Consider the following 56,708-nt stretch of genomic DNA (forward strand, 5'->3'; position numbering starts at 1 on the left):
CAGTGAATCCGCGATCCGGACCTCTTCCGTCAATCCTTTCCGAGCTTGCTCCGGGAAAGGGTCGTTTGTGAGAGGGCCGAAGCAGAACCGGCGCTTACGCCAACCGCCGCGCGGTCTCGTCTTCGGCGGTCGATCCGGTGTTGCTTCGTCCGCCGAGAGTTGTCGCGTGCTCGGGTGGTGCGTCCATACGCACATACGCACCACCCGAGCAGCACGGTGACTATTCAGGCAGGGGGAGGTGCCCGATCACCTTCTGGCCAACGAACGCGGACAATCGCACCGCGTGGTAGGCGTAGTCACGCATGGTGTCCTCGTAGGTGCCGATACCGTCGAGGAGCGGCTTGTCGCCGTGGGCGACGGCGAGCAGTTGCTCGCCCAGGGTGTGCGCGTCGCGTAGCGCGGTGTTGGCGCCGATGCCCAGAGCGGGGCTCATGGCGTGGATCGCGTCGCCCATGACGGTCACGTTGGAGGGCTCCCAGGCGTCGGCGGGCACGCAGCTGCGGCACTTGAGGGCCTGCACGGTGGCGGTGTCCCACAGCCGGACCGTGTCGACCAGGGCGGGGTGCCAGGTGGCGACGCGCTGCAGGGCATGCGCCTTGAGCTTGTCCGGGCCGGCGGTGAACAGCTCGTCGTCGGGGAGCATCCGGTCGGCGAGGGAGTTGAAGATGCTCAGCGCGTAGTTGGCGGTGGCCTCACGCCGGAAGTCGGGCTGCTGCTCCGCGATCAGTGGCGAGGTGGGGTCGGTGCGCTCGAGCGGGCCAAGGGTCAGCCCGGTGAAGTCGGCGTCGTAGGCAAGCGAGAAGGCGTTGAACATCTGCGCCGGCAGCTTGGCCTTGGCCTCGTCGGTGAGGTGGATCTTCGCGGCGATGTGCCGCGAGCCGAGATCGGCGATCTGGACCTGGGGCAGGCGCTGGGCGCGCACGGAGGAGTTGATGCCGTCCGCGGCGATCAGCACGTCGGCCTCGACCGTGGCCCCGCCCTCCAGGAACACGGTGATCCTCGAGTCGGGGTTGGTGCGGTAGCCGGTGACCCGGCAATCGAAGTGCACTGCCTCTTCCAGGCCGAGGTAGAGGATGCGGCGCAGGGTCGAGCGGCACACCACCAGGTGCTCGGGGATGTCGGTGGGCACCCCGGTGCCCTCGGTGGCCGACCTGTCCCGGCCAGGGCGGAGGTTGAAGTGCTCGTCGAACAGCAGCATGTCATCGCTCGGCATGCCGCATGTCGCCAGGAACAGCTCCCACAGGCGCGGCTCCAGCGCTGCGTGCAGCGCGGAGGTGCCGGTGGAGTTGATGTGGATTCGGTACCCGGCCTCGCGCGCCGCCACGTTGGCGTCGCGCTCGTAGACGGCCACGTCCAGGCCGTTCCGGTTCAGGTAGTGGGCCAGCGTCAGCCCGGCGAGTCCGCCGCCGGCGATGACGATACGCATTCCAGACACAGTACTCCCAGTGCAGATTTCTTCTCGTACTCGGAGCACACCAGGACTCCCCTAAAGAGGAGGACGTTGACGCAGCAGAGCGGAAACCCGGTGCTTGCGGTCCGGACTACCAACCGGAAAGCAATTTCGTGTGCCCCAGAAGTGTACACCGAAAGGCCGCAGTCAGCTGCCGATCATCCCTCTGATTTGTTGTTCTTCACTGATCTCGCACTCCCGCAGCGACTGCCGAGACAAATGGCGAGTCCGGCCTTGACGAATCGATGAAAGTCTGGTCAGGGAGGAAAAGATTTGACCGTCCCGGGAATTTCTGCTCGCATTCGCCCAATTGTTGTCTTGCCGCACATGGGGTGGAGTGGAAAGGGTTGCCCCCGCCGGGTCCGAGCCGGAATGGAAAGAAAATCCGGCTGCCCCGGCGCTCTGCTCGCGGAGCTCGTCGTACCCACCGGGCAGGGCACCAGGTGTCACGCCGGGGCTGCGGCTGTCGCCCCCTGCGGGGTGCGCGGGCCAGGCACCGTCGCTCGGACGGACAGGTCGAGATCGAGGCGGGTGCTCAGGTCCAGCTCGAACCGGCCGTACGGATTCACGTGCGTCCAGAACAGCGGCGACAGCGCCCTGCGGTCCGGGCCGGTCAGCTTGTCCGCCCACTTCGGATCGGCCAGGACCTCCTGCATCGGCAGCGTGTTGGCATGCACTGGAGCGGACTGGAGCAGATGCAGCGCGAGCACGATGACCTCCAGGGACTCCTTGTCCGAACCGGCCAGGTCACCGTCCTTGCCGTAGCAGAGGTCCTTGTTCGTGGAGTTCCAGTTCTCCACCACCTGCAATCCCTCGTGCACCTCCGGGCGCATCTCGACATCCGCGAGGCAGTCGCAGACGAACGAGGTGCGCACCGCCCGCCCAATCAGGTCTTCCGGCTCCCAGTTCTGCCGGATCCATCCCGCCCCTCGCCGTCACTCGTTCAACTCGACGAGGCGGTCAGGGCGGGGAGGCGAGGGCTATGGAAGTTACTCCGTGCTGCACGCCGCATGGCGGTAGCTATACGAGAACAGGGCCGTGTCATACGACGATGGAGGTCATCGCCGCCCACAGCAGCGGCGAGTGCTCGATACGGCCGTCCGCGCGCCAGCGGTCGAGCTGCTCGCGCTGCCACTGACCGAGGCTCCGCACGGGGTCCTCATGCTCGTGTGCCGTGTCGACCGCGATGATCGCCTCCGTCAACGGGCGTACGGACTCGGGCAGTTGGGCGAGCCGGTGGAAGGCGAAGCTGGTCGGCAGCACCCAGCGGGTCGCGGTGACGAGCTCGGCGCCGTTGTGCAGCATCGCCGTCGCCAGACCGAACGACTCCGCGAACCGCAGATCGCCGCCGCTCTCACAGCCGATGAGGGCGACCCGGGGCGGCGCGGGCCAGATCCGCGCGCCCGGCTCGCCGTCCGCGCGCAGGGGGAGCGAGCCCAGCAGGAGGTCCTTGGCGGAGAGCGGCCGGTGGGTGCGGAGAGGTTCGGCGAGGCCGGTTGCCTCCGCGTCGCAGCACAAGTGCAGGGTGCCGTCCTCGCTCTGGCCGCCCTCGACCGGCGCACCGCTCACATGGCCGACGTACATCAGCCTGCGGGCGCCCTTGCGCAGCACGCCGCTCAGCCAGTCCCGGTCCAGGTCGGTGCGGCGGAAGGCCTCAGCCGGGGTGGCGACGGACGGTACGACCGCGCCCGCGTCGAGGCGGCGCCGGACCAGCGCGAGCAGCTCCGGGTCGGAGCCGGGCGGCCCCAGGACCGAGCCGAGCGGGGAGTCCGCGCGGAATCCGGGGACACGGGGGTCGAGGACGAGAACGACCGGGTCGGCGTCCGTGCCCTGCGGCTTCGGGGCCGCGTCCGTGCTCTGCGGCTTCGGGTTCGTCGGAGTGCGTGGCCGCAAGGATGCCGGTGCGGTGGTCACGACATCGGCCAGGTCGATGAGCCGTACGTCGGTGCCGTCGTCGACGGCGAGCAGTTCCCAGGGGACCTGGGCGACCCGGGGCGAGGGCTGGATCCGTACGAGGGGACGGCCAGCCTGTTCCGCCACCTGGCGTATCTGCGCGGTCAGTTGCTCCGGCCACAGCGCCTCGGCCAGTGACCGCGCGAGCCGACGTTCGCTGCCGTGCTCGGCCAGTGCGCCCGAGTCGAAGGCCCGCCGCATGCCCTCCGCGCCCTCGCCCACTCCCGGCAGCGCGTCGGTCAACTCCCGGACGGCCTGGTCGACTTCGCCGCCGGGACCGTGACCGGTACCGAAGCCCCGGGCCCCGCCCGCCCACGTCCAGGTCATGAACAGATCGCCCACGTCGGCCAGTCGGACCTGTACCACCGGGCGGCTCGTCAGGTCGTCCGTGATCCAGAACGGCACCGCCTCCTCGTCCACGATCCGCCGGTGATAGCGGAACTCGGCCCCCGCGATGTACTCCTGGAGCGCGACACGGTTCGGATCCGACTGCGCCGACATCCGCACCTTCGGCGGCGGCGCGACCCGCAGACCGACCGAGGCGGCGGCGCCCGCCGCGACACCGCCGAGGGCCATGGTGCCTTCGGCGTGATCGTGGTTCGGGTACGACTTCATGGCCGCGCTCGGGAAGACCGACGCGGCGTCGGCGTCGGCATTGGCCAGTGCGGCGGGCGAGGTCCGGTCCAAGGCCAACGAGGCGCCCGCGCACCGGTGTTCGGCCAGTTCGAAGAGCAGGCCCTGGTCCTGTCGGCGGATCGCGAGGCGGAACACCAACTGCATGGCCTCGTCCGCGAGTTGGAGCCATTGACTACGGGCGTGGGCGGTCGCGAAGTCGTAGCGCGCCGCCTCCAGGGCCAGTGCGGCGGGCAGGGCGAGGGAGAGCGCGGTGTCGACGGACGCCCGCTCGTGGTCGCCGTGGTTCGTCCGATTCAGGTTGTCCTCAAGAGTGCGCGCGAGCATGAGGTCGACCTGCGCGCACCGCTCGTACACCTTCCGCTCCTGATACACGTCCCGGGCGGTCTGGGCCAGCCGCTTCATCTCGTCGATGTCGCCCTGGTCGTAAGCGTGTTGGGCGCCCAACAGCATCGTGTCGGCGGCGGCGATCGAGGCGCCGAGCCGCTCAAAGCGGGCCAGGCTCGCCGCCAGCAGCTCCTCCGCGCCGAGGGCGTCACCGCGCCGCCCGGCGAGAAAGGCACGGGCCTGCTCGCAGACCGCCAGGTCACCGAACCACCGCTGCTGCTCGAAGAACGCGGACGCCTCCGCGAACAGCCGCTCCGCCAGGTCGAGTTCACCCCGGTGCATCGCCGTGTACGCCCGGTGCGCGAGCAGCGTCCGCTGCCCACCGGTGTCCCCGATCGCCCGGAAGTGGTCCTCCGCGCGGGCGAAGTAGTCCTCGGCCGGGTCGAACCGCCCGGTCGAGGAGCAGATCACTCCGAGGGCGACCAAGAGCCGCGGGATGGTCTCCACCGCAGTCGCAGGCGTGGTCGAGAGCAGCGCCGACGCCTGGTCCTCGGCCGCTCCCCACTCACCCCGGTCCATCAGCAAGTGCACGCGGTTCAGGCCGAGTTCGGAGGTGCGCAGTCCGTCGGGGTCGTCGAACTCGGGCAGCTTGACCGCCGCTTCGTCGAGACGAGCCAGCGCCTCGTCCAGCCGCCCGGTCCTGCGCAGAAGGTCGGCTCCGGCGATCAGCGTCCGCAGCAGCATCTCCAGCCAGAGTTGCCGGCCGCGCGGGCCCATCGGCGCCGACGTGATGCCGTCGAGCAGGGCACGGGCTTGTTTGTTGGTGTCCTCCGCTCCGGCCAGGTCTGTCGCGACGAGGCGGACACTTGTGATGTCCGCCAGCAGATGCGCCCGCAGGAATCGCACGTCGGGGGAGTCCTCGATGGACTCGGCCAGGGTGAGCAACTCCTCGTAGACGGCGATCGCGGCAGGGAGATCGGCGGCCAGTTGATGTTCCTCGGCCAGGGCGAGACCGCTGTCGAACGGCTCTCCGTAGAGCCGAATCACCCCCTCGTCCACGCCGTCGTCCGCCCCGTTGTCCACCGTGGCCTCTTCCTCGTCAGGCATCCGTCAGTAGTCCTCATCGGTGGTGGCGGCGGCGATCTCGGCGAGAAACGGCCCGGAAGTGCCGTTGTGCAGCGGCGAGTTGAGCGTGTCGGGCTGTGCCGCTGCCGCTGCCGCTGCCGCTGCCGCTGCCGCTGCCGCGAGCCGTCGTCGGACCAGTGCGCGGATCGAGTCGCGTTCGGCGCCGCCTTCGGGACCCGGCCCCGGGTCGAACCCGGGCAGCAGCACACCGAGTTCGATGCGCGGTTCCGTCTCGCCGGCGGGGAGGTCCAGGTCCGCCCGGCCGGTCCACAGGTCCACCTGTCGGGAGAGGGGCACCCGATTCCCGGGACCGTCGTTCACCCGGACCTCCGCCGCGAGGGGTACGGCGGTGACGGGCGCCGCGATGTGGGCGACGACCTCGACCTCGATCTGCCGTCGGGCGCCGAGTGCGCGGGCGGTCCAGGACACGGCGGACTCGGAGGCGTCGACGAGGCCGGGCGGGTAGCGCCGCCAGTCGTTCGTCCCCGCGCCCCGCGTGATCAACCGGCCGCCCGTGGCGAGCGGTTCGCCCGCGGCGAGGGCATAGTCGTCGTGTCGTGGGAACAGCGCAGCGGGATCAACCGGAATGCCGGCCGGGCGGGGCCGATCCAGGGCCGACCGCAGTCGGCGCAGAGCCTTCCCGTCCAACCCGGCGCCGTCCGCCGCGTCGTCGACCGACCGCAGAACACTCTCCAGTCGGCGTGCCGTGTCCGTCGACGGCGGTGTGGCATGCCACCACTGGATCAGCGGGTCGAGGGCGACCTGGTGGTCCCCGATCAACTCGGTCACGCAGGCGTCGGGTTGATCACCCTCGTCGTCGAACAACTGCTGGCACTCGTGTGTGAGTGCGGCCAACTCCAGCCCGACCACGTCGGGTTGGAGCGCGGGAATCCCGTCCAGGTGCGACGCCGGCCACCACCGCGTCGCCCAGTGCCCGAGGCCGAGCCGGGCGACGCTGCCCGCGAGCGGGGTCAGATCGGCGGGCACCCGTACCTCGGCCAACCCGCCTGTGGCGCAGGCGTACACGGCGGCGGCGGTGCGCTCGCCGTAGACCGCCCACAGCCACTGCTGCGCCCGGGACACGTCATGGACCTCGGCCGTGGGCAACTCGGCATCCCCGAGAACGGGCCAGGTCAGTACCGCCCCGGCGACATCGAGAACCGCTCGGGTGAAGTCGGGAGCGTCGACAGGACTGGTGGTGAGGATGCGGATCGTGCCGTCATCGCCGTCGCCGCGCACGACATGGACGTCGACAGACCCCCGCGCCATCACGCGCTCCTCGACTCGACCGCTTCGGCTACGGAATCGGATTCGGACACGGCAGGCGGTGCCGCCGATGCCGACGATGTCGTCAACGTCCGCAGTGCGGCCCGGACCCGGGCCCGGTGGTCCATCATCACCGAGCGGGCCACCCCGTCGAGCACCGCCCAGGCCGACGCGGCATCCGCGAGCGGTGCGTCCCGGACGTCCCGCCCGTGCAACCGCACCCAGAGCCGCCGCATGTAGGCGGTCCAGGGCGTACGGAGATCCTGAGCGAGGGCTTCCAGCATCCCGCCGTCCGGATCAGGTCGCGGTGAGACGGTCATCCGGCGGGCGCGAAGGACCGAAGCCTCCCTGCGCCAACGGCTGTTGACGGCTCGGTGCGCAGCGGTCCGCCCCGGTGCCGACTCCTCGATGCCCAGCGGGTCGAGACCGACCGCGAGTCGGCCGCCGAGTACGACAGCGACGCGCAGGCTCTCGTCGTACAGCCCGAGCGGAGCGCAACTGCGGCCGACCTCTCGCCCGACGAGTTCCGGCACCGTGGGCAACTCCTCGCGCCGGGCCGACGATTGGAGCACGACGAAGAGCCGCTCGAAGAGCGTGCGGTCCAGCGGCGCGGGCAGCGTGGCCGTCGAGGCACCCCGACCGACGCGCGGACGCGGCGGCAACTCCCGCTCCGTCAGCCCGAGATGAGCCGGGATACCGTCCCGCCCCCAGACCCCGCTCGCGTGTGCCCACAGGGCCCGGCCAAGGAGGTCGCCGTGTCCCGCTTCGACCATGGACGCGTACGCCGGCGAGTTCCCCATCCCCTCCGTCCCGCCGCAGGCCTCCAGAACCTCGGACGCCAATGCGACCGCAACGGCCGTATCGCCGAATGGAGTTGACTCGCGCGCCTCCCACGCAGCGGTCAACTCCCGCTCCACAGCGGAGTATTGGGCGGCATCTGTCAGGTACCGCTTCAGCGCGTCCACCGTGCGACCGCCGTCCGCCTCCGCGACGTCCTCGACGACGGCCCTCGCCAACGCGCCCGCACCGGCGGCGGGTTCACCATGTTCGGCGGCCAGTTCGAAGCATCGCTGGAAGTAGAGATCCTGGGGGTTGCCCGCCACGACACCCAGCGCCCGGCGCGTCCGCTTCAGCAGGGTGAACCACTGGGCCGTAGCGACAAGGCGCGGACCGGACTCCCGTATCAGCGCGTCGAGACGCGCGGCCGGCTCCGGTGCCAGGAAGTCCGCCGCGAGGTCGGGGTGCAGGGCAGGCCTGACGATCAACGGCAGCAGGATCAGTTTGACCGTCCGGGTGAGCGGGGCGCCGCCGGGGCCGCTCAGCGATTCCAGCCCCGGTCCGAGGGCACGCCACGCGCCGTCGATGACCATGGCGCGCGGCCGGTGCTCGCCGGTCGGATGGCTGAGAAGCGGCATGTCAGGAGGGTACGTCGTCCGGGATCGGGCGGGCGAACCTGGGATCGGTAGGCGACCGGAGCGCCCTAGCGTCCGCAGGGACAGCGCGAACCACGGGCATCCGCCCCGACCAGAAGGAGCAGTCGTCATGGGAATCTTCGGGCGCCGCAAGAGCCGCGAGGAGCGGGCCGCCGAGATCGCCGGCCAGGTGGTCAGCGGCAAGGGTTTCTACGGCCGAACCACCCGCGCGTTCCTCGGCAACGAGGACTACGCCAGAGTTCAGCAGTCGATCGGCGCCTACAACTCCGGCCTCGCGGTACAGCAGTTGCTCGCTGCGGGAGCGCCGACCATCACCGCCGTCGTCGTGTCGATCGGCGACACCGGCCAACTGGTCAACCACGACCCGGTCGTCGACCTGGTCGTGCAGCCGACCGGGCGGACCGACCGGATCGCCCTGCAGACCGTCGTCTCGAAGCTGCGCATCCCCCGCACCGGCGACCAGGTCCTGCTGGTGGCCGACCCGGCCCAGCCCGGCGCCTACCTCTACGCGGGTGACGGCGTGACCCCGTGACCGGTTCAAGGCCGTGGTGGACCCGTCCGGCGGCGGTTCCGGGTCGAGTTGTGAGTGAGGGAGCGCGTGCGTGGAGGTGAGGCAATGCGCAGCCATACAGGTGTATTCATGGGCAATCTGCTGTTCGTCGCGGTCTGTTGTTCAGCGGGCCCGTTCTTCCTTCTCGTCGGGTACTCCGCCTGGAGCGACGCTCCCGGCTGGGACTGGCCGGCGATCATGCTTGCCATCGGGCTGGTCGGCACGGTCATGATCCCCGTCCTGGCGTTCACTGCCACGCGCCAGGAATTTCCCCGGATCACCCGCAGGAATCGCGTCAAGGGCGAGCGGACCTCGTACGGTGACGACACCTTCGTCATGTGGGCGCCCCGGTCCCAACAGGGCTCGGCGCGGGCGCAGTTGATGCGTGCGGACGTACTGGAGGCGTCACTGGTCCGCTACAGCCCCGACGGCGAGTCGACCTTCACGACCTGCTACGGCAATTACACGCCCGACGAGTTCACGCCGCTGATCAGGCTCAGGCTGCGGGTGCACGATGCCGAAGAGACCGGCGGGACCGGCGGGTTCGAGGTGACGGGGGAGTGGCGGGTGCCGTCCCTGTGTCTGTCGGCGATCACGGCGGGCCGCCTGGTCGTTCTCGTGGACGCCCCGACCGCTCCGGGCGCGCAGCGGACGGTCACGCCCCACTGGCCGCGCAGCAACCTGCTGTCGGGCACGAGGACCTACCGGCTGATCGACCTCGAAGGCCGAACATCCCACGTGACACGGCGAGTTGGCCGCCAGCTCCAGCAGATGCGGATCTCACGGGAGGCCGGAGGCGTCGTCATGAACGGCGACACGGTCGACCTCCGGAGCCTGGACCCGCACACGGCCGCACGCTACGCCGCCCTGGCCGACCGGGACCGTGCCGTCCCCGAGGAACAGGCGCCGGTGAGCGAACCGGGCGAGGAAGCACGCTGGCTCGCCGACCAACTGCCGGGCGAGAAAGCCGCGTTCGGGTCGGTCGGCCGACGCTGGTCGCGCCGGGGCGGTGTGCTGGTGCGCGGCCGCTTCTTGGAGATGCGCGCACGGACCACCTTCCAGGACCACGGACCCGTCCTCGACACAGTCCTGCGCATCCAACCGGCGGACGGCACACCCCCGTTCGACGCCGCACGACGCCTGACGGTACCCATGGACTACCTGACGGTCCTTCACCGCACCAAGGAGGTCGTCCTCAGCGTCAGCCCGAACGGCGTCTCGTACGACGTCGATTGGTCCCGCACGAGCCTCCTCGCGGGCATCACCGAGGCCAAGGTCATCACCCCGGACGGCCATGAACTCCCTTTGACGGGACGCCCTGACACCATCTGGGCCCTGATGAACGTGCTGGCTTCCCAGGGTCTCTCGAACCCGAGCCCTGTTCTCGATCTGCGCAAGCGCCGGATGAGAGCGGTGGCGGGCATCCTGATGGACGTCTGTGCATGATGTGCGCTGTGGACGGTGAGAACGGACAGCGACAGACCAGAACGGGCCGACCGCCGGCGACCTCGCGGGCCGCACTGGAGCAGGTGGGCTTCGAGCTGTTCGCACGGCAGGGGTTCGACCGGACGACCGTCGACGACATCGCCGCCGCTGCGGGCATCGGCCGCCGCACCTTCTTCCGCTACTTCGCCTCCAAGAACGACCTGGTGTGGGGCGACTTCGAGGCCGAACTGGTCAAGCTGGAACGCCTGTTGGCGGCGGCCGACCCGGCCGCCCCGATGATGGACGCGCTGCGCGGCGCGGTCGTCGAGTTCAATCGCTTCGACCCGGCGACGGTGCCCTGGCACCGGCAGCGCATGACACTCATCCTGCGGGTTCCGACGCTGCAGGCCGACTCGACCGTGCGCTATGCCTCGTGGCGGACCCTGGTCACGGAGTTCGCCGCACGGCGTACGGGCAGGGTGTCCTCGGACCTGCTGCCCCGGTTGATCGGCCACACCGTCCTCGCCGCGTGCGTCGCCGCGTACGAACACTGGCTGGCGGACGAACAGGCAGTCCTGGGCGACCTGTTGGACCAGGGCCTGCGCCACCTCGCGGCCGGCTTCGACGGCCCGGCCCCTGCCCTGCCCTGAACCGGGTCACGGCAGGTCACGTCGCATGGCGTCGGCGACGAGTTCGCCGACGAGGACGGCGGTGGCCGCCGGACCGCGCAACGGCGGAGTCGGCAGGATCGACGTGTCCGCGACGCGCAGCCCGACGATGCCGTGCACGCGCCCGTAGGGGTCGACGGCCGCCCCCGGATCGCCGGCGGGGCCCATGGGAACCGTGCCGCAGGTGTGGTGCGAGGTACCGAGGTGCGCCTCGACCCAGCGGTCGAGCAGCCGGTCGTCCGCCGACACCTCCGGCCCCGGTTCCACCAGCCCGCGGGACACCTCCTCGAACGCGTCGGTGGCGATCAACGCGGCCGTGGCGCGGGCGACTTCGCGCAGGCGCCGCCGGTCCTCGGCGGTCTCCAGATAGCCGTAGTCGATCCGCGGGGGAATCGTCGCGTCGGCGGAACGCGTCCGCAGTCGTCCGCTGAGCCGGGGCGTCAGGACCGAGGCCAGGAACGCGAGCGGTGCGCCGGGCACGGTCACCGTTCCGCCGGTCAGGCCCGCCATGGGGACGAGCGACTGGAGGATCTCCAGGTCACCGGGGTGGCCGCCGTCCGACGAGGACAGGTGGAGGCAGCCGCCGAGCCAGGAGTCCGCGGGCGCGGGCATCGGCCGCCGGGGCTGCCACTCCAGCACCAACTGCGGATGGTCGCCGAACCGCGCTCCTACGGCGGGGGAGTGCACGGCCACCGCGATGCCCAGGCGCTCCAACTCGTCGGCCGGTCCGATGCCCGACAGGTGCAGCAGCTGGGGGGAGCGGAACGCCCCGGCGCACAGCACGACTTCACCGCACTCCAGAGTCGTGCGGCGCCCGTCGCGCTCGACGGTCACGCCGGTCGCCCGCCCGCGCTCGATGACGACTCCGGTCACCGAACTGCCGCCCTGCACAGTGAGGTTGGGGCGGTCGAGTGCACCCAGGAGATAGCTGACGCCCGTGTTGACGCGGATCCCGTCCACGGAGTTGGACGGCACCGGCCCGAACCCGGGGGCGCCCCGGGCGTTCTTGTCGGGCTCCTCGGGATAGCCCAACTCCCGCGCGGCCGACCGGAATGCCACGGCGGCAGGGTGCCGCAGACCCGCCCGCCGGATCCGCACCGGACCCCCGTCCCCATGCACCTCGTCGGAGCTGTAGTCCAGATCTGACTCCATCGAGCGCAGCAACGGAAGCACCCGGTCGTACGACCAGGCGGCGCCCCCTACGGCCGACCAGCGCTCGAAGTCCTCGCGGCGGGCGCGCACGAAGTAGCCACCGTTGACGGTGGTCGACCCGCCGAGGAAGCGCCCCCGCGCGACCGTGTACGGCCGTTGCGGCGTGAGACGGACCGCGTACGGCTGGACGGCGCGATGCCCGGGCCGCGCGCCCGGGACGAGTCGTGCGTCCAGCAACTCCCTTGTGAAAGCCGCCCGTTGGCGAGGCACGGGCCCCGCCTCCAGCACCAGCACGTTGCGGTCGGGGTCCTCGCTGAGCCGTGCGGCCAGCGGAGCGCCACTGCCTCCCGCACCGACGACGATGACGTCCGGGCGCCTCAACCGGACCCCGGAACTGGCGTAGACCGACCGGTCGAAAGAATCATGACGGCTCCCTCTTCACTTTCGGCACCGGGTGCCATTACTGTCGACCGCGCAGCCGCCCGGATGCCCAGCCGGATGCTCAGGGAGAGTCGCATGAACGAACTCCGGTCCGTACCGACCGTCCCGGCCAACGAGATCAAGGCCGAAGAGGCCGTCACGGAACAGCAGTTGATCGAGGCCGACGACCTCGTCGAGGAGATCTCCATCGACGGCATGTGCGGCGTCTACTAGGCCGCCCGCATGACCGCGCAGACCCTCGACCTCGCTCTCGGCCTGCACCCTCAAGTCTCGGTGCGGCCCGAACCGTTCGGCGCGCTCCTCTACCACTTCGGGACCCGCAGACTGACCTTCCTCAAGGACCGCAGACTGCTCGCCGTCGTCGAGTCCCTCGCGGACGCTCCCACGGCCCGCGACGCCTGCCTGGCGGCCGGCGTCGAAGAAGCCGAACTGCCGCGCTACGGCAAGGCGTTGGCCGCACTCACCGCGTCGTCGATGCTCGTCGGGAGGACCCCATGACCGCCACCGCCGGTACCACCCGGCTGGTCGACTTCTTCGAGTCCGGACTCGACGCGCCGATCTGCCTCACCTGGGAACTGACCTACGCCTGCAACCTGGCCTGCACCCACTGCCTCTCCAGCTCCGGCCGCCGCGACCCGCGCGAGCTGAGCACCGCCGAAGCCAAGGCGGTGATCGACGAGTTGGAGGCCATGCAGGTCTTCTACGTCAACATCGGCGGCGGAGAACCCACCGTCCGCGCCGACTTCTGGGAACTCCTCGACTACGCCACCGCCCACCACATCGGCGTGAAGTTCTCCACCAACGGCGTCCGCATCACGCCCGAGGCGGCCCGCCGGCTCGCCGCCAACAACTACGTGGATGTCCAGATCTCCCTCGACGGCGCCACCGCCGACGTCAACGACGCGGTACGCGGCGCCGGTTCGTACGCGACGGCGCTGCGGGCGATGGAGAACCTGGCCGCCGCCGGCATGCGCAGCTTCAAGCTGTCCGTGGTCTGCACCCGCCACAACATCCCCCAACTGGACGAGTTCAAGGCTCTCGCCGACCACTACGGCGCCCAACTCCGCCTGACCCGGCTGCGCCCCTCCGGCCGCGGAGCCGACGTCTGGGACGATCTCCACCCGACCGCCACACAGCAACGCGAGCTGTACGACTGGCTGTTGGCCCACGGCGACAACGTGCTGACCGGAGACTCCTTCTTCCACCTCTCCGCGTACGGCGAACCGCTCCCCGGCCTCAACCTCTGCGGCGCCGGACGCGTCGTCTGCCTGATCGACCCGGTCGGCGACGTCTATGCCTGCCCCTTCGCCATCCACGACGAGTTTCTCGCCGGCACCGTCCGCGCTCCCGGCGGCTTCACCGAGGTGTGGCGCGGCTCGGAACTGTTCACGCGACTGCGCACCCCGCAGCACGGCGGAGCCTGCGCGTCCTGCGCGTTCTACGACACCTGCAAGGGCGGCTGCATGGCCGCCAAGTTCTTCACCGGACTGCCCTTGGACGGCCCCGACCCCGAGTGCGTGCAGGGGTACGGCGAACAGCAACTCGCCCGGCGCGCCAAGGGCGGTGGAGACCTCCCCAAGCCGTCCGCCGACCACTCCAGGCGACGCCCCGTGGACCTCGTCCTCACCCGCCGCCCGGGCCCGGAGCGGCCCCCGGTCAGCGACTGCGCCGAGGACCCCTTGGCCGGCCTGCGCCTCGACCGGCCGTAGCGGAAGAGTTCAAACGAAGGGACGCGGCACATGGGCAGGAACCCCTGGTTCGAGACGGTCGCCGAAGCGCAGCGGCGGGCGAGGAAGTGCCTGCCGAGCACGGTGTACGGCGCGCTCGTCGCGGGCTCGGAGCGTGGCCGTACGATCGACGACAACACGGCGGCGTTCGCCCAACTGGGCTTTGCCCCCAGGGTCGTTGGCCATCACGCGGAACGCGATCTGTCCACGACCGTGCTCGGAGTGCCCAGCTCTCTCCCCGTGCTCATCTCGCCGACCGGTGTGCAGGCCGTACACCCCGAGGGCGAGGTCGCCGTGGCCCGGGCGGCGGCGAGCAGGGGTGTCGTCATGGGCCTGAGTTCCTTTGCCAGTAAGCCGGTTGAGGAGGTCGCCGCCGCTCAGCCGGACTTCTTCTATCAGCTGTACTGGAGCGGCACCCGCGCCACGATGACGCAGCGCATGGACCGGGCCAGGGCGGCCGGTGCCAAGGCGCTCATCGTCACGCTCGACTGGTCCTTCTCCCACGGGCGGGACTGGGGGAGCCCGGCGATCCCCGACAAGCTCGACCTGAAGACGATGCTGCGGTTCGCGCCCGATGTGCTGCCCCACCCCGGTTGGCTGCTTCGGTTTGCCAAGTCCGGTCGCCTGCCCGACCTTTCGGTCCCCAACCTGCGGCCCCCGGGCGGTGAGGCACCCACTTTCTTCGGGGCCTACGGCGAGTGGATGCAGACCGCACCCCCGACCTGGGGGGACGTGGAGTGGCTCCGCAAGGAGTGGGGCGGACCTTTCCTGCTCAAGGGAGTCACCCGCGTCGACGACGCCAAGCGGGCTGTCGACGCCGGAGTGACAGCCCTGTCCGTCTCCAACCACGGTGGCAACAACCTCGACACCACCCCCGCAACCATCCGCGTCCTCCCCGCGATAGCGGACGCGGTCGGCGCGCAGATCGAAGTGCTCCTCGACGGCGGTGTGCGGCGGGGCGGCGACGTGGCCAAGGCCCTCGCGCTGGGTGCCCGCGCCGTCCTGATCGGGCGCGCCTATCTGTGGGGCCTGGCGGCGAACGGGCAGGCCGGCGTCGAGAACGTCCTGGACATCCTCCGCAGCGGTCTCGATTCGGCGGTGCTGGGCCTCGGGCACTCCTCCGTCCACGAGTTGACCCCCGACGACCTGGTCGTACCCCCGGACTTCCCCCTCGTCCTGGGCCGCGACGCCCCCGCCGCCTGAGCACGGTGCCACACGAGCCGGCGACCGAACTCGCCCATACCGCCTGGCCGTTCGTGCCGTCCGATGCCCTGGTCCTGCTCCCGATCGGGTCCACCGAACAGCACGGCCCGCATCTGCCGCTCGACACGGACAGCGTCATCGCCCACGCCGTCGCGCGACGCGCGGCAACTGCCCTCCCCGAGACGCTGGTTGCGCCGACCCTTCCCTACGGCGCCAGCGGCGAGCACGCGGGCTTCCCCGGAACCGTCTCGATCGGCCACGAAGCACTGCGGACGGTGCTGGTGGAGGCGGTGCGTTCGCTGGCGCTGTGGGCCGGGCGGATCGTCCTGGTCAACGGCCACGGCGGCAACACCGCCACCCTCGACACCGCCGTACGCCTGCTGCGCGCCGAAGGCCACGACGTGGCCTGGACCGGGTGCGCAGTCCCCGGAAGCGACGCGCACGCCGGGCGTACCGAGACCTCATTGATGCTCCATCTCGCCCCGGATCAGGTGCGGTTGGACGCGGCGGTCGCCGGTGACACCCGGCCGCTGGCGGCCCTCCTCCCGGACCTGATGGCCCACGGGGTCCGCGCCGTCTCCCCCTCCGGCGTCCTCGGCGACCCGACCGGAGCGTCGGCGGCGGAGGGACTCCGGGCGACGGACGCGATGGTGTCGGCCGTCGTCCGCCGGATCACCGCCTGGACCGTGGACGACCGGGGCCGACTTACCGAGCCCGAACACCCGCCTACATCTCAGGAGTTGGACACTCAGGTCGTACGGCCATGACGCTGCCCGTCGGCTTCCTGGTCGAACTCGACCGGCACACCAGGATCGTGGACGACGGCAGGGCTCTCGTCGGCGGCTTCCCGACCCGGCTGATCCGGCTGACCCCGCGGGCCCAACGGCTCCTCACCGGGCGGACGTTGTGGGTGCGGGACGCGGCGAGCTCGCTGCTCGCGGACCGGTTGCTGGACATCGGCATGGCCAATCCGGTCGTCGCCTCGCTGCCTCTGCCCGCCGACCCCCGCTACACGGTCGTCGTGCCGGTCCGTGACCGGCCACGCCAACTCGCCCGTCTGCTCAGCAGTGTTGGCCGGGACCATCCGGTGATCGTGGTCGACGACGCGTCCCGGCACCCGAAGGCCGTCGCCGCGGTAGCCGCCGACCACGGAGCCACGCTGATCGCCCTGACCACGAACCTCGGACCGGCCGGCGCGCGCAACGCCGGACTCCGGCTCGTCACGACCCCCTACGTGGTGTTCGCCGACTCCGACATCGTGCTCGCCCCCGACACCGTGCCCACCCTCCTCCGGCACTTCGCCGACCCGGCCGTCGCCATGGCCGTCCCCCGCATCACCGGGCTGCCCTCACCCGCTCCGACCTGGATCGAACGGTACGAGAACGCCCGCTCCTCCCTCGACCTGGGCGCCCACCCGGCCGCAGTGCGCCCCGCGAGCCCTGTCTCGTGGGCCTCCACGGCCTGTGTCGTAGCGCGCGTGGATGTCCTGGCCGACGGCTTCGACGAACGGATGCGGGTCGGCGAGGACGTCGACCTGTGCTGGCGGCTGATCGAACAGGGCCGACGGCTGCGCTACGAGCCGACCGCCGAGGCGGCACACGAACACCGGGCGCGCCTCGACGACTGGCTCCTGCGCAAGGCCGTCTACGGCACGGGCGCGCAGCCCCTCGCCGAACGCCACCCGCGGTTCATCGCCCCGGCCGTGTTCGCCCCCTGGAGCGCGGCCCTCGTCACCGCCCTGCTCGCCCAGCGCCGTTGGTCGGTGCCCGTCGCCGGGGTCGTTCTCGCGGGCGTGAGCTTGAGGATCGGCCGGAAGCTCGACGGCACTCGGCACCCGCATCGGCTGGCCGTGCGGCTGACCGCCAATGGGGCCCTGGCCGCCGTGGCCCAGACCTCGGCACTCCTCAACCGGCACTGGTGGCCGCTCACGGTCGTCGGGTGTGTGGTGTCCCGCAGGGTGCGCAGGGCGACGACGGTGGCCGCGCTGGCCGATATCGCCCTGGAATACCGGCGTGATCGGGCCGGTCTCGATCCGGTCCGGTACGGCGTCGCACGTCGTCTCGACGACCTCGCCTACGGGGCCGGCGTATGGCTGTCCGCGCTCAAGGGCCGGTCCGCCGCGGCTCTGTGGCCTCGCATCACCCGTTGATCCTTGAGTCCCGGTCAGCGGAAAGCGCTCAGCGGGTCCTCGGCCCCGGAAAAGACACTGGGATCATCCCGCCGCGCGTGTGCGGCACTTGCGAGGTATCAGTCAGCAGGAGGTGTGCGGCGTGACGCACGAAGTGGTCAACCGTGTCGAGGATCTCGGGTCCGAACTGGCCGCACTCGCCGAACAGAACGAGAAACTCGGCAAGTTGAGCGACCGCACCGTCGAACTGCTCCGCTCGGCAGGCGTGATCCGACTCCTGCAGCCCAAGGAGTTCGGCGGCCTCAGCGCCCACCCCCGGGACTTCGCTGAAGCGGTGATGGCCGTCGCACGGCATGACGGGGCCGCGGGCTGGGTGTGCGGTGTCGTCGGCGTACACCCGTGGGAACTGGCCCAGTTGGACCCCCGGCTCGCACATGAGGTGTGGGACGCGGACCCGGACACCTGGATCGCCTCGCCGTACATGCCGAACGGCATCGCCGACCCCGTGGACGGCGGTTACGTCCTCAGCGGACGCTGGCCCTTCTCCTCCGGAAGCGACCACTGCGACTGGGACTTCCTGGGCGCACTCGTCGGCGACGGCAAGGGGAAGCCGGCCGGGCCGATCTCCGTCCTCCATGTCGTACTGCCGCGCTCGGACTACGAGATCATCGACGGTACTTGGGAGGTGATCGGCCTGGCGGGCACCGGCAGCAAGGACGTCGTCGTCGACAAGGCGTTCATCCCCGCCTACCGCACCATCAAGCAGGAGGCGGTCCAGGAAGGCAGTGCCGCCGAAGCGGTCGGACTCACCGACACCCTCTACAAGTTGCCCTTCAGCGCCATGTTCCCGCTCGGGATCACGGCCGCCGTCATCGGCATCTGCGAGGGCGCACTCGCCCTCCATCTGTCCCAGCAGCGCGACCGGGTCGCCGTGACCGGCGTCCAAGTGCGCGACGACCCGTACGTGTTGTACGCCGCCGGTGAGGCCGCCGCCGAGATCGCCGCCTCACGGGTCCAACTCATCGACGGCATCAGCCGGTTGTACGACCAGGTCGAGGCCGGAAAGCCCGTGTCCATCGAGGACCGCTCCAACGTCCGCCGCAACCAGGTCCGTTGCGCGTGGCGGGCCGTCTCCGCGCTGGACGAGATCTTCGTGCGGTCCGGCGGCAACGCGATCCGCCGCGGCAACCCGATCCAGCGGTTCTGGCGGGACGCGCACGTGGGCCTCCAGCACATGATCCACGTCCCCGGGTCGGCGTACCACGCCAACGCCCTTGCGCAGATGGGACTTGAACTGCCCGAGGCGATGCGCGTCCTGATCTGACGACTCGTCAAGAATGTGCGAGAACAAGGAGGGACCGTGACCGACGCGGTCGAGGAACGCACCTTCCGTGAGGTGCTGGGGCACTTCCCCACGAGCGTGGTCGCGATCACCACGACGGACGCCGACCGGCAACCCCGGGGAATGATCGTCGGAACCTTCATGTCCGTGTCCCTGGAACCGCCGCTGGTGTCCTTCCTGGTGAACGGTTCCTCCACCACCCTCCCGACGATCCGGACGGCGGGGCGATTCTGCGCCAACGCGCTCGCGGGCAATCAGGAACGCCTTTCCCGGCAGATGGCCGGCGGCCCGAATCGCTTCGAGGGCGCCGACTGGCGGGAATCCCCGCTGGGCAATCCCGTCCTGGACGGAATCGTCGCGTGGGTCGACTGCACGGTCGAGAAAATCGTCGAACTCGGCGACCACCAACTCGTCGTAGGCCGTGTCCGCACACTCCGTGTCGAGTCGATGAAGACGCCACTGCTCTTCTTCCGCGGTGGTTACGGCGACTATCTGTCGAGCGCGACGCTGCTGCTGGACAGGCTCGTCGGCTGGTAGCAGGGAAAGAAGTGAGCCGCGAGATGGCGAGATCAAAGGAGATCCGTTGATGCGACAAGACCTGCACTTCAGATTGGAACGCATCTCCGCGTGGTGCGGATTCGTGCTGTTGCTGGGATTCGCCGTCGCTTTCTCCGTCGGCCATCTCATCACGCCGATGGACCCGACGAAGAATGCCCAAGGTGTTGTCGAATTCCTCACCGACCATCAGACGGGGATCCTCGCCTGCGCCGCGATCATGGTGCTCGTGGTCCCGTTCGAGTACCCGTTCGTCGTCGTGACCAGCATGCAGATGCGCCGTATCGAGGGCGGGTGGGGTCTGCTGTCCATGATCCAGCTCCTCACCGGAGTCGTCGCACCGATCGGCTTCTTCTTTCCGATCGCGATACTCGCGGCAGCGGCCTATCGACCGGAGAGCCACTCGCCCGACGTGCTCTATGCGATGTCGGACATCTACTGGCTGATGCTGGTGGGCAATGCCTGCATATTCGTCCTCCAGGTCTGGTCGATCGGGTACGCGGCACTCGTCGACAATCGTGACAGGCCGGTGTTCCCCCGCTGGTTCGGCTATCTCAATCTGATACTCGGCGTTCTGCTCATCCCGGGCGCCTTCGTCTTCCTCACGAAGACCGGCCCGTTCGCCTGGAACGGACTTCTCGCGAACGTGCTTCCCACGGTGGTGTACTTCATCTGGAAAATCGCCACGCCGATCGTGCTGTTGCGCGCCGTGAAATCCGAAGAGCGGGAAGCGGCGGAGGGAGCGGCACTTTCCGAACCAACGAGCGCCCGGATGCCCACTGTCAGCTGAGCCCGCGGGAGTCGACGATGCGGAACGTGGGATGGTCGGCGGGGTCGGGGAGCTGGCGGAAGGTCTCGGTCACGGTGGGGAAGCGGCCGTAGTGTTCGAGGTAGACGGCGATCAGCGGCGGACGCTCGTCGGCCGGCACCTCTACCGCCTCGAACTCCTCGACCCGGCCCCCGCGTCGCAGCCGTCCGCTCTTCGCGGCGCGCAGGTTGCGGGACCACTCGGTGTTGCCGCGGGGTGCGATGAGGTAGCGCTCCCCGTCGTGAGCGAGGACGGCCACCGGCACACTCCGCCACTGCCCGCTGGTACGACCGCGGACGCTCAACGTTGTCAGTACCGACCGCGCGAAGAGCTTGGCCATGCGGTTGCCGATGACCCGTGCTCCCCAGGGCGGGCGGAGGTAAGGGGCGCTCGACGCTGTCATGGAACCTCCTCGGGCAGGTGTTGATAGAATTCCTAGGGTGACCCTAAATATAGGGTCACCCTAGACTCTTTGTCTCCCCGAGGCGGAGGTTCGGACAGAGGTGACGATGGGGATTCGCCAGTCGAAGAAGGAGCAGACGCGGACACTGATCGCGGACACCGCCTGGCGGCTGTTCGCCGACCGGGGGTTCGACGCCGTGCGGGTCGCCGAGATCGCCCGCGAGGCGCACGTCTCCGAGGCCACCGTCTTCAACTACTTCCCGCGCAAAGAGGACCTGTTCTACTCCCGACTCGAAAGCTTCGGGGAACGCCTGGTCGAGGCCGTCGACTCCCGCCCTCCGGGCGAGCCGGTCCTGGACACCGTACGGAACTTCCTCACCGAACCGGCCGGGCTCCTCGCCCGGGTCGAGGCCGGGGACGACGAGGCGGCCGTACGGCTGCGGACGGTCAACCGCATGGTGGCGGACAGTCCCGCGCTCCGCGCCCGCGAACAGCAGGCGATCGCCGACGCGACAGCCGCGCTGGCCGCACGGATCGGCGCGGAGGGAAGCGCCGGCGAGCCGGGGAGTGCCCTCGACGTCACCGCGTATGTGGCCGCGAACGCCCTGATGGGCGTCCATCGCGCGCTCATCGACCTCGTACGGCGCCGCGTCCTGGCCGACGAGGCGACCGACCGGCTCGCCGCCGACGTCCGTGCGTACGGAGCGGAGGCCTTCGCTCTGCTCGCGCGCGGCTTGGCCGACTATGGGGTACGGCCCGCGAGTTACGGAGATGAGGCCTGAACTGGGCACGTGGACAGGGGAGTTGCGAGACACCGGCGACTGGCAGGTACCGCTACGGGCAGGACTCCCCGAACTTCACCGCGGAGAACTCCACCGGCTGCCCGCTCAGCTTCGTCCCGGCGGGCGGCTTCTGCGAGCACACCTGCCAGTTCGACTCCAGGAGTACGTAACGCCCCTTGCCGGAGGCGTCCTTGACCGTGATCGACGTGCTGGAGCGGAGCGCGTCGCGGGCGGTGTTCACCGACTTCCCCTTGAAGTCCGGCATGGTTCCGCCGGCCGACGCAGGCGCGGACTGGTCCTTCGCCGGGCAGGTCTCGTCCAACTTGACCGCGCCGAAGTCGAGTTGGGTGTCCGTGGACGTCGTCGTACCGGCCTTCACGTTCTGGGAGCAGACCTTCCAGTCCCGGTCGAGGATCTGGTGGCGGTCCCGGCCGAGCGAGTCGTGGGACTTGAGGCTGTAGAAGCCCTGCTTCTGGGCTGCGTCCTGCGCGGACTGAAGACCCATGCCGACGAAGTCGGGGACGGTCTTGGTCCTGCCGCCGGTCTTGGCGTTGCCGCCCGTGGTGGCGGCGGTCGAACTGCCGCCTGCACCAGTGGTGTTGTGGCAGGCGGTGCCGAGGCCGCCGATGACGAGAATGCCCGCGGTGACTCCACCGAGGAGCTTCCAGTCGCGCTTCTTCCTCGGACGTGACCCGGCGGCCCATGACGGCTGACCCGGCGGCGTAAATACGGAGTTGGACACGGTACGCCCCTGATGTGTGGATGAAGGCACACTGTGTCAGACGCGGAGGCCCGGCCGCACGCTGCGTGACGAACCGTGACAGGTTTCCGGACGGCATCCGGCATCCGGCAAACGGCAGACTGGACGGATGGACGCAGGACTCGCCGCGCTGCTGGGTGCCGCTGTCGGCTCCGTCGCCACTCTCGGAGCCGCGATCGTGAGCGGCCGGACACAGACACGGGCACAGAACGATCAGTGGCGCCGTCAGCATCGCCGCGATGCCTACGCCGGTTACCTCGGCGCGCTCCATGACCGCGACATCGCCATGGACGCCGTACTCGACGCACTGCGTTCGGACGAACCCGAACTGCCCGATGTCGATGAGAAGACACATCGCTTCATCGCTCTTGCCCGGGAGGTCCATCGTGCCGCCGAAGTTGTGATCCTCGAAGGGCCGGCCTCTCTCGTGAGCGTCACCGAGCGAGTCGCCGACGCCTCCAGCGGGCTCTCCGAAGTCATGCGGCGGATGGCCGACAGCGCCCGCGCCGGGGACGCCACCCGCAAGGCCGAGGACAGCGTCCTTGCCGCCGAACGGGAGCGCGTCCTCTACCAGGAGGTCAGGGCCTTCCGGGTCGCGGCCCGCGCTGTCATCGGCAACTCCGACTGATTCTCGGCTACTTGAGGTGCTGCCCCAGGAAGTCGACGATGTGGCCCATTGTCTCCTGGGTGGACCAGGGCAGGGAGGCCGTGGTGTCGCCGGTGAAGGACAGGTCGCCGTGGCCGGCGCCGGTGAGGACGTAGCGGGTGCTGTCGATGCCCTTGGCGCGCAGTGCCGTGTGGAGGTTGAGGGTTTCGCTGGGTGAGACCAGGTTGTCGGCGCTGCCGTGGAAGATGACGAAGGGCGCGGTCTCGGAAGTGATGTGCGTGGCCGGGTCGGCGGCCGCGACCTCGCTCGTACGGTCCGCGATCGACTTCTTGGTGCCGGGGCCGTAGACCCACTGGGCGGCGCTGTTGCCCGCCGCGTAGTTGACCTTCTGGGCCGCCGTGTCGTAGTCGGCCGCTAGCTCGGAGAGGTCGGCCGGGCCGAACTCGTCGACCACGCCCTGCACTTCACTGCTCTGTGTCAGGTTGTCGCCGACGTCGAAGGACTTCTCGCCGTTGGTGGCGCCGGTCATCGCCGCCAGGTAGCCGCCCGCGGACTGTCCCCATACGGCGACCTGGTCGGTGTCGATGGAGTACTTGTCCGCGTTGGCGCGCAGGTACCGGATCGCGGACTTCACGTCGGCGACGGCGTCCTTGTACGTGGCGCCGTCCTTGGTGGTGCGGTACTGGATGCTGGCCACGACGTAACCCTGGTCGGCCACATAGGTGCGCTGGTTCAGGTTGGCGGTGCGGTCCGCCATGACGAACCCGCCGCCGGTCAGGTAGACGACCAGGGGCTTCTTGCCGGATGTGGACGTGGGCACCTGGATGTCCAGCTTCAGGTCGCTCTTCTTGCCGTTGGTGGTCGGCGAGGAGTATGTGATGTCGTGCGTGGTGGTGATCCCGGAGGTGGCGCACCGGATCTGCGCACCCTTGGGGTCGATCACCGTGCTGGTGCTGGTGTCCGACTTCTTGATGGTCTTGGCAACGGCGATGCCTCCCGCGTTGCCCGACGGCATTCCGGTGGGCGCCCCCGCGCTCGTTCCGGCGCCGGCTTCGGCACCGGTGGTGGCCGTTCCCGTGGGGCACGCGGCCGTCTTCGTGCTGGGGCTGGACGTACCGCCGGCCGAGCTTGTGCCGCCCGAGGAGCAGGCGACCAGGGCCAGCCCCGCCGTGATGGCGACCGTGACGGCGGCGCCGGTCCTCCGCCAGCCTGCCCGCGACTTTCCGTGAGGTGTTGCCTTCTCTCCGTGCATGTCCATGGCTTCTTCTCCCGCTGACGCAAGGTGGTAAACGGAGATCGCATCTCCGGTTTGTCTCGACCACCGTAACACCAAACGGAGATGTCTTCTCCGTTTAGGTCCTGGGGGTGATCGCGCCGGGTCGAACCTGATCAAGGAGTGCCCAGCTCGCGCCGGTACGATGAGCTGGACGATTCGGCATCACCCGGAAGGCGTGACGACTGGCATGGCGGAGCTCGCTGAACCCGGCAGACCGCCGCTGCGGCGCGATGCCGAGCTGAACCGCCGCCGCCTGATGACCGCCGCTCGCGAGGTGTTCCGCGACCGGGGTCTGGCCGCGACCCTCGACGACGTCGCCCGCCACGCGGGACTCGGAGTGGGGACGGCCTACCGGCACTTCTCCAACAAGGAAGAGCTGGTCGACGCGGTCTTCGAGGACATGATCGACCAGGTCGAGGCGTCCGCCCGGGAAGCCGCCGCCGATCCCGACCCGTGGCACGGACTGGCGTCCAGCCTGGAGAAGGTGTGCGAACTCCAGGCGCACGACCGGGGGTTGCGCGAGGTCATGCTCGGCACCGGCAAGGCCGCCCAACGGCACGCTCTCGTCGACCGGCGGATCAAGCCCCTGGTCGATCCGCTGATCGAGCGCGCGAAGGAGCAGGGGGCGCTGCGCCCCGACGTCGAGCACCTGGATCTCCCGATGATCCAGCTGATGGTGGCCGCGGTCACCGACCAGACCGGAGAGCCCGACCTGTGGCGCCGTTACCTGCGCCTGCTGCTGGACGGCATGCGCACCCAGCCGGACGGGACCGAACTGCTGCCCCCGGCCCCGGAGTTCCGCGGCATCGGAATGGCCGCGGATCTCACCGGGGAGAAGCCGACGCGTCCTTGAAGCCGACCCGTCCCTGAAACCGACCTGTCCCTGAATCCGGTCGGCCCGAACGCGTCCCGGGACGCTAGACCGAGAGCGCGAACCCGCCCGTCACCCGCAACGTCTCACCCGTGATGAACGAAGCCTTCGACGAGACCAGATACAGCAACGCCTCGACGATGTCCCCTTCCTCGCCCTCCCGTTGAAGGATCTGCTCGCCCAACACCCGCTTCGCCTCGGCCTCGTTGAGGTCGGCGCGGACCGTGTCGGTGAAGATCAGCCCCGGGGCGATCGCGTTGACGCGGATGCCGTCGGCGGCGAACTCGCGCGCGAAGGACACGGTCAGTCCGCGTACGGCGAGTTTGGAGACGCCGTAGATGCTGCGGTTCGCGTAGGCCGCCGACGAGGAGATGTTGACGATCGCGGCACCGGGGCGCCCCCGCATGGACCTCTGTGCCGCGAGGGAGCAGATGACGACGCCCATGACGTTCACGTCGAGCACGCGTCGCACCTTGGTGAGGCCGAGTTCGGTGAACGGCCGGTTGTAAGCGGCGTGCAGGCCCGCGTTGTTGACCAGGATGTCGAGGCCACCGTGCTGTTCCGCGACCTTGTCGATGACCGCCTGGACCGCGGTCTCGTCGGCCACGTCACAGGTCACCCCCGTCACGCTGCCGCCCGCGGCGGTGAGTTCGGCGGCGGCCGTCTCCGCCGCGGCCCCGTCGATGTCCGCGAGCACGACGTGCGCGCCCCGCGCCGACAGAGCCGCGCCGAACGCCTTGCCGAACCCGCGCCCGCCCCCGGTGATGAACGCGACCTTGCCCTGGTGCTCGTCGTTGTCCGGCATACGGTGCTCCCGTCGTCGTCCTGGTTCCAACCGGCGCCCCGCACCGGTCACTTGGGGCCGAACCGCTGTCCCGCGTCGAGTCGCAGGCACTGGCCGTTCAGCATCGGGTTGTCGACGATGGCGAGCGCGAGCTTGGCGAACTCCTCGGGGCGGCCCAGGCGTTTGGGGAACGCCGCGTCCCTGACCAGGACCGCCCGCGCCTCGTCCGGGATCTTCTCGACGGCACCCGTGTCGAACAGACTGGGTGCGATGGCCAGGACGCGGATGCCGAGCGAGCCGAGGTCGCGCGCCATGGTGAGACACATCCCGGCGATCGCCGCTTTGGCCGCCCCGTAGGCGACTTGGCCGACCTGGCCCTCGAACGCGGCGATCGACGACGTGTTGATGATGACGCCGCGTTCGCCGTCCGGGTCCTCGGGCTCGTTGCGGCTCATGTGCGCGGCGGCGAGCCGGCTGATGTTGAAGGTCGCGACGGTGTTGAGGTCGAGGACCCGGCGAAAGGTGTCGAGGTCGTGCGGCCCGTTCCTGCCGAGCGTCCGCATCGCCGTACCGCCGCCCGCGGTCGTGATCGCGACGTGCAGCCCGCCGAGCGACTCGACGGCGCCGGTCAGCGTGCTCTCCGTCGCCTCGAAGTCGGTGACGTCGACAGGCTGGAAACGCCCGCCCAGCGCCGCCGCGACCTCGGCGCCGGCCGACGCCGGACGATCGAGTACGACGACCTCGGCGCCGCGCGCCGCGAGCAACTCCGCGCTTGCGCGCCCCATTCCGGAGGCCCCGCCGAACACGACGGCCTTCTTGCCCTTGATCTCCATCGGTCGATTGCCTCTCGCTCGGTTCAGGCGGACACGGAAGACCGCTGAAGGAGGGTGCAGAGCCGGTCGCGGTGGACGGCCGTGTCGCCGTACAGCACCCGGTCGGCCCTGGCCCGGCGCAGGTGGAGGTGGAGGTCGTGCTCCCAGGTGAAGCCGATACCGCCGTGCAACTGCAGGGCCCGAGCGGCGACTTCACCGGTACCGGCGGTGGCGTAGGAGGCGGCGGCACAGGCCGCCCGGGCGGTGTCGTCGGCACCGGCGTCGGCGGCCATCGCCGCGTAGTACGTCGCGGCACGGGTGCCGTGCACGAGCAGTGCCATGTCGGCACAGGCGTGCTTGACGGCCTGGAAACTTCCGATCGGCCGCCCGAACTGCACCCGGTTCGTGGTGTGTTGGACGGTCAGCTCCAGCATGCGTTCCATCACGCCGAGGGCGTCCGCGCATCGCAGGACGGACGCCTCGTCGAGCAGGGCCTGGATATCGGCCGGCCCGCCGTCGAGACGGGCGTCGCGCGGAACCCGTACGGCGTCCAGGCGAACCTCGTGGAACGCACGGGTCGGATCCAGAACGCGCTGACGCCGGACGGTGACACCGGGGGCCGCGCGGTCGACGAGGAAGGATGCCGGTTCGCCCTCGTGGCGCGCGGTGACCAGCAGCCAGCGGGCACCGCCGGCATCCTGCACCACGGTCTTGACGCCGTCCAGGACGGCCTCGTCCCCGTCCGTGCAGGCGGTCGCGCGGATCCCGTCGAGGGTCCAGGGGGCATGCGGTTCGGCGAAGGCCCAGGTGGCCCAGTCCTCCCCGGCGGCGAGCGCGGGCAGCACCTCGCCACGCAGGCGCTCGGAACCGCCGTAGGCAATCGCCCGGCCGACGATCGTTGTCGGGAGGAAGGGGCCGCGGCCGAGTGCGCGGCCGATCTCCTCGGCGAGCAGGGCGAGTTCGGCCACTCCCTGACCGGAACCGCCGTACTCCTCGGGCAGTGCGAGGCCGGGCCAGCCGAGGTCGGACGTCAGGCGCCACAGCTCGGGGTCGACGTCCTCGGAGCTGTCCATCGACGCTCGTACGACGGTCATCGGGGCGCGGTCGGACAGCAGGGCGCGCGCGGCCTCGCGCAGCATGGCCTGCTCCTCACTGAGTTCGAAGTTCACCAGCCACCACCAGGTCCACGCGCATCGACGACAGATCCACGGCACGAAGAAGGTATCCTCTTTTTGGTGATCGGTCGAGATCTCGGGCCAGTTGAAGGCGTTCTTCCGTGCCTTTCTGTTAGTTGAGTATCATCAATTTTATGACTGATGCCGTTCTGCTCGCCGCGTGCCGCACCGCGATCGGTACCGCCCGGAGGGGGACGCTGCGGGACACCAGCGCCTTCGACCTCGCCACCGTCGTCGTACGCGAGGCGGTGCGACGTTCGGGACTGCCCCTCGACCTGATCGACGACGTCGTCCTCGGCGAGACCCTGGCCGGAGGCGGGGACATAGCCCGCTACGCGGCACTCGAAGCGGGGCTGACCCATGTGCCGGGCCTGGCGCACAACCGGCACTGTGCCTCGGGGCTGGCCAGTGTGGCGACCGCCGCCGCGGGCGTACGCGCCGGGATGGACCGAGTGGTCGTCGCCGGCGGAACGCAGTCCTCGTCGACCGCACCCGTGGCCCGGCGCCGGATTCCGGGCACAGACGACTGGCAGGACCCCTGGATGTCGCCCTCGCACGCTCCGACCCGTGAGGCGCCCAACGACGACATGGCGACGCTGGTCGGCTGGAATGTGGCCCGGCGGATCGGTATCTCCCGCCAGGAGATGGACAGTTGGGCGCTGCGCTCGCACCAGCGGGCCGTGCGGGCGATCGACGGGGGGCGGTTCGTCGACGAGATCGTGCCGGTCGAGGTCGTCGACCGGGACGGGGTGAAATCCGTGTTCGACACCGACGAGCACCCGCGCCGCGACACCAGTATCGAGAAGCTCGCGGCATTGAAGGTGCTGCGCCCCGAGATCGACGGCTACTCCATCACGGCGGGCAACTCCAGTGGCGTGAACGACGGTTCGGCCGCGGTCGTCGTCGCCTCCGCCGAGGTCGCCGCCGAGCACGGGCTGGCGCCGCTCGCCACCGTACGGGCGTGGGCGAGCGTCGGGGTCGATCCCGTCGAGACGGGACTGGCCCCGATCGCCGCCATCCGCAAGGCACTTGACCGCGCCGGGCTGCGGATCGAGGACGTCGACCTGTTCGAGGTCAACGAGGCGTTCGCCGCCGTGGCCGTCGCCGCGACCCGGGAACTGGACCTCGACCCGGAGCGGGTCAATCCCTTCGGCAGCGGATGCAGCCTCGGACATCCGATCGCCACCACCGGTGCGCGCATGGTCGTCACGCTGGCGCACGAGCTGCGGCGCCGTGGGGGAGGGACGGCGGTCGCGGCCATGTGCGCGGGCGGCGGCATGGGATCGGCGATGGTGCTCACCGCGTGACACGCGGGCCGTGCCTCAGCGCGCAGCCCAGCTCACCGTCTTCGTCTGCAGATACTCGTCGAGCCCGAACTCGCCCCACTCGCGCCCGAGTCCGCTCTGCTTGTAACCCCCGAAGGCGGCCCGGGGGTTCACCCCGGCGCTGCCGCCGTTGATCGCGACACCGCCGGTCCGCAGCCGGGTCGCCATGTCGTAGGCGGCCACCGTGTCCGCGCTCCAGACGGCACCGCCCAGCCCGTACGGACTGTCGTTGGCGATGCGTACCGCCTCCTCGTCCGTGCGGAACGGGATGACGACGCCGACCGGTCCGAAGAACTCCGTCCGGGCGATCGTCATCGCGTTGTCCACGGCGGCGAAGAGCGTGGGTTCCAGGAAGTAACCCTTGTCGAGACCGGCCGGGCGCCTGCCGCCGCAGACGATGCGGGCGCCCTCCTCCTCGCCGACCTGGATCAGCTTCTCGACCTTGTCCCGCTGGGCCGCGCTGATCAGTGGACCCATCGTGGTGGCCGGGTCGGCGGGGTCGCCGACCCTGACATCGGCCAGGGCCGCGCTCAACCGGTCGACCAGCTCGTCGTGGACCGACTCGTGCACGAGCGTGCGCGTCAGCAGCGAACAGCCCTGCCCCGCATGGGTGGTCATGCCCGCCAGCGCGGAGCGGACGGCACCGTCGAGATCGCCGTCGGCGCGGACGATGTTGGCGGACTTGCCGCCGAGTTCCAGGACCACCTTCTTCATGGAGGCGGCGGCCTGGGCGTACACCACGCGGCCCACCGTGTCCGAGCCCGTGAAGCTGACGAGGTCCACCATCGGGTGGGTGGTCAGCTCCCGGCCGGCCTCGACGTCGCCGGTCACGATGTTCAGCACGCCCGGCGGCAGCCCGGCCGCGTCGGCGAAGTCGCCGAGCAGCAGCGAGTCGAGCGGGGTCTGAGGCGCCGGTTTCAGTACGACGGTGCAGCCCGCGGCGAGCGCCGGGATCACCTTCATCATGCTGAGGAAGAAGGGGAAGTTGTACGCCGAGATCAGCGCGCACACCCCGAACGCCTCGCGCCGCAGCACCCCTTGGGAGATGCCGATGCCCGGCGCGATCGTAGGATCCATCGGACGCTCCCACGCGAAGGCCGGGATCACCCGCTCGGCCATGTCCCGCAGATGCGCCACCGGAACCCGGGTCTGCAGCGTCTCCGCCAGCGCCCGTACCGAACCCGCCTCGGCCATGTTGACGGCGACGAGTTCGGGCAGCCGCCGCTCCAACTCCTCGGCCAGGCGCAGCAGAACGGCGCCCCGCTCGGCGGGCCTCAGCCGCGGCCACGGCCCCTCGTCGAAGGCCCGCCGCGCCGCCTCGACCGCACGCCGCACATCCGTGAGCGAGGAGTCGGGAACCTCGGCGAGGGTCTCCTCCGTCGCCGGATTGCGTACGACGATCCGCGCGTCCGACGTTCCATCGGTGCGCCGTCCGTCGATGTAGAGCCGGGAAGAGAACGCGTATGTCGTCGTCATGTGTGCCGTCTCCTCATCGCCGAGTCCCACAGTTGAGTGTACTGAATTTGCGGAGGTGGGCCAGGGGTGCGCTGCTTTTATTGACTCGACCGGTCGGTACAGCTAACTTCGCAGATATCTGGGGGTCGGCCTTCTGGCTACGGACGACGGAGTTCGAAGAGAGGTACCGCCTGTGTTCAAGGAATTTGTCGTGTCCGGCGATTCGCACATCATCGAGCCGGTCGATCTGTTCAAGACCCGCCTGCCCAAGCAGCTCCGCGAACGCGCGCTGTGGGAAGAGGAGTTCACCCTCGACGAGCCGATCGTGCCGGGCGGGCACACGGAGTTCAAGAAACTCCACACCATCGGGTTCGACGGCTGGACCATCTCCAAGTACCGCCAGACCGGCGGGGAGACCCCGGACGGCGATCCCGACCACATCATCCGGGACATGAACTTCGACGGCGTCGACGCCTCGGTCATGTTCCCCAACCTCTCGCTGTTCGTCCTGTTCACGGACGACCACGAGCTGTCGATGGCCCACGCGCGCGTGTGGAACGACTACCTCGTCGAGCGCTACCTCCCCTACAAGGACCGGCTGCGCCCCACGGCCGCGATCCCGATCACGGACGTCCCCGCCGCCGTGGCGGAGATCGAGCGGATCGCGAGGCTGGGGCTCGGCGCGATCCTCCTGCCGGAGATCCCGCCCCAGCCGTACTACTCGCGGGAGTACGACCCGATCTGGGCCGCCGCCCAGGCGTACGAGCTGCCGGTCTTCATCCATGTGGCCACCGGCGGGGTGAAGGTCAAGCAGGAGATCTCCGGAACGGCACAGACCGTCCGGGGACTGATGACGTCCATGAACATGGGCAAGGGGAACCTGACCGACGACATGGTGGCGGGCCGGACCATGGGCTTCGCGGCCGGTGCCGGTGTGGCGGGGCCGCAGGGCATCATCGCCAGTCTGGTCGGCGGCGGGGTCTGCGAGCGCTTCCCCGACCTGCACTTCAACCTGATCGAGTACACCGCCGGCTGGCTGGTGTCCTTCATGGGCTACATGGACAAGGCGTGGAAGACGGGCACCGGCCAGGACCCCGACTGGTGGCTCGGCTTCTGGGACGACAACCGTCCGGCGACCGAACAGCCCTCCATGGGGCGGCTGTTCGCGATCAACGACAAGTGGCCCTACCCGCTCAAGCCCACCGAGTACGTCCGGCGCCAGATCCACGTGCAGTTCGCCGACGACCCCACGGCCGTCAAGGCCCGCCACATCACCGGCCTGTCGACGGTCATGTGGGGGAACGACTACCCGCACGCGGAGGGCACCTTCCGCAGCAGTGCCGAGTGCATCGCGGAGAACTTCGAGGGCGTCAACGACGAGGACCGCGCGGCCATCCTGGGCGGCACCCTCGCGGACATCGTGCACTTCGACAAGAGCAGGAAACTCGCCCCGGTCACCGAGAACGCCTGACCCGCGAAACGGCGTTTCAGGGTACTGAAACGCGATGACAGCGGCGGGCGGCCCGAGGGTGCCGCCCGCCGCTTCTCTCACGGCGTGGGCAGTTCGCCGATCAGCGCGAGGGAGGCACGGGCGTACGCTGCCCGGCGCCGCCGGCTCACCAGGAAACTCGGGGGAGCGAAATAGCCGACGTCACGGGGCAGCGAACCGGCGCGACGGGCGAGCATCTCCTTCGCGTCGGCCGTCGTCCCGCACACGGCGATCCCGGCCAGCATCTCGTCGGTGACGGCGGCGGCCATCGCGTCGGTGTCACCGGCCCGGAACGCCTTGCGCAACTGCGCCACCGGGCCCTCCCAGCCGTGGTGGGCCACGAACGGGTCGTACGTCTTCACCGTCAGATAGAAGGCGATCATGCGCCGGGCGTCGGCCACGGCGCGTTCGGGGGCGGTGTCGTCGACCGCGGTGATGACCCAGCCGTGCTCCAGCGGCGCCTCGGTGCGGCCCGCGGCGACTGTGCCGCGCTCCACCGACGGGCGTACGACGTCGTTCCACCAGGAGGCGGTGAACAGCCCGTGCCCGATGACACCGTCGGCGACCCGGCCCGCCGTGGCGGCCATGCGGGTGTTGAACGCGGCGAGCAGCACGGGGATGTCGAGCGGGCCCAGCACGGGGGCACGGACATCGGCGTCGATCGAGTGGAACTCGCCCGAGTAGTGGACCTTCTCGCCGTTCTCCGCGTGCAGCCAGGCGCGCACAGCGCCGACGGTCTCCGCGATCCGGGCCACGGGCCGGTCGGCGGGCACGTCGAGCCAGTCGCGGTTGATACGGAACGCGGCGCTGCCCAGACCGAGGAAGAGCCGCCCCGGCGCCTGGGCGTGGAGTTGGCGCAGCGCGGTGGCGTGCGCGTACGGGGTGCGGGCGAAGGCGTAGGCGATGGCGGGTCCCGCCAGGGCGCGTTCGGAGTTCGCGACGATCTCGGCGAGGGTGAGGTAGGCGTCGTGGTCGACGAACTCGCCGGCGCAGAAGGCGCCCGCACCGGCTTCCTCTGCCTCGTGTGCCACCTCGCGGCCCGGCCAAGGCATGCCAAAGCGCATCGGAGCCAGCCCTCCCTGGAGCATCATGAAAAAAGGATACTGTTTTATGGAGCGTAGGGGAGGGTCAGCGCAGTGTCCATCGTCCGCGGGGCACTGCGTCGCGGTCCACCTCCGCCTTCCCGATCGGGTTGCCGATCTGCGTGTACGACAGCCCGGTGCGCAGTGCCTGGGTGCGGGTCGCGTCCAGGGACTCCCAGATCGCCCGGACCGTGCCCTGGATCGCGGCCGGCGGCCTGGCGGCGATGATGCGCGCGATCTCGTCCGCGCGGGCCCAGAGTTCCTCACCCGGCAACACCTCGCTGACCAGGCCGATTTGGAGAGCGCGGGCGGCCGACAGGCGCTCGTCCAGACCGAGCAGGGCGATGCGCAGGGTCTCGCCGAGCGGGATGCGACGGGCCAGCCCGATCGGTTCGAGCGCGGCGGTGAGTCCGTAGCTGACGTGCGGATCGAAGAAGGTCGCGTCCTGCGAACAGATCAGGATGTCGGCCTCGTTGAGCCAGTAGAACGCTCCGCCGGCGGCCATGCCGTGCACCGCGCAGACCAGCGGTTTCCACACCTGATTGAGCTTCGGCGACAGGAACTCCCCGGGGTCGGTCTGCGACCACACGTTGGGATGCCGGTCGATGCCCTCCTTCACGTCCATGCCGGTGCTGAACGCGCGGTCGCCCGACCCGCGCAACACGACGACGTGCACGTCGTCATCGGCCTTGACCCTGTCCCAGAGCGCGGAGAAGTCCTCCAGCATCTGCTGGTTGAAGCTGTTCATGGCCTGCGGCCGGTTCAGGGTGATGGTGGCGACGTGGTCGGTCACCTCGAACAGGACGGTCTTGAGATCCATCCGGCGACTCCGTTCGTCAGCTCGGTTCGTCATCTCGACGTGATCGAGGTAAGTAGTATACTTTTTTCTGGTCTTTGGGCGCCCGGAACGGAACAAGATCCGCGGAGGAAGCTGCGATGAGGCCACGAGTAGGACAGATGCTCGCCAGCACGGTGGACACGACGGCGGTGATCGTCGTCCGGTGCCCGGACGGTGAGTTGGACATCACCTGCGGCGGCGCCGTCATGATCGAGGGGACCGCACCGGGCACGGTCACCGGCACCGCCGACCCCGACCTGATGGGCGGTTCCCTGCTCGGCAAGCGCTACGCCAACGAGGACCTCGGCCTCGAACTCCTCTGCACGAAAGGGGGCGAGGGCACGCTCGCGGTCAACGGCGTCCCCCTGCCGGTGAAGAGCGCCAAGCCCTTGCCGGCCTCGGACTGACAAGCGGGACGACCGAGCAACGAGACGACCGAGCAACGGGAACACTGAGCAACGGGAAGCGGGAAGCGCGCCGATGAACGTCTCGATGATTCTGGACATGGCCGCCGACGGCTTCGGCGACCGGGTGGTGATCGGACCCGCACAAGACGGCCTCACCCCCGTACGACTCCGCGAACTGGCCGTCGGCGGAGCCCGGTCGGTCCGTGCGGCCGACGCCGACGCGATCGTTTACCTGGCCACGAACGGCCCCGCCTTCGCGGTCGCCCAGTTCGCCGCGGCCCGCGCCGGGGTGCCGCTGGTCCCGGTCAACTACCGCCTGGGCGAAGAGCAGTTGGACGCGCTCCTCGCGAACCATCCACACGCCTTGGCCATCGCCGCTCCCGGCCAGGACGCGGCACCACGCCGGGCCGGCCTGCGGGTCCGCAGCCCGGCCGAGTGGCTCACGGAGGCAGCCGCGAACGCCGAGGGCTCCACCGACCCGGCACCGGCGCCCGACACCCCCGCCGTGCTGATCTACACCAGCGGAACCACCTCAACCCCAAAGGGCGTGGTCCTGCGCCACCACAACCTCGTGTCCTACGTGCTCGGCACGGTCGAGTTCGCGGCGGCCGACCCCACCGAGGCAGCGCTGATGAGCGTGCCGCCATACCACATAGCCGCCGTCTCCAATGTGCTGACGAACCTCTACTCCGGCCGACGCACCCTCACCCTCGACCAGTTCACCCCGGAGAGCTGGCTCGCCCTCGTCCGGGAGCAGCGGATCACCCACGCGATGCTGGTCCCGACCATGCTCGCCCGGATCATGGACACGGAGGGGCTGGACCGTTCGGTCCCCTCACTGCGCTCGCTCGCGTACGGCGGAGCCAGGATGCCGGTGCGGGTGATCGAGACGGCACTGCGCACCTGGCCGGGGGTGGACTTCGTCAACGCCTATGGCCTGACGGAGACTTCGTCCACGGTCTCGGTGCTCGGCCCGGCCGAACACCGGGCGGCGATCGCGAGCGACGACCCCGAGGTACGCGCCCGGCTGGGCTCGGCCGGACTGCCGGTGCCGGGCATTGAGATCGAAGTCCGCGACGTTGCCGGGGAGTTGCTCGGAGCGGGAGAGACCGGGCAGATCTGGGTGCGCGGCGAGCAGGTCTCGGGGGAGTACGCCGGGCAGGGCTCGGCGGTCGACGAGCGGGGCTTCTTCCACACCCGCGACCGGGGCCGCCTCGACGCTGACGGCTACGTCCACATCGAGGGCAGAGCCGACGACACGATCATCCGCGGCGCGGAGAACATCGCGCCCGCCGAGATCGAGGACGTCCTCCTACGGCACCCGGACGTGCTCGACGCAGTCGTCGTCGGCGTCCCCGATGAGGAGTGGGGTCAGCGCATCGAGGCCGTCGTGGTCCCACGTGACGGCGCGAAGGCCGACGCGGGGGCGCTGCGCGCGGCCGTACGCGGCACCCTGCGCGGTTCGAAGACCCCGGAACGCATCACGTACTGGACCGAACTCCCGCGCACGGTGACCGGCAAGCTGATCCGCCGCGACATCGTGGCGGCACTGACCGCACCCGAGAACGGGACGAAGGGGCAGGCATGAGCGTTACCACCAACAGCCCCGCGTTGATACGGGAGTTGACGGACCGTACGGCCGCCGTGGTCGGCGGCTGGATCCCCGGTGCCACGGTGGACGGCGTCGAACCGCTCACCGGCGGCACGTCGAGCCTGACGTACGTCGCCGTCCTCTCGGGTGTCCCGGACGGCTATGAACGCGTCGTCCTCAAGGTGGCCCCGCCCGGCCTGGCCCCCGTCCGCAACCGGGACGTGCTGCGGCAGGCACGGCTCATGGCGGCCCTGGCCGGACAGCCAGGTGTGAGGGTGCCGAAAGTGCTGTTCTGTGACGCGGGCGCGCCTCCGGCGGTCCAGCCCTTCGTGGCCATGGAACTCGTGCCCGGCGAGTGTGTGGAACCGGTGCTCGTGCCCCGCGGCACCCTCACCCCGGGCCAGGTACGGTCCCGTGCCTTCGACGCGGCCCGGATGCTCGCCGACCTGCACCGCGTGGACCCGCTCCGCACGGCCCTCGCGGCGGAACCGGCCATGACCCTGGACGCCGAGATCGGCCGCTGGACCCGCGCTTTCGGCACCGTCTCCGACGACCTGAGCACCGGCCACGAGGCGGTCGCCGCCCGACTGCACGCCACCGTGCCCGCCGCGATGACACCGGTGTTCACCCATGGCGACTACCGGCTCGGCAACACCCTGTGCGAGGCCGGCTCGGTGACATCGATCATCGACTGGGAGATCTGGTCGCTCGGCGATCCCCGCGTCGACATGACCTGGCTGACCTTCTTCACCGACGAGGCCCACCACCCCGCCGCCCTGTCGGACGAGCCGACGGGCATGCCTACCAAGGCCGAACTCGTCGACATCTACGAGGAGTTGCGCGGTGAACCGCTGCGGGACCTCGCGTGGTTCGAGGCGCTCACCAAGTACAAGGAGTCGGCCGCGACCGCGCTGCTGATCAAACGGGGGAGGAAAGCGGGGGAGTTGAACGACATGCACCGGCGGATGCTGCCCGCGCTGCCCGAACTGCTGGACAAGGCGCTGGAGTTGCTCGGCTAGTACAGCCCGCCGTCCACCCGGATCAGCGCTCCCGTCGTATAGCTGGACGCGTCGCTCGCCAGATACAGCGCGGTGCTGACGATCTCCTCCGGCTGCCCCGGGCGCCCGATCGCGCTGCGTGTGGTCTGGCGTTTATCCTCCGCCCAGGACTTGGAGACGTCCGTGAGGAAGGGGCCGGCCGAGATCGTGTTGACCCGTACGATCGGGCCGTACTCCAGGGCGAAGACCGTGGTGAGGGCGTTGAGGGCGGCCTTGGCGCCGGCGTAGGGGCCGAAGCGCGGTTGGGGCATCAGCGCGCCGGAGGAGGAGACGTTGATGATCGAGCCGCCGTCTCCCTCGGCCATGCGTCGGCCGATCAACGAGGCCAGCCGGAACGGGCCCTTGAAGTTGACGCCGATCACCTTGTCGAAGAGTTCCTCGCTCGTGTCGGCGGAGGACGGGGCGAGGGGTGACATGCCGGCGTTGTTGACCAGGACGTCGACCTTCCCGAACTCCGCGTAGGCCGCGTCGGTGAGGCGTGCCAGGTCGTCCCAGTGGCCGACGTGGGCGGCGACCGGCAGAGCGCGGCGGCCCAGATCGCGGACCTCGGCGGCCGCCGTCTCGCACGCGTCGAGCTTGCGGCTGGCGATCACGATGTCGGCGCCCGCGGTGGCGAACGCGCGCACCATCGCGAGACCGAGGCCCCGGCTGCCGCCTGTGACGAGCGCGACCTTGCCCGAGAGGTCGAACAGGTCTGCCGGAGCAAGGGACTTGGTGTCGCGCCCGGCGCTCATGCGTCCACCCGGCCGGCGAGGCTCTCGTCGTCGAGGATGTGCGCGTAGCGCTTGCGGGCGGCCTCCAGCCGGGGCGGGATGTGCTCGCTGGGGAACAGGCCTTCGGCCGGACGGCGGTTCTTCAGCAACTGCTTCGCGATCGTGGTGCGGTGGACCTCGGTGGGGCCGTCGGCGAGGGCGAGGTTCGGTGCGGCCATCCACCATTTCGCAAGGGGGAGTTCGTTGGTGGTGCCGAGCGAGCCGTGCAGATGCAGGGCGCGCTGGATGACGTCGTGCAGCACCTTCGCCGTCTGGACCTTGCACATCGCGATCTGGGTGCGGGTCGCGCCGTGCGGCTGGGTGTCGATGAGCCAGGCCGTGTGCAGCACCAGCAGCCGGAACTGCTGCAACTCCACCCACGAGTCCGCGATGAACTGCTGCACCGCCTGCTTCTCGGCGAGAAGAGTGCCCTGAGTCCGCCGGGACAGCGCTCGCTCGCACATCATGTCGAAGGCGCGGGTGCACTTGCCGACGGTCCGCATCGCGTGGTGCACACGGCCCCCGCCGAGCCGGGCCTGCGCGACCTTGAAACCCTCGCCGGGACCGCCGAGCATGGCGTCGAGGGGGACGCGCACCCGGTCGTAGCGGATGTAGGCGTGGATGCCCTCGTCGAGGGAGTCGCGCTCGTCCATCGTGCCGACGTTGCGCTTGATCTCGATGCCGGGTGTCTCGGCCGGGACGATGAACATCGACATCCGGGCGTGCGGCGCGGCCTCCGGGTCGGTGACGGCCATGACGATGAGGAAGGCCGCGTACCGGGCGTTGGAGGAGAACCACTTCTCCCCGTCGATCACCCACTCGTCCCCCTCGCGCCGGGCCCGGCACACGAACTCCTTCGGATCGGCTCCGGCCTGCGGTTCCGTCATCGAGAAGGTGGAGACGATGTCCCCGTCGAGGAGCGGCTGCAGATAGCGCGCCTTCTGCTCGTCGGTGCCGAACATCGCCAGGATCTCGGCGTTGCCGGTGTCCGGGGCCGCGGTGCCGAAGACCGTCGGGGCCCAGTAGGAGCGGCCGAGGATCTCGTTGAGGTACGCGAGCTTCACCTGGCCGTAGCCCGCGCCGCCGAGTTCGGCGCCGAGATGGCACGCCCACAGGCCCTGCGCGCGGACCTGCTCCTGGAGCGGCTTGAGGATCGCGCGCGCCTTCTCGTTGCGCGTGTCGTACGGGTCGCCGCCGTGCGGGAAGAGCAGGTCGAGCGGCTCGACCTCCTCCCGTACGAAGGCCGCCGCCCAGTCCAGCTTGGCCTGGAACTCGGGTTCGGTCGAGAAGTCCAGCATCGGCCCTCCGGAAGGTGCGGGTCGGTCGGTGACGGCAAAACAGTATACTTTTTAGCGAGGTTCGGTCCATACTCGGAGCGCGTGACGGCGGAATGAGTATGAGGAGTTGGTCGATGCGCAGGCCGATGGAGGGCGTACGCGTTCTCGAAGTAGCCCAGTTCACCTTCGTCCCGGCGGCGGGCGCCGTGCTCGCGGACTGGGGCGCCGATGTGATCAAGATCGAGCATGCCGAACGCGGCGACGCCCAGCGCGGGTTGGTCCGGGTCCTCGGCTACGAGGCCGCCAGCAAGGGGTCGTCGTTCTTCCCGATAGTCGAGGGCCCCAACCGGGGCAAACGCAGCGTGGGCCTCGCCCTGGAGAAACCGTCCGCCCGCAAGGTGTTCGAGGACCTGGTCCGCGCCAGCGACGTGTTCCTCACGAACTTCCTGCCCGAGGCGCGCGCCAAACTGCGCATCGACGTCGAGGACATTCGGGCGATCAACCCGGACATCATCTACGTGCGCGGCAGCGGCTTCGGCCCGCACGGCGACGAGGCCACCAAGGGCGGCTACGACAGCACCGCCTTCTGGGCGCGCGGCGGCAGCGCCGCCGGGGTCACCCCGCAGGGCGCGGACCGGATGACCCGGATGCCCGCCGGAGCCTACGGCGACTCGATGGGCGGGATGACGATCGCCGGTGGCATCGCCGCCGCCCTCTACTCCCGCGCGACGACCGGTGAACCCTCGGTGGTGGACGTGTCGTTGCTCGGCGTCGGCGCCTGGGCGACCCAGTTCACGGTCAACCTGGCGCTGATGAACGGCGGTCCGCTCCCGCCGAACGTCCAGCCCCGGCACGGATCGCGCACCAACCCGCTGATCGGCGCCTACCTCACCTCGGACGACCGCTGGATCGAACTGTCGATGCTCCAACCCGGCCGGTACTGGGCCGAGTTCTGCAAGCTCGCCGGCCGCGAGGAACTGGGCACCGACGAACGCTTCGACAGCACCGAGAAGTTGATGGCCAACGCGGCGGAGGCCGCCGACATCGTCGCCGGTCTCATCGAGTCCCGCCCCTTCGCCGAGTGGGTCGAGATCCTCTCACGCGGAGAGGGCCAGTGGGCGGCGGTGCAGAACGCCTGGGAGGTCGGCCAGGACCCCTCGCTGCGTGCCAACGGACTGATCGCCCCGGTCGTCGACGCCGACGGACTGGACCGCGAACTCGTCGCCAGCCCCGTGCAGTTCGACGAGACCCCGGTCGACCTGACGAGGGCACCGCAGTTCGCGGAGCACACCGACGAGGTCCTGCGCTCGCTCGGTCTCTCCGACGAGGAGCTGATCGCGCTGAAGATCGACGGCGCGGCGACGTGAAGGCCGTAGGAGATGTGAAGGCCGTACGAGACGCGCGGAGCGTACGAGACGTGCTGGCCGCAGGAGATGAGCAGACCGTGCGAAAGGAGCCGTCATGAGCGCGACCCTCGAACCCGACGGGACCCACCAGGGCGTCCCCGCCTACCACTTCGACAACCGCCTCGGCGGCCCGGTCCTCAGCCATCAGGAACGCTGGGACGAGATGGCCCGCACCCACGCCGGATTCCGGAGCACCATTGCGCGCGGGTACTGGGTCGTCACCGAGGGCGAGGCCGTACAGCAGGCGTTGCAGGACTGGCGGACCTTCTCGAACACCTCCGTGACGGCCCTCGACCCCGACCCCAGGTTCCTGTGGATCCCGGAGATGCTGGACCCGCCCCAACACACCGCGTGGCGGCGGCTGTTGGGCAGCGCCTTCTCGCCCAAGACCGTCGCCGCCCGGGAACCGGAGATGCGGGAGGTCGCGTCCGGCCTCGTCGACGGGCTGAAGGACAGCGGTTCCGCCGACGTCCTCGACGCGTTCGCCCGTCGCTTCCCGACCCTGATCTTCATGCGCCTGATGGGTCTGCCCGAGGAGGACCTCGCGCGGTTCCTCGACTGGATCCACGATCTGCTGCACCTGTCCCACCGTGAAGACCCGGACGGCGAGCGGCAGTTGAGCGCCATGCGTGCCGTGTCGGAGTACTTCGAGGAACAGATCGCCGTCCGGCGCGACGCGCCCCGTGACGACCTGCTGTCCCGCGCCATGACCTGGACGATCGACGACGAGCCCATCAGCGACCGGGACATGCACGCGTTCTGCATCCTGCTGTTCCAGGCCGGCTTCGACACGGTCCCGATCTCGATCGGCTGGGCTCTCTACCACTTCGCCACACACCCGGAACAGCGCAGGGCGATCGTCGAGAACCCCGCGCTGATCCCCACGGCGGTCGAGGAGATCCTGCGCGTCTACTCGTTCGTCGTGCCCGCCCGCAAGGCGACCCAGGACGTGGAGATCGGCGGCTGCCCGGTGCGGGCGGGGGAGATGGTGATGCTGCCGCTCGCGGTCAGCAACCGCGACCCGGAGCGCTTCGAGCACCCCCTCGAAGTGGACCTGCGGCGCAAGTCCACCAACCACATCGCGTTCGGCTCCGGCCCGCACCGCTGTCTGGGCTCCCACCTCGCCCGCCTCGAACTCAACGTGGCCGTCGAGGAATGGCACCGGCGCATCCCCGACTACCGGATCACCCCCGGCCAGGACCTCGAACAGCACGGCAACATGTACGGCATCAAGCAGCTCCGGCTCGAGTGGTGAGCGACGACGCCATGACGCATCCGCTCAGCGCAACGGACCTGTACCACACGGGAATTGTCGTCCCGGACATCGAGGCGTGGAAGACCCGCCTCACCGAGGTCGCGGGCCACCGCTGGACCGAGACGATGGCCGCCGACCTCCCGGTCCGCCTCGCGGACGGCGAGCGCGTGCTCCCGCTGCGCTACGCGTACTCACTGGACGCCCCGCACATCGAACTCGTGCAGGAGATCCCGGGGACACCGTGGACGCCGGCCGCACATCTCGCCACCCATCACCTCGGTTACTTCTGCGACGACCTGCAGACCACGTCCAAACGGTTGGAGGAGGCAGGGTTTCCGCTGGAGGCCTGCGCGGTGGTCGACGGCGCCATGGCGATCTTCGCCTACCACCTCGATCCGTGGGGCGTCCGCATCGAGATCGTGGACCGCACCCGCATACCGGACTTCGCCGCCTACCTCCGCTCGAAGGCACCGACGTGGCAATGACGTTCACCGAGGAGCAGCAACAACTCCGCACGACACTACGGCGGTTCCTCGCCGAGAAGGCGCCGAGTGCGGCGGTGCGCCGCGCGATGGACTCCGACGAGGGGCACGATCCCCGGCTGTGGCGGCAGATGGCCGACCAACTCGGGCTGCACGGACTGGCGTTGCCGGAGGCCTACGGCGGATTCGGCGGCGGCCCGGTCGAGTTGGGGATCGTACTGGAGGAGCTGGGCCGGGTGCTGCTGCCGTCGCCGTACTTCGCGACCGTGGCCCTCGCCGGACAGGCCCTCGCGGCATCCAACGACGAGGCGGCGAAGGCGCGTTGGCTGCCCGCGATCGCCGACGGTTCGACGACCGCCACGCTGGCGCTCGCGGAGGCGAGCGGCTCGTGGCGGCCGGAGGACATCGAGACGTCCGCCGGGAACGGGACGGTGTCGGGCACCAAGATGTTCGTCGTCGACGGCCACACCGCGGACCTCATCCTGGTCGTGGCCCGTACCGACACCGGACCCGCGCTGTTCGCCGTCGACGGTGACGCGCCCGGCGTGACCCGCACCCGGCTGGAGACCCTCGACCCGACCCGACGGCTGGCCCGCGTCGACCTGGATGGCGCGCCCGCGCGGCGGATCGGGTCGGACGATGACGCCTCGGTGCATCTGCGCACCGTGCTCGACCTCGTGGCCGTGGCGCTCGCCGCCGAGCAGGTCGGCGGAGCGCAGGCCTGTCTCGACGCGGCCGTCGAGTACGCGAAGGTCCGGGTGCAGTTCGGGCGGCCCATCGGATCGTTCCAGGCGATCAAGCACAAGTGCGCCGACCTGCTGGTCCAGGTCGAGGGCGCCCGGTCGGCGGCCTACCACGCCACGACCGTGGCCGCCGAGGGCTCCTCCGAACTGCCGGTGTCCGCCGCGCTCGCCGCGGCCTGCTGCGCGGACGCCTTCACCCACGCGGCCAAGGAGAACATTCAGATCCACGGCGGTATCGGCTACACGTGGGAGCACGACGCGCACCTGTATCTGAAGCGCGCGAAGTCGTCGGAGCAGTTGTTCGGGGGACCGGCCATGCACCGGGCCCGGTTGGCCGACCTGGTCGGAATCTGAGACCGACGTCCTGTCGAAAGGCTGATCACGTGGGAATTCGCGACCGCCTGTCCCGCCTGCTGGCGGAAGCGCCCGCGGCTGCCGAGGCGATCGAGTACGACCGGAACTGGTGGACCTGGGGGCAGGTCCAGCGGACCGCGCAGGAACTCCGCGACGCACTCGACGCGCTGGGCCTGCACGCCGGCGCCCGCGTCGGGGTCGTCCTGGAGAACCGGCCCGAACACGTCGCCGCGGTCGCCGCGGTCATCGCCTCCGGACGTTGCCTGGTCATGCTCAGCCCGCTCCAGCCCGCCGCACGCCTCGCCGCCGACATCGCCCGCTGCGAGCCACCCGTCGTGGTGTCCGGTGCCGAGGTCCTCGCCCGCGAGGGCGTCCTCGACGCCGTGACCAGGTACGGCGCCGCCCTCGAACTGGCCACCGACGGGACTCTACGGCCCGCCGGCGGCACGGCACCCACCGAGGCACCGGCCCGCCCGGGCATCGCCGTCGAGATGCTCACCTCCGGTACCACCGGCCCCCCGAAACGCGTCCACCTGCGCATCGGACAGCTCGACCAGGCCCTCGTCTCCGGCGGACAGACACGGAAGGACGACCGGCTCCTGTCCGAGTCGGCATCCCTCGTGGCCACACCGCTCGTGCACATCGGCGGCCTGTGGCGGGCACTGGCCTGCCTCGCCACCGGACGCCGCATGCTGCTGATGCCGAGGTTCGCCGTCGAACCCTGGGTCAGCGCGGTGGAACGCCACGGACTCCGCGCGGCAAGCCTCGTACCGGCCGCGCTGCGCGCCGTACTCGACGCCCATGTACGGAAGGAACGCCTCGCCACCCTCCAGGTGGTCACCTCGGGCACGGCACCCTGCCCGCCCGAACTTGCCGACGCCTTCTACCGGACGTACGGCATCCCGGTCCTGATGACCTACGGCGCAACGGAGTTCGCCGGAGCCGTCGCCGGTTGGACCCTGCCGCTGCACGACCGTTGGTGGCAGCGCAAGGCGGGCAGCGCCGGACGCGCCTTCTCCGGCGTCGAGTTGAGGGTGACCGGCGAGGACGGCACCGAGCTGCCGGTCGGCCGTACCGGACGGCTCGAAGTGCGCACCGAGCAGAGCACGCACGGCGGCCGGACCTGGGTGCGGACCAGCGACCTCGCCCGGATCGACGCCGACCGGTTCGTGTGGATCGAGGGCCGTGCCGACGACGCGATCATCCGGGGCGGCTTCAAAGTGCAGCCGGAGGTGGTGAAACGCGTCCTGGAGACTCATCCCGCCGTACGCGAGGCGGCAGTTGCCGGACTGCCCGACCCACGGCTCGGTGAAGTACCGGTCGCGGCCGTCGAGTTGGCACCGGGGGAGCCCCCTCCCGACGAGCCCGAACTGACCGCCCTGTGCCGCGCCCACCTCACCCCGTACGAGGTACCGGCCCACATCGTCGTCCTCGACGCACTGCCCCGCACCCCGTCGAGCAAGGTGAGCCGCGTCGAACTGCTCGACCTCGTACGGGCGCGGCTCACCGAACACACCAAGGCCTGAGCGCCCGAAGGAGGAACTGCGGTGACCAGCACGGAGGTTGAGCGGTGAGCGAGACCGAGGAGAGGGCGGCCGAGCGGTTCGGCATGCTGACGGACGAGGCGGTCGAACGCTCCCGGCGCCGCCTCGGCGTACCCCAGCCGCAGCACAATCCACCGCACAACTACGAGGTCACCTGGGACGGTTCACGCCACTTCGCCTACGGCTACGGCGACGCCAACCCGCTCTACTGCGACCCCGAGTACGCGGCGAAGACCCGCTGGGGCGCCCTCGTCGCACCGCCGACCTTCCTCTACACGATGGGGGAGGACGCGGCCCCGACACCGGACCCGGAGACCAAGGCACTGCTCAAGGGAGACCCCTTCGCCGGCCTCGGTTCCTACCAGGCGGTGATGGAGTTCGAGTGGTGGCGGCCCCTTCAACTGGGCGACCGCTGCCGGGTGTTGCAGACCCAGGTCGGGGTGGCGCTCAAGCAGAGCAGCTTCGGCGGACGTACCGCACACGTGGTCCGCGACTACCTCTACGCCAACGGGCGCGGAGAGATGCACGCCCTGCGGCGCGGCACCTGGATCAACGCCGAGCGGCACACGTCGAAGAAGCGGGCCAAGGAAGCACTGGAACAACCGCCGTACACGCCCGACCAATTGGCCGAGATCGACGCGGCGTACGCCGCCGAGACCAGGCGCGGTGCCGAGCCCCGCCACTGGGAGGACGTCGAGGTCGGGGACGTACTGCAACCCCGGGTGAAGGGCCCGCTGACCACCACGGATGTCGTCGTCTGGCACCTGGGCTGGGGCATGCAGCTCACCCCGCCCGGGGCGTTCGGCATCGCGGCGGCCGTACGGCGCAAGGCTCCCGGGCTCTACCCGCCCAACCGGCTGGGCGTTCCGGACACCGTCCAACGCCTGCACTGGGAACCCGAACGGGCCCGGGAGTTGGGCCTCCCCAACCCCTACGACTACGGCGGCATGCGCGAGACCTGGCTCTGCCATCTCCTCACCGACTGGATCGGCGACGACGGCTGGCTGTGGAAACTCCGGTGCGAACACCGCAAGTTCAACTACCTCGGCGACACCACCTGGGTGCGCGGCACGGTCGTCGGCAAGCGGCGGGTGGACGGACGGAACGAGGTGCACATCGAGGTGCGCTGCGAGAACCAGCGCGGCGAAGTCACCACACCGGGCAGGGCAGTTGTGCTCCTGCCGACCAGGGAACGGGCCGTCGACCTTCCGTCGCCGCCCGCCGCGGACCTGGACGGCATGGTCGCCCATGAACTGGAGCGGTTCGCGGTCAAGTGATCGGCAATCGAGAACGAGCATCAGGAGGCAGGATGTCGGACGAAGTGCTGGTGGAGCGCCGGGACGCGGTCCAGGTCATCACGATCAACCGTCCCGCGGTGAAGAACGCCCTCGACGCGGGGGTGGCCGCCGGAGTCGCCGCCGCCGTGGACGAGCTGGACGAGTCGGACGAACTGCGGGTCGGCGTGCTCACCGGAGCCGGAGGCACGTTCTCGGCGGGGATGGACCTCAAGGCCTGGCTGCGCGGCGAGAGCCCCGCGATCGAGGGCCGCGGCCTGTGCGGGATCACCATCACCCCGCCCCGCAAACCGCTGATCGCCGCCGTCGAGGGCTGGGCGCTGGCCGGCGGCTTCGAGCTGCTGCTCGCCTGCGATCTCGTCGTGGCCTCCCGCACGGCACGCGTCGGTGTCCCCGAGGTGACACGGTCCCTGGTCGCCCGGGCCGGCGCCGCACTGCGGCTGCCCCAACGGGTGCCCTACGCCGTCGCGTTGGAGCTGCTGCTGACCGGAGCACCCATCACCGCCGTACGCGCGGCCGAGGTCGGACTGGTCAACCGGCTCACCGACGAGGGTGGCGCACTCGCCGGCGCGCTGGAACTCGCCACGACCATCGCCGCGAACGGGCCCCTCGCCGTCGCCGCGACCAAGCAGATCGCACAGTCCGCCGCCGACTGGACGCTGGAGGAGGGCTGGATCCGGCAGGCCGAGATCGCGTCGCCGGTGTTCTCGTCCGAGGACGCGCGGGAAGGCGCCGCCGCCTTCGCCGAGAAGCGGCCACCGGTCTGGAAGGGACGCTGACAGCGCCGTAGAACCGTCAGGATCCGCAACTCGGACTCCCAGGGAGGGTGTTGTGACCACAGGACCGCTGTCCGGCTGCCGCGTGGTCGAACTCGGTGGCATCGGCCCGGGCCCGTTCGCCGGGATGCTCCTCGCCGACCTCGGCGCGGAGGTCGTCCGGGTGGACCGGCCCGAGCGGGCGGACGAACCCGACGCGGGCGGCCCCGCGGACGTGCTCAACCGGGGCAAGCGCTCGGTCGTCCTCGACCTGAAGCATCCGGGAGGTCCGCCGGCACTCCTCCAACTCGCCCAGCGTGCTGATGTGTTGATCGAAGGCTTCCGTCCCGGCGTAACCGAGCGCTTGAACATCGGACCGCACGAGTGCCTCGCCCGTAACCCACGCCTGGTCTACGGCCGGATGACCGGCTGGGGCCAGACCGGGCCCCTCGCCGCGGCCGCCGGACACGACCTCACCTACATCGCTCTCACCGGCGCGCTCGGTGCGATGGGGGAGGCGGGCGGGCCGCCGCAGATACCGCTCAACCTCGTCGGCGACTTCGGGGGCGGCGGCTGCTACCTCGTCATCGGCGTGCTTGCGGCCCTGCATGCCGTAGGACGCACGGGAGTCGGCCAGGTCGTCGACGCGGCGATCGTCGACGGGACGGCCCATCTCCTCGCGAGCACCTTCGGCAAACTCGGGCGCGGCGCGTGGACCGACGAGCGCGGGGTCAATCAACTCGACGGCGGCTGGCCGTTCTACGCCGTCTACGGGACGAAGGACGGCCGACATGTGGCAGTCGGCGCCCTTGAAGCGAAGTTCTACCGGTGCCTGATCGACCTGCTGAAGCTCGACGTCGATCCGGATCTCCAGCACGACCGGTCCACCTGGCCGGAGTTGCGCCGCCGGCTGACCGAACGGTTCGCGGAACGCACCCGCGACGAATGGGCGGCCCAGTTCGCGGGCACCGACGCCTGCGTCGCACCCGTCCTCGGCCTCACCGAAGCCGCGGCACACCCCCAACTGGCCGCACGCGGCAGCCTGTTCACCCGCGACGGCGTCGTCCAGCCCGCCGCTGCACCCCGTTTCTCGGCGACACCCTCGAGCCCCGGCCCGGCGGCACCACCCGTGGGCGCCGACACCCGCGCGGTGCTCCGGGACTGGGAGATCGCCGGCGTCGACCAACTCGTCGACAACGGCGCCGCCGTGCAGTACCCCCACTGACCGAGAGGACCCTTCCATGCCAGAGGCCGTCATCGTCGACGCCGTCCGCACGCCCATAGGCAAGCGCAACGGCTCCCTCGCCGCCGTGCACGCGGCGGACCTGTCGGCGCACGTGCTCACCGCGCTGGTGGAACGCACCGGCGTCGACCCCGGCACCGTGGACGACGTGATGTGGGGCTGTGTCACGCAGATCGGCGACCAGTCGAGCAACATCGCCCGGTTTGCCGCACTCGCCGCGGGCTGGCCCGAGCATGTGCCCGGCGTGACGATCAACCGGGCCTGCGGCTCCAGCCAACAGGCCGTCGACTCCGCAGCGCATGCCGTGATGGCCGGGCAGTACGACCTGGTGGTGGCGGGTGGCGTGGAGACCATGACCAGGGTCCCGCTCGGCTCGCACCGGACCACCGGCCAGCCGTACGGGCCCGCCGTGCTGGCCCGTTACGACGGGTTCCAGTTCAGTCAGGGTGTCGGTGCCGAGCTGATCTCTGAACGGTGGGGGCTCAGCCGGACCCGGCTCGACGAGTTCGCGTCCGAGTCGCACGCCAAGGCCGCCGCGGCGATCGACTCGGGGATCTTCGATGACCACATCGTGCCCATCGAGATCGACGGCACCAAGTTCACCGTCGACGAGGGCCTGCGGCGCGGCACTTCGGTCGAGACACTCGCCAAACTCAAGCCGTCGTTCAAGGAGGACGGTGTGATCCACGCCGGGAACGCCTCCCAGATCTCCGACGGCGCTGCCGCCCTGCTCATCACAACTCGCGAACGGGCAAGGGAGTTGGGCCTCAAGCCGATCGCCCGCTACCACTCGGGCGCGGTGAGCGGCGCGGACCCGGTCATGATGCTGACCGGCCCGATCCCCGCGACCGAGAAGGTGCTGCGCCGCTCCGGCCTGACCATCGAGGACATCGGAGCGTACGAGGTCAACGAGGCGTTCGCACCAGTGCCGTTGGCGTGGCTGGCCGAGACCGGCGCCGATCCCGAGCGGCTCAACCCGCTCGGCGGCGCCATCGCGGTCGGCCACCCGCTCGGCGGCTCCGGCGCCATCCTGATGACCCGGCTGCTCGCCCGGATGCGGCAACGGAACCTGCGCTACGGCCTTCAGACGATGTGCGAGGGCGGCGGCACGGCCAACGCCACGATCATCGAACTGCTTCCGTGACGCGTGCCGGCCGGAGGGATCACCAGGCCACCGGCAACTCGTAGATGCCGTAGGCCTGGGAGTCCTCCTTGAACTTCAACTCCGAGACGTCCACGGCGAGTCGGAGTGTCGGGATGCGGCGGAACAACGTGCTGAAGACGACGTGGAGTTCGATGCGCGCCAGCTGCTGTCCCACGCACTGGTGCGGGCCCCAGCCGAACGCGTGGTGGTGGGACGCGGTGCGGGTGAGGTCGAGCCTCTCGGGGTCCGGGAATGCCTGCGGATCCCAGTTCGCGGCGGGCAGTGACGCGATGACGCCCTCGCCCGCGCGGATGGTCTCCCCGTCGATCTCGATGTCGTCCAGCACCGCCCGGCGTGCCAGCAGGTGCGGGATGGTGAGGTAGCGGAGCAGTTCCTCGACCGTGCTCGTCACGTACTTCGGATCGTCCGAGTGCTCGCGCAGACCCGCGAGTTGGCCGGGGTTCTCCAGCAGCAGCGCGGTGCCCAGCGTGATCATGTTGGCGCTGGTGTCATGACCGGCGACCAGCAAGATGTGCCCCAGGGGCGCGGCCTCCTCCATGGACAGCTCGCCCGCCTTGATGCGCGCGCCGAGATCGGAGAGGACGTCCTCACCGGGATCGTCCATCTTGGCCTTGATGAGCCCGGCGATGTAGCGGCGCACGGTCGCCGTGCTCTCCGCCGCCTTCTCCGGCGTCTTGAAGCGCGCGTTGGTGACTCCCGCGTGCTCCTGGAAGAAGTCGTGGTCCTCGTACGGCACCCCGAGGAGCGCGCAGATCATCAGCGACGGCAGCGGGAGTGACAACGCCTCGTTCAGCTCGGTCGGGTTGGGGCCCGCGAGCATCTTGTCGATGAGGTCGTCGGTGATCCGCTGGATCTCCGGGCGGATCTTCTCCATGCGGTGACGCGTGAACGAACTCGTCAACATGCGCCGCCAGCGGGTGTGTTCGGCACCGTCGGTGTTGTTGATCGACGGCTGGATATGGGACGCGTGCGCCTTCATCGCCTCGGTCGTGTGCGGGTATCCGGGGGCACCGATATTCGCGCTGAGCCGGGGATCGGTGAGCAGCTGACGCTGGGCCGCGTGCGTCGTGACGACCCACGGGGTCGTGCCGTCCCACGTCTTCGCCCGGACGAGGGCCTTGCCCGTGTCGTGCAGCTTGAGCAGCCCCGGCGGCGGCGCGAACGGGCACTGGCCCGATCGGGGCGACGGGTACTCCGGCAGATCCTCGGCGACGTCGGTTCCGGCCACGCTCTCGGTCATGGTTCTGTCGTCCTCTCGTCGGGCCCGCACCTGACGGAACCATACGTCGACCGATCGGTACAATCAATCTTCCGGAAGGTCCGTGAAGGCTTTCCGGTGATCGGCGGAGAAACGTGAAGCGCGCGTATTGACCGAGTGGTCTATTTCATGCCCGAGGTCGGTCGGCGAGGCTCTCGCGGCATCCCGAGCCCCCGCTCGGCGACCTGCGTGCGCAGCACCTCGTTCGCCCCGCCGGCTATCGTGTACGCCCGCGAGTACAGATGCGCGTCCTGCCACCAGCCGTCCGCCACGGCGTCCTCGTCGCCCTCGACCAGCAGTCCGTCCGTGCCCTGCAGACTCAGGCCGAAGTCGACCAGGTCGTGGTTGAGTTCGCTGAAGAAGATCTTGCCGAGGAGGGCGTCGGCCGGCTGTTCCGTGCCGTGCAGCATCCGTGACTGGGCGAGGCCGGTCAGCGCGGCGTTCACCTGTACCCGCGTGGCCAGTTCGCCGATCGCCTGCCGGGTCGCCGAGTCGTCGAGCGCGGGGCCGCCGTCGACCGTCGTGCGAGCGGCGAGATGCAGCAAGTCGTCCAGTACGGCGACCAGTTCGACCCCGCGGGCGCCCACGCCGGAGCGCTCGTGGCCGAGGCTGCTCATCGCCACCCGCCAGCCGTCGTTCACCCGGCCGATCACGTTCGCGGCCGGGATGCGGACACCGTCCAGGAAGACTTCGTTGAAGTCGGTCGTCCCGGTGATCTCCCGCAACGGCCTGATGTCGATGCCGGGGCTGCGCAGATCGAGGGCGAACGCCGTGATGCCCTGGTGCTTCGGGGCCTCGCGGTCGGTGCGCGCGAGCAGGTAACCCATGTCGGCGTGCTGGCCGTTGGTCGTCCACACCTTCTGGCCGTCCACGACGAACACCGCGTCGTCGCCCTCGCCATCGAGGACCGCCCGCGTCCGGAGCGCCGCAAGGTCGCTGCCCGCCTCGGGCTCGCTGAACAGCTGGCACCACACGTCCTCGCAGGAGCGGATCCGGGGCAGGAAGCGCGCCCGCTGGTCGTCGGTGCCGAACTCCAGCAGCGCGGCCGAGGCGAGTGAGGCGGCGCCGATCGGCTGCCAGGTCCGGGCGCGGGCGATCTCCTCGGCGACGATCGACGGTTCCAGGGGGTGTGCGTCGGGGCGGCCGCCGTACTCGGCCGGCCAGTCGATCCCGAGGAAGCCCGCCTCGTACAGCTTGGCGGTCCACTCGCGGATCGCCGGCATCAGTTCCGGCTCCGGTGCGCGCACCCCGGCGTGGGTCTTGGTGCCCGGAGCGTGCTCCGCGACGAACGCGCGCACCTTCCTCCGGAACGCTTCGAGTTCGGGCGTGGACTCCAGGCGCATCGCTCTCGGCTCCCTGTTCTCAGGCCGTGCCGCGAAATGAGGTTACTCTAACCATGCCGTTCACTCGGTTGCCAGGGGCGTGCGGCCGGAAAAGTGGCCTCAACTTGCTTCCCGGCACCCGAACCGCGCGTCTGCGGCCCAGGTGGCGAATAGACTGGGGATCCGCAATATCCGCCCCAGAGGAGTTGGCCATGGCGACTGCCGTCGACCGCGAGCCCGCCGACGGCGAGACCGGTGTCCCGGTCGGCAAGCTGGCCGCGCAGACCGCTCGCCGTATCGAGGCGACCGTGATCCGCCAGGGCTGGCCGGTGGGCGAGTCGTTGGGCTCCGAAGTGGACCTGCGGGAGCGGCTCGGGGTGAGCCGGGCGGTGCTGCGTGAGGCGGTACGGCTCGTCGAGCACCACCAGGTGGCCCGGATGCGGCGCGGCCCGAACGGTGGCCTGATCGTCTGCGCGCCCGACGCCGGACCGGCCACCCGCGCCATGGTGATCTACCTCGAATACGTCGGCACGAGCGTCACGGACCTGCTCCAGGCCCGCCTCCTGCTGGAGCCGATCGCCGCCGGACTCGCCGCCGACCGCATCACCGAGGAGGGCATCGAGACGCTCCGGACCGCGCTCGCCGCCGAACTCGACCACTGGGACGACCCCGGCGTCCATTCGCAGGACCCCCTCCACCCCGTGCTGGGCCAGTTGTCCGGGAACCCGGTGCTGCACCTGTTCGTCGATGTCCTCACCCGGCTCACCGCGCGCTACGCGCACACCTCCCGCCGTATCTCCAAGTCCGAGATGTACGCCGCGAAGGACACCTCGCACCGCGCGCACAAAGCCGTCGTCGACGCGGTGGTCGCCGACGACGGAGCCCGCGCTCAGACCGAGTTGACCGCGCACCTGGAGTCGGTGGCCGGCTGGATCGAGAAGCACCGGGTGCGGCGCGGGCAGCGGATCGCGGGCAATGTCGTCGATCCCGAACTCGTCGAGGGGCCCCGGGCCAAGCTCGCCGAAGTGGTCGCGGCGCGGATCCACGACGACATCGCCGCGCGCGGCTGGCAGACCGGCATGGTGCTCGGCTCGGAGGCCGATCTGCTCGCCCGCTACTCGATCAGCCGGGCCGTACTGCGGGAAGCCGTACGGCTGTTGGAGTACCACTCGGTCGCCAGGATGCGCCGGGGTCCCGGCGGCGGGCTGATCGTCACCGAGCCCGAACCGCAGGCCAGCATCGACACCATGGCGCTGTTCCTGGAGTACCAGGGCGTCACCGCCGACGACCTGCGGATCGTCCGCAACGCCATCGAACTCGGCATCGTCGCCCGGGTCACCGCCCGGGTCGCGGAGGGCGACAAAGAGGTGACCGAACGGCTCGGCAAGGCCGTCCGCTGGAGCACGGAGGGCCCCGCCGACGACCCGCGCAAGGCCGACCTCTTCCACACCGAACTGGCCGCGCTCTCCGGCAACCCGGTGCTCGCGCTGTTCCTGTCGATCATTACCGAGCTGTTCCGCCGCCATGCCTCCGGACACGACCGGCCGCTGCCCGGCGACACGGCTGCGGACGAGGTCCAGCACGTCCACCAGCGGATCCTCGACGCCATCGTCGAGGGCGACGCCGGGGTGGCCCGGCACCGGATGCGCCGTCACCTGGACGCGCTGATCCCCTGGTGGCACTGATTCCGGCACTGATTCCCTGAGGTTCGACCGGCAACGCCCCATGCGGCCCTGGGCCCATGGGGCGTTCCGCTGCGCCGGTCCGCCGTATCGGTCTGTGTCCGGCGAGGCTAATTAGGTATACTGAATTGGTCGAGCCGAAGGAGATCCGATGCGCCGGACCCTGTTCGAAGAGACCCATGAGGACTTCCGTCTGCTGGTCCGTGACTTCCTCGCCCGTGAGGTCGTCCCGTCGTACGAGGACTGGCGGCGCGCCGGACTGGTCCCCCGCGACCTGTTCACCGCACTGGGCAAGCTCGGCATCATCGGTACGTCGATCCCGGAGGAGTACGGCGGAGGCGGCCAGGACGACTACCGCTACAACGCGGTGATCCAGGAGGAGTGCGCCCGCGCCTGCGTCACGCTCGGCGGCCTGCGGACCCATCTGGACATCGTCGTCCCGTACTTCACCGGCCTGGCCAACGCGGAGCAACGGGCGCGCTGGCTCCCGGGGTTGGCCTCCGGCGAGCTGTACACCGCGATCGCGATGAGCGAGCCCGTCACCGGCTCCGACCTCGCCGGCGTCACCACCCGGGCGGTCCGCGACGGCGACCACTTCGTACTCAACGGCGCGAAGACCTTCATCACCGGCGGCCACCACGCCGACCTGGTGATCGTGGTCGCCCGCACCGCCGTCGACCCCGCCAACCGGCGGGCCGGACTGTCCCTCCTCGTCGTCGAGAAGGGCATGCCCGGCTTCACCGTCGGGCGCAGGCTGGAGAAGATCGGCCTGGCCGTCCAGGACACCGTGGAACTCTCCTTCGCCGACGTCCGCGTGCCCGCCGCCAACCTCCTCGGCGAGGAGGGCGCCGCCTTCACCCTCCTCGGCCGCAACCTCGCCCAGGAACGCCTCGCCATCGCGGTCGGCGCGGTCGCCCAGGCCCGCACCGCCATCGACCTGACCGTCGCCTACGTCCGCGACCGGACCGTGTTCGGGAGACCGCTGGCCCAGTTCCAGAACACGAAGTTCGAACTCGCCTCCCTGGACGCCGAGTTGACGGCCGCCCAAGCTCTGCTCGACGCGTCGGTCACCGCGCTCGTCGCGGGCGAACTGGACCCCGTGGACGCGGCCCGGACCAAGCTGGTCTGCACCGAGACACAGGGGCGCGTCGTCGACCGCTGTCTCCAACTGCACGGCGGCTACGGCTACATCCTCGAATCCCCGATCGCCCGCCTGTACGCGGACGCCCGCGTGACCCGCATCTACGGCGGCACCAGCGAGGTCATGAAGCTCATCATCAGCAAGTCCCTGGGCCTTTGAAACCCTGCGGAACTCACCTTCGAAACCCTGCGGAACTCGTCTTCAAAACCGTGCAGTCCATGAGGAGTTGGGTGTGAACATCGACGGTTCAGCGGCACTCGTCACCGGGGGCGCCTCCGGGCTCGGCCTGGCCACCGCGCGGCGCATCATCGAACGCGGCGGACGTGTCGTCCTCGCCGACATCTCCGAGGAACAGGGCGTCAAGGCCGTCGCCGACCTCGGCGAGGCCGCGCGCTTCGTCCGTACCGACGTCACGGACGAGACCGAGGTCACCGCCGCCCTCGACGCCGCACAGCAACTCGGCACCCTGCGCTGCGTCGTGCACTGCGCCGGACGCGGCGGCGACCGCACCAGGATCATCGACCGCGACCGCAATCCCGGAGAACTCGCCACCTTCGCCGAGGTCGTCCGCGTCAACCTGATCGGCAGCTACAACGTGCTGCGCCTCGCCGCCGCCCGCCTCGCCGCCAACGAGGTGGTCGACGGCGACCGGGGCGCCGTGGTCCTGACCGCGTCGGTCGCCGCGTTCGACGGCCAGATCGGGCAGACCTCCTACACCGCCGCCAAGGCCGGGGTCCACGGCATCACCCTCGTCGCCGCCCGAGACCTCGCCAGCTGGCAGATCCGAGTGAACACCATCGCCCCCGGCATCATGGACACCCCGATGCTCGGCCGCCTCCGCGCCGACATCCGCGACGGCCTCGCCGCCTCCGTACCGCACCCCAAACGACTCGGCGACCCGGACGACTTCGCCCGCCTCGCCGTCGAGATGCTGGAGAACCCGTACCTCAACGGCCAGACCGTCCGCCTCGACGGTGGCATCCGCATGGCTCCGCGATGACGATGACGATTCCGGTGGACGGCGAGCCCGACGAGACCGACGAACAGTTCCGCGCCCGTCTGCGGGCCTTCCTGACGGAGCACCACCCCGGCCGCCGCCCCAAGGACCCCGTCGAGCGGATCGCCTGGCAGAAGAAATGGCTGGCCACGCTGTACGACTCCGGTTACGCGGGCCCGAGTTGGCCGCGCGCGTACGGCGGCATGGATCTGTCCTTCGCCCGCCAGGTCGTCTACCAGGAGGAGTACGCGCGCGCCCGCGTCCCGGGACCCCTGGGCACCGGACTGGGCATCGCCGCCCCCACCCTCATCAAGTACGGCACGCCCGAGCAGAAGGAGCACCACCTGCGCCCCATGCTGCGCGGCGACATGGTGTGGGCCCAGGGCTACTCCGAGCCGGAGGCGGGATCGGACCTCCCCGCGCTGCGCACGACGGCACGTCGCGAAGGCGCGGAGTACGTCGTCAACGGGCAGAAGGTGTGGAACAGTTCGGCCGACATCGCCGACATCGTCTTCACCCTCGTCCGCACCGGACCGCCCGACTCCCGCCAGGACGGCATCAGTTACCTCCTGATCGACGCGCACGCTCCCGGCGTGACCGTACGGCCGCTGCGCGACCTGACCGGCGACGCCCACTTCTGCGAGATCTTCCTCGACGACGTCCGCGTCCCGGTCGCCAACCGCATCGGCGAGGAGAACGGCGGCTGGCCGCTGGTGCGGACGAGCCTGGGGCACGAGCGCGCGGCCGGGGCGATGAATCAAGCGGCCCTGTACCGGCGGGTGTTGGACGAGCTGATCGAACTCGCCCACGAACGCGGGGCGACGGCCGATCCGATCGTCCGCGACCGGCTCGCGGACTTCGAGATCCGGGTACGCGTCATGCGGCTCACCGGCATGCGGACCATCGCCGACATCATGGCCAACGGCGAACCAGGGCCCGCCTCTTCGACGGCACGCCTGTTTATCGTGACCTTCGAGCAGGAGCTGCACGAGTTCGCCCTCGACCTGCTGGGACCCTACGGAATCCTCGGCCGCCGCGACCCGCACGCCGTCCAACGCGGGCGCTGGGTATGGGGGTTCCTCCGCACCCGCGCCTCGTCGATCGGGGCGGGCACCGCCGAGATCCAGCGCAACACGA

At 70.1% G+C, this 56,708-nt stretch carries 52 protein-coding genes (1 of these 52 cut by a window edge); 33 read left to right on the forward strand and 19 right to left on the reverse strand.

The window, feature by feature from the left end; all coding sequences use genetic code 11:
* Window positions 1-220: 220 nt before the first annotated feature.
* From ACIBK4_RS17235 to ACIBK4_RS17255, 5 genes are all read right to left on the reverse strand, one after another.
* Window positions 221-1,426: an FAD-dependent oxidoreductase gene (locus ACIBK4_RS17235; protein ID WP_398995571.1), complete on the reverse strand. Its 1,206-nt coding sequence runs from the start codon at window positions 1,424-1,426 to the stop codon at window positions 221-223.
* Window positions 1,427-1,896: 470 nt separating this feature from the next.
* Window positions 1,897-2,325 (reverse strand): Tn3 family transposase, encoded by a 429-nt coding sequence (locus ACIBK4_RS17240; protein ID WP_398995572.1) that lies wholly within the window; start codon window positions 2,323-2,325, stop codon window positions 1,897-1,899.
* A 166-nt stretch (window positions 2,326-2,491) separates the two neighbouring features.
* On the reverse strand, window positions 2,492-5,470 hold the full coding sequence (locus ACIBK4_RS17245; protein WP_398995573.1) for a hypothetical protein: 2,979 nt from the start codon (window positions 5,468-5,470) through the stop codon (window positions 2,492-2,494).
* A gap of 3 nt (window positions 5,471-5,473) precedes the next feature.
* A complete protein-coding gene (locus ACIBK4_RS17250; protein WP_398995574.1) occupies window positions 5,474-6,757 on the reverse strand; it encodes a hypothetical protein in 1,284 nt (427 codons plus the stop codon).
* Entirely contained in the window at window positions 6,757-8,169 is a 1,413-nt protein-coding gene (locus ACIBK4_RS17255) for a hypothetical protein (protein WP_398995575.1), read from the reverse strand. The genes ACIBK4_RS17250 and ACIBK4_RS17255 overlap by 1 nt, the downstream gene beginning before the upstream one ends.
* A gap of 127 nt (window positions 8,170-8,296) precedes the next feature.
* On the opposite strand from ACIBK4_RS17255, the gene ACIBK4_RS17260 reads away from it, so the two are divergent.
* The 3 genes from ACIBK4_RS17260 to mftR all read left to right on the forward strand — a co-directional run bounded on the left by ACIBK4_RS17260 (window position 8,297) and on the right by mftR (window position 10,812).
* Entirely contained in the window at window positions 8,297-8,719 is a 423-nt protein-coding gene (locus ACIBK4_RS17260) for a hypothetical protein (RefSeq protein ID WP_398995576.1), read from the forward strand.
* Window positions 8,720-8,827: 108 nt separating this feature from the next.
* Window positions 8,828-10,183 (forward strand): hypothetical protein, encoded by a 1,356-nt coding sequence (locus tag ACIBK4_RS17265; RefSeq protein WP_398995577.1) that lies wholly within the window; start codon window positions 8,828-8,830, stop codon window positions 10,181-10,183.
* An 8-nt stretch (window positions 10,184-10,191) separates the two neighbouring features.
* Window positions 10,192-10,812 carry a mycofactocin system transcriptional regulator gene (gene mftR / locus ACIBK4_RS17270; protein ID WP_398995578.1) on the forward strand — a complete coding sequence of 207 codons (621 nt, stop codon included), beginning with the start codon at window positions 10,192-10,194 and terminating at the stop codon, window positions 10,810-10,812.
* Between the two features lie 6 nt (window positions 10,813-10,818).
* On the opposite strand, the gene mftG is transcribed toward mftR, so the two are convergent.
* A complete protein-coding gene (gene mftG / locus ACIBK4_RS17275; protein WP_398995579.1) occupies window positions 10,819-12,363 on the reverse strand; it encodes a mycofactocin system GMC family oxidoreductase MftG in 1,545 nt (514 codons plus the stop codon).
* A 135-nt stretch (window positions 12,364-12,498) separates the two neighbouring features.
* On the opposite strand from mftG, the gene mftA reads away from it, so the two are divergent.
* From mftA to ACIBK4_RS17320, 9 genes are all read left to right on the forward strand, one after another.
* Complete coding sequence (gene mftA, locus ACIBK4_RS17280) at window positions 12,499-12,636, forward strand: mycofactocin precursor MftA (protein WP_398995580.1); 138 nt, start codon at window positions 12,499-12,501, stop codon at window positions 12,634-12,636.
* Window positions 12,637-12,645: 9 nt separating this feature from the next.
* The gene (gene mftB / locus ACIBK4_RS17285) at window positions 12,646-12,921 is read left to right on the forward strand and encodes a mycofactocin biosynthesis chaperone MftB (RefSeq protein WP_398995581.1); all 276 of its coding nucleotides are present in this window, start codon (window positions 12,646-12,648) and stop codon (window positions 12,919-12,921) included.
* Complete coding sequence (gene mftC / locus ACIBK4_RS17290) at window positions 12,918-14,132, forward strand: mycofactocin radical SAM maturase (RefSeq protein WP_398995582.1); 1,215 nt, start codon at window positions 12,918-12,920, stop codon at window positions 14,130-14,132. The genes mftB and mftC overlap by 4 nt, the downstream gene beginning before the upstream one ends.
* A 30-nt stretch (window positions 14,133-14,162) precedes the next feature.
* Complete coding sequence (gene mftD, locus ACIBK4_RS17295) at window positions 14,163-15,353, forward strand: pre-mycofactocin synthase MftD (protein ID WP_398995583.1); 1,191 nt, start codon at window positions 14,163-14,165, stop codon at window positions 15,351-15,353.
* Window positions 15,354-15,358: 5 nt separating this feature from the next.
* Window positions 15,359-16,120, forward strand: a complete 762-nt coding sequence (mftE, locus tag ACIBK4_RS17300; protein ID WP_398995584.1) for a mycofactocin biosynthesis peptidyl-dipeptidase MftE — start codon at window positions 15,359-15,361, stop codon at window positions 16,118-16,120.
* Window positions 16,117-17,502 carry a mycofactocin biosynthesis glycosyltransferase MftF gene (gene mftF / locus ACIBK4_RS17305; RefSeq protein WP_398995585.1) on the forward strand — a complete coding sequence of 462 codons (1,386 nt, stop codon included), beginning with the start codon at window positions 16,117-16,119 and terminating at the stop codon, window positions 17,500-17,502. The genes mftE and mftF overlap by 4 nt, the downstream gene beginning before the upstream one ends.
* Before the next feature lie 121 nt (window positions 17,503-17,623).
* The gene (locus tag ACIBK4_RS17310; protein WP_398995586.1) at window positions 17,624-18,805 is read left to right on the forward strand and encodes a hydroxylase; all 1,182 of its coding nucleotides are present in this window, start codon (window positions 17,624-17,626) and stop codon (window positions 18,803-18,805) included.
* 36 nt (window positions 18,806-18,841) lie between these two features.
* Window positions 18,842-19,360, forward strand: a complete 519-nt coding sequence (locus ACIBK4_RS17315; protein WP_398995587.1) for a flavin reductase family protein — start codon at window positions 18,842-18,844, stop codon at window positions 19,358-19,360.
* Between the two features lie 49 nt (window positions 19,361-19,409).
* Entirely contained in the window at window positions 19,410-20,168 is a 759-nt protein-coding gene (locus ACIBK4_RS17320) for a hypothetical protein (RefSeq protein WP_398995588.1), read from the forward strand.
* Here the strand turns inward: ACIBK4_RS17320 and ACIBK4_RS17325 are convergent.
* On the reverse strand, window positions 20,161-20,589 hold the full coding sequence (locus ACIBK4_RS17325; RefSeq protein ID WP_398995590.1) for a nitroreductase family deazaflavin-dependent oxidoreductase: 429 nt from the start codon (window positions 20,587-20,589) through the stop codon (window positions 20,161-20,163). The two genes, ACIBK4_RS17320 and ACIBK4_RS17325, sit on opposite strands and share 8 nt — an antisense overlap.
* Window positions 20,590-20,695: 106 nt before the next feature.
* Here ACIBK4_RS17325 and ACIBK4_RS17330 point away from each other — a divergent pair, with 106 nt between their 5' ends.
* Complete coding sequence (locus ACIBK4_RS17330) at window positions 20,696-21,370, forward strand: TetR/AcrR family transcriptional regulator (protein ID WP_398995591.1); 675 nt, start codon at window positions 20,696-20,698, stop codon at window positions 21,368-21,370.
* A gap of 52 nt (window positions 21,371-21,422) precedes the next feature.
* Here the strand turns inward: ACIBK4_RS17330 and ACIBK4_RS17335 are convergent, their stop codons facing one another.
* A complete protein-coding gene (locus ACIBK4_RS17335) occupies window positions 21,423-22,112 on the reverse strand; it encodes a PASTA domain-containing protein (RefSeq protein ID WP_398995592.1) in 690 nt (229 codons plus the stop codon).
* Between the two features lie 127 nt (window positions 22,113-22,239).
* Between ACIBK4_RS17335 and ACIBK4_RS17340 the strand changes: the two genes are divergently transcribed.
* Window positions 22,240-22,758, forward strand: a complete 519-nt coding sequence (locus ACIBK4_RS17340) for a proline dehydrogenase (RefSeq protein ID WP_398995593.1) — start codon at window positions 22,240-22,242, stop codon at window positions 22,756-22,758.
* Between the two features lie 7 nt (window positions 22,759-22,765).
* On the opposite strand, the gene ACIBK4_RS17345 is transcribed toward ACIBK4_RS17340, so the two are convergent.
* Entirely contained in the window at window positions 22,766-23,995 is a 1,230-nt protein-coding gene (locus ACIBK4_RS17345; RefSeq protein WP_398995594.1) for a prolyl oligopeptidase family serine peptidase, read from the reverse strand.
* 205 nt (window positions 23,996-24,200) lie between these two features.
* On the opposite strand from ACIBK4_RS17345, the gene ACIBK4_RS17350 reads away from it, so the two are divergent.
* A complete protein-coding gene (locus ACIBK4_RS17350; protein ID WP_398995595.1) occupies window positions 24,201-24,866 on the forward strand; it encodes a TetR/AcrR family transcriptional regulator in 666 nt (221 codons plus the stop codon).
* Between the two features lie 64 nt (window positions 24,867-24,930).
* On the opposite strand, the gene ACIBK4_RS17355 is transcribed toward ACIBK4_RS17350, so the two are convergent.
* From ACIBK4_RS17355 to ACIBK4_RS17365, 3 genes are read right to left on the reverse strand one after another with little or no spacing between them, the layout of a single operon-like run.
* A complete protein-coding gene (locus ACIBK4_RS17355) occupies window positions 24,931-25,689 on the reverse strand; it encodes an SDR family NAD(P)-dependent oxidoreductase (protein WP_398995596.1) in 759 nt (252 codons plus the stop codon).
* Between the two features lie 47 nt (window positions 25,690-25,736).
* Entirely contained in the window at window positions 25,737-26,501 is a 765-nt protein-coding gene (locus ACIBK4_RS17360; protein WP_398995597.1) for an SDR family NAD(P)-dependent oxidoreductase, read from the reverse strand.
* Window positions 26,502-26,524: 23 nt separating this feature from the next.
* A complete protein-coding gene (locus tag ACIBK4_RS17365; protein ID WP_398995598.1) occupies window positions 26,525-27,649 on the reverse strand; it encodes an acyl-CoA dehydrogenase family protein in 1,125 nt (374 codons plus the stop codon).
* A gap of 140 nt (window positions 27,650-27,789) precedes the next feature.
* Between ACIBK4_RS17365 and ACIBK4_RS17370 the strand changes: the two genes are divergently transcribed.
* Window positions 27,790-28,962 (forward strand): thiolase family protein, encoded by a 1,173-nt coding sequence (locus tag ACIBK4_RS17370; protein WP_398995599.1) that lies wholly within the window; start codon window positions 27,790-27,792, stop codon window positions 28,960-28,962.
* Window positions 28,963-28,977: 15 nt separating this feature from the next.
* Here ACIBK4_RS17370 and ACIBK4_RS17375 read toward each other — a convergent pair whose 3' ends face one another.
* Entirely contained in the window at window positions 28,978-30,456 is a 1,479-nt protein-coding gene (locus ACIBK4_RS17375) for an aldehyde dehydrogenase family protein (protein WP_398995600.1), read from the reverse strand.
* Window positions 30,457-30,646: 190 nt separating this feature from the next.
* On the opposite strand from ACIBK4_RS17375, the gene ACIBK4_RS17380 reads away from it, so the two are divergent.
* Entirely contained in the window at window positions 30,647-31,906 is a 1,260-nt protein-coding gene (locus tag ACIBK4_RS17380) for an amidohydrolase family protein (RefSeq protein WP_398995601.1), read from the forward strand.
* Between the two features lie 77 nt (window positions 31,907-31,983).
* Here the strand turns inward: ACIBK4_RS17380 and ACIBK4_RS17385 are convergent, their stop codons facing one another.
* Both ACIBK4_RS17385 and ACIBK4_RS17390 read right to left on the reverse strand, forming a co-directional pair.
* The gene (locus ACIBK4_RS17385) at window positions 31,984-33,015 is read right to left on the reverse strand and encodes an LLM class flavin-dependent oxidoreductase (RefSeq protein ID WP_398995602.1); all 1,032 of its coding nucleotides are present in this window, start codon (window positions 33,013-33,015) and stop codon (window positions 31,984-31,986) included.
* Window positions 33,016-33,052: 37 nt separating this feature from the next.
* The gene (locus ACIBK4_RS17390) at window positions 33,053-33,826 is read right to left on the reverse strand and encodes an enoyl-CoA hydratase/isomerase family protein (RefSeq protein WP_398995603.1); all 774 of its coding nucleotides are present in this window, start codon (window positions 33,824-33,826) and stop codon (window positions 33,053-33,055) included.
* A 116-nt stretch (window positions 33,827-33,942) separates the two neighbouring features.
* On the opposite strand from ACIBK4_RS17390, the gene ACIBK4_RS17395 reads away from it, so the two are divergent.
* The 3 genes from ACIBK4_RS17395 (at window position 33,943) to ACIBK4_RS17405 (ending at window position 36,861) form a co-directional block, all read left to right on the forward strand.
* Window positions 33,943-34,251 carry a hypothetical protein gene (locus tag ACIBK4_RS17395; protein WP_398995604.1) on the forward strand — a complete coding sequence of 103 codons (309 nt, stop codon included), beginning with the start codon at window positions 33,943-33,945 and terminating at the stop codon, window positions 34,249-34,251.
* Between the two features lie 73 nt (window positions 34,252-34,324).
* Complete coding sequence (locus ACIBK4_RS17400) at window positions 34,325-35,839, forward strand: class I adenylate-forming enzyme family protein (protein ID WP_398995605.1); 1,515 nt, start codon at window positions 34,325-34,327, stop codon at window positions 35,837-35,839.
* On the forward strand, window positions 35,836-36,861 hold the full coding sequence (locus ACIBK4_RS17405; protein ID WP_398995606.1) for a phosphotransferase family protein: 1,026 nt from the start codon (window positions 35,836-35,838) through the stop codon (window positions 36,859-36,861). The genes ACIBK4_RS17400 and ACIBK4_RS17405 overlap by 4 nt, the downstream gene beginning before the upstream one ends.
* Here the strand turns inward: ACIBK4_RS17405 and ACIBK4_RS17410 are convergent.
* Entirely contained in the window at window positions 36,858-37,634 is a 777-nt protein-coding gene (locus ACIBK4_RS17410) for an SDR family NAD(P)-dependent oxidoreductase (RefSeq protein WP_398995607.1), read from the reverse strand. The genes ACIBK4_RS17405 and ACIBK4_RS17410 overlap by 4 nt on opposite strands.
* Window positions 37,631-38,950 (reverse strand): acyl-CoA dehydrogenase family protein, encoded by a 1,320-nt coding sequence (locus ACIBK4_RS17415; protein WP_398995608.1) that lies wholly within the window; start codon window positions 38,948-38,950, stop codon window positions 37,631-37,633. The genes ACIBK4_RS17410 and ACIBK4_RS17415 overlap by 4 nt, the downstream gene beginning before the upstream one ends.
* 113 nt (window positions 38,951-39,063) lie before the next feature.
* Here ACIBK4_RS17415 and ACIBK4_RS17420 point away from each other — a divergent pair, with 113 nt between their 5' ends.
* The 9 genes from ACIBK4_RS17420 to ACIBK4_RS17460 all read left to right on the forward strand — a co-directional run bounded on the left by ACIBK4_RS17420 (window position 39,064) and on the right by ACIBK4_RS17460 (window position 49,150).
* Window positions 39,064-40,296, forward strand: coding sequence for a CaiB/BaiF CoA transferase family protein (locus ACIBK4_RS17420; RefSeq protein WP_398995609.1), 1,233 nt, complete (start codon window positions 39,064-39,066; stop codon window positions 40,294-40,296).
* Between the two features lie 94 nt (window positions 40,297-40,390).
* The gene (locus ACIBK4_RS17425; protein WP_398995610.1) at window positions 40,391-41,590 is read left to right on the forward strand and encodes a cytochrome P450; all 1,200 of its coding nucleotides are present in this window, start codon (window positions 40,391-40,393) and stop codon (window positions 41,588-41,590) included.
* Window positions 41,587-42,075, forward strand: coding sequence for a VOC family protein (locus tag ACIBK4_RS17430; RefSeq protein ID WP_398995611.1), 489 nt, complete (start codon window positions 41,587-41,589; stop codon window positions 42,073-42,075). The genes ACIBK4_RS17425 and ACIBK4_RS17430 overlap by 4 nt, the downstream gene beginning before the upstream one ends.
* Window positions 42,072-43,169, forward strand: coding sequence for an acyl-CoA dehydrogenase family protein (locus ACIBK4_RS17435; protein ID WP_398995612.1), 1,098 nt, complete (start codon window positions 42,072-42,074; stop codon window positions 43,167-43,169). Before ACIBK4_RS17430 ends, ACIBK4_RS17435 begins: the two co-directional genes overlap by 4 nt.
* A gap of 29 nt (window positions 43,170-43,198) precedes the next feature.
* Window positions 43,199-44,695 carry a class I adenylate-forming enzyme family protein gene (locus ACIBK4_RS17440; RefSeq protein WP_398995613.1) on the forward strand — a complete coding sequence of 499 codons (1,497 nt, stop codon included), beginning with the start codon at window positions 43,199-43,201 and terminating at the stop codon, window positions 44,693-44,695.
* Window positions 44,696-44,739: 44 nt separating this feature from the next.
* A complete protein-coding gene (locus tag ACIBK4_RS17445; RefSeq protein WP_398995614.1) occupies window positions 44,740-45,990 on the forward strand; it encodes a MaoC family dehydratase N-terminal domain-containing protein in 1,251 nt (416 codons plus the stop codon).
* A 32-nt stretch (window positions 45,991-46,022) separates the two neighbouring features.
* Window positions 46,023-46,787 carry a crotonase/enoyl-CoA hydratase family protein gene (locus tag ACIBK4_RS17450; RefSeq protein WP_398995615.1) on the forward strand — a complete coding sequence of 255 codons (765 nt, stop codon included), beginning with the start codon at window positions 46,023-46,025 and terminating at the stop codon, window positions 46,785-46,787.
* 52 nt (window positions 46,788-46,839) lie between these two features.
* On the forward strand, window positions 46,840-47,988 hold the full coding sequence (locus tag ACIBK4_RS17455) for a CaiB/BaiF CoA transferase family protein (protein WP_398995616.1): 1,149 nt from the start codon (window positions 46,840-46,842) through the stop codon (window positions 47,986-47,988).
* Window positions 47,989-48,004: 16 nt separating this feature from the next.
* Window positions 48,005-49,150, forward strand: a complete 1,146-nt coding sequence (locus ACIBK4_RS17460) for a thiolase family protein (protein ID WP_398995617.1) — start codon at window positions 48,005-48,007, stop codon at window positions 49,148-49,150.
* Between the two features lie 19 nt (window positions 49,151-49,169).
* On the opposite strand, the gene ACIBK4_RS17465 is transcribed toward ACIBK4_RS17460, so the two are convergent.
* Both ACIBK4_RS17465 and ACIBK4_RS17470 read right to left on the reverse strand, forming a co-directional pair.
* On the reverse strand, window positions 49,170-50,411 hold the full coding sequence (locus ACIBK4_RS17465) for a cytochrome P450 (protein WP_398995618.1): 1,242 nt from the start codon (window positions 50,409-50,411) through the stop codon (window positions 49,170-49,172).
* A gap of 140 nt (window positions 50,412-50,551) precedes the next feature.
* Window positions 50,552-51,772 (reverse strand): acyl-CoA dehydrogenase family protein, encoded by a 1,221-nt coding sequence (locus ACIBK4_RS17470; protein WP_398995619.1) that lies wholly within the window; start codon window positions 51,770-51,772, stop codon window positions 50,552-50,554.
* Between the two features lie 191 nt (window positions 51,773-51,963).
* Here ACIBK4_RS17470 and ACIBK4_RS17475 point away from each other — a divergent pair, with 191 nt between their 5' ends.
* The 4 genes from ACIBK4_RS17475 to ACIBK4_RS17490 all read left to right on the forward strand — a co-directional run.
* Entirely contained in the window at window positions 51,964-53,436 is a 1,473-nt protein-coding gene (locus ACIBK4_RS17475) for a FadR/GntR family transcriptional regulator (RefSeq protein ID WP_398995620.1), read from the forward strand.
* Window positions 53,437-53,584: 148 nt separating this feature from the next.
* Window positions 53,585-54,733: an acyl-CoA dehydrogenase family protein gene (locus tag ACIBK4_RS17480; protein ID WP_398995621.1), complete on the forward strand. Its 1,149-nt coding sequence runs from the start codon at window positions 53,585-53,587 to the stop codon at window positions 54,731-54,733.
* A gap of 73 nt (window positions 54,734-54,806) precedes the next feature.
* A complete protein-coding gene (locus tag ACIBK4_RS17485) occupies window positions 54,807-55,574 on the forward strand; it encodes an SDR family NAD(P)-dependent oxidoreductase (protein WP_398995622.1) in 768 nt (255 codons plus the stop codon).
* Window positions 55,571-56,708 carry the 5' portion of an acyl-CoA dehydrogenase family protein gene (locus ACIBK4_RS17490; RefSeq protein ID WP_398995623.1) on the forward strand. It continues 68 nt past the right edge of the window, so only the first 1,138 of its 1,206 coding nucleotides appear in the window; it begins with the start codon at window positions 55,571-55,573; the stop codon falls past the right edge of the window. Before ACIBK4_RS17485 ends, ACIBK4_RS17490 begins: the two co-directional genes overlap by 4 nt.

Origin of the sequence: Streptomyces sp. NPDC050528, from assembly GCF_044457795.1 — a bacterium.
Lineage (GTDB): Bacteria > Actinomycetota > Actinomycetes > Streptomycetales > Streptomycetaceae > Streptomyces.

Bases quoted from the DNA above. Each gene is read 5' to 3' on its own strand.
- ACIBK4_RS17235 (WP_398995571.1), bottom strand. From the start codon at position 1,426: ATGCGTATCGTCATCGCCGGCGGCGGACTCGCCGGGCTGACGCTGGCC.
- ACIBK4_RS17245 (WP_398995573.1), bottom strand. From the start codon at position 5,470: ATGCCTGACGAGGAAGAGGCCACGGTGGACAACGGGGCGGACGACGGC.
- ACIBK4_RS17250 (WP_398995574.1), bottom strand. From the start codon at position 6,757: ATGGCGCGGGGGTCTGTCGACGTCCATGTCGTGCGCGGCGACGGCGAT.
- ACIBK4_RS17255 (WP_398995575.1), bottom strand. From the start codon at position 8,169: ATGCCGCTTCTCAGCCATCCGACCGGCGAGCACCGGCCGCGCGCCATG.
- ACIBK4_RS17260 (WP_398995576.1), top strand. From the start codon at position 8,297: ATGGGAATCTTCGGGCGCCGCAAGAGCCGCGAGGAGCGGGCCGCCGAG.
- ACIBK4_RS17265 (WP_398995577.1), top strand. From the start codon at position 8,828: ATGGGCAATCTGCTGTTCGTCGCGGTCTGTTGTTCAGCGGGCCCGTTC.
- mftA (WP_398995580.1), top strand. From the start codon at position 12,499: ATGAACGAACTCCGGTCCGTACCGACCGTCCCGGCCAACGAGATCAAG.
- mftB (WP_398995581.1), top strand. From the start codon at position 12,646: ATGACCGCGCAGACCCTCGACCTCGCTCTCGGCCTGCACCCTCAAGTC.
- mftC (WP_398995582.1), top strand. From the start codon at position 12,918: ATGACCGCCACCGCCGGTACCACCCGGCTGGTCGACTTCTTCGAGTCC.
- mftD (WP_398995583.1), top strand. From the start codon at position 14,163: ATGGGCAGGAACCCCTGGTTCGAGACGGTCGCCGAAGCGCAGCGGCGG.
- mftF (WP_398995585.1), top strand. From the start codon at position 16,117: ATGACGCTGCCCGTCGGCTTCCTGGTCGAACTCGACCGGCACACCAGG.
- ACIBK4_RS17320 (WP_398995588.1), top strand. From the start codon at position 19,410: ATGCGACAAGACCTGCACTTCAGATTGGAACGCATCTCCGCGTGGTGC.
- ACIBK4_RS17325 (WP_398995590.1), bottom strand. From the start codon at position 20,589: ATGACAGCGTCGAGCGCCCCTTACCTCCGCCCGCCCTGGGGAGCACGG.
- ACIBK4_RS17330 (WP_398995591.1), top strand. From the start codon at position 20,696: ATGGGGATTCGCCAGTCGAAGAAGGAGCAGACGCGGACACTGATCGCG.
- ACIBK4_RS17340 (WP_398995593.1), top strand. From the start codon at position 22,240: ATGGACGCAGGACTCGCCGCGCTGCTGGGTGCCGCTGTCGGCTCCGTC.
- ACIBK4_RS17345 (WP_398995594.1), bottom strand. From the start codon at position 23,995: ATGGACATGCACGGAGAGAAGGCAACACCTCACGGAAAGTCGCGGGCA.
- ACIBK4_RS17350 (WP_398995595.1), top strand. From the start codon at position 24,201: ATGGCGGAGCTCGCTGAACCCGGCAGACCGCCGCTGCGGCGCGATGCC.
- ACIBK4_RS17355 (WP_398995596.1), bottom strand. From the start codon at position 25,689: ATGCCGGACAACGACGAGCACCAGGGCAAGGTCGCGTTCATCACCGGG.
- ACIBK4_RS17360 (WP_398995597.1), bottom strand. From the start codon at position 26,501: ATGGAGATCAAGGGCAAGAAGGCCGTCGTGTTCGGCGGGGCCTCCGGA.
- ACIBK4_RS17370 (WP_398995599.1), top strand. From the start codon at position 27,790: ATGACTGATGCCGTTCTGCTCGCCGCGTGCCGCACCGCGATCGGTACC.
- ACIBK4_RS17375 (WP_398995600.1), bottom strand. From the start codon at position 30,456: ATGACGACGACATACGCGTTCTCTTCCCGGCTCTACATCGACGGACGG.
- ACIBK4_RS17385 (WP_398995602.1), bottom strand. From the start codon at position 33,015: ATGATGCTCCAGGGAGGGCTGGCTCCGATGCGCTTTGGCATGCCTTGG.
- ACIBK4_RS17390 (WP_398995603.1), bottom strand. From the start codon at position 33,826: ATGGATCTCAAGACCGTCCTGTTCGAGGTGACCGACCACGTCGCCACC.
- ACIBK4_RS17395 (WP_398995604.1), top strand. From the start codon at position 33,943: ATGAGGCCACGAGTAGGACAGATGCTCGCCAGCACGGTGGACACGACG.
- ACIBK4_RS17400 (WP_398995605.1), top strand. From the start codon at position 34,325: ATGAACGTCTCGATGATTCTGGACATGGCCGCCGACGGCTTCGGCGAC.
- ACIBK4_RS17405 (WP_398995606.1), top strand. From the start codon at position 35,836: ATGAGCGTTACCACCAACAGCCCCGCGTTGATACGGGAGTTGACGGAC.
- ACIBK4_RS17410 (WP_398995607.1), bottom strand. From the start codon at position 37,634: ATGAGCGCCGGGCGCGACACCAAGTCCCTTGCTCCGGCAGACCTGTTC.
- ACIBK4_RS17415 (WP_398995608.1), bottom strand. From the start codon at position 38,950: ATGCTGGACTTCTCGACCGAACCCGAGTTCCAGGCCAAGCTGGACTGG.
- ACIBK4_RS17420 (WP_398995609.1), top strand. From the start codon at position 39,064: ATGCGCAGGCCGATGGAGGGCGTACGCGTTCTCGAAGTAGCCCAGTTC.
- ACIBK4_RS17425 (WP_398995610.1), top strand. From the start codon at position 40,391: ATGAGCGCGACCCTCGAACCCGACGGGACCCACCAGGGCGTCCCCGCC.
- ACIBK4_RS17435 (WP_398995612.1), top strand. From the start codon at position 42,072: ATGACGTTCACCGAGGAGCAGCAACAACTCCGCACGACACTACGGCGG.
- ACIBK4_RS17450 (WP_398995615.1), top strand. From the start codon at position 46,023: ATGTCGGACGAAGTGCTGGTGGAGCGCCGGGACGCGGTCCAGGTCATC.
- ACIBK4_RS17460 (WP_398995617.1), top strand. From the start codon at position 48,005: ATGCCAGAGGCCGTCATCGTCGACGCCGTCCGCACGCCCATAGGCAAG.
- ACIBK4_RS17465 (WP_398995618.1), bottom strand. From the start codon at position 50,411: ATGACCGAGAGCGTGGCCGGAACCGACGTCGCCGAGGATCTGCCGGAG.
- ACIBK4_RS17470 (WP_398995619.1), bottom strand. From the start codon at position 51,772: ATGCGCCTGGAGTCCACGCCCGAACTCGAAGCGTTCCGGAGGAAGGTG.
- ACIBK4_RS17475 (WP_398995620.1), top strand. From the start codon at position 51,964: ATGGCGACTGCCGTCGACCGCGAGCCCGCCGACGGCGAGACCGGTGTC.
- ACIBK4_RS17480 (WP_398995621.1), top strand. From the start codon at position 53,585: ATGCGCCGGACCCTGTTCGAAGAGACCCATGAGGACTTCCGTCTGCTG.